This is a genomic window from Pseudoalteromonas sp. TB25, assembly GCF_000497995.1.
Classification (GTDB): Bacteria; Pseudomonadota; Gammaproteobacteria; order Enterobacterales; family Alteromonadaceae; genus Pseudoalteromonas; species Pseudoalteromonas distincta.
Window position 1 is genome coordinate 1 of record NZ_AUTI01000232.1, and the last position, 42,859, is coordinate 42,859.

Consider the following 42,859-nt stretch of genomic DNA (forward strand, 5'->3'; position numbering starts at 1 on the left):
TATTAAGCGACAATTACGGTGGCCGGTCTAGCGACAATTATCTTGGCCGGTTGATCTGATAAGGTTCGGTACAGCAGAACGGAGGAGTTCACTGTGCCGGGAACACGAATCACTGATCAGCAGGTCACTATTTATATGAAACATAGAAAGCGTAATAGCCAAGTTATCGCGGCTGCGAAAGCAGGTATTTCTGAACGTTCAGCAAGGCGCATTGATAAACTGGATGAGCAGCCATTGTCTAATAAACGCCAATGGCGAACACGTATAGATCCACTTGAATCTATCTGGGACAGTATTGTTGTCCCTCTACTTCAAGGTGATGCTACGTTAACTCCAGTGGGAATTTTTGATCATCTTTGCGAGTTTCACACCGACAAATTTAACCCGAGCTCACGGCGTACATTAGAGCGTCGAATTCATAAATGGCGGGCACTGTATGGCTCAAGCAAAGAGGTCGTATTCCTGCAAACACACGAGTATGGCCTATTAGGTATATGTGATTTCACACATGTGAAGTCACCCGTTACCATTGCTAGTGAACCCCTTAAGCATATGTTGTTTCATTATCGTATGCCCGCCAGNGCGGTGAAAGCTTTGCTGCTTTTTCTGATGGTGTGCAAAACGCATTTAAAGCAGCCGGCGGTGTGCCTAAAGAAGTGCGTACAGACAGTCTCAGTGCCGCCTATCGTAATCATACTAATGATAATGATTTTACAGAGCGCTTTAATGAGCTAGTTATCCATTATGGCTTTAAAGCGACCCGTAATAACCGCGGTATTGCGCATGAAAATGGGGCTATTGAGAGCCCTCATGGGCATCTTAAATCGCAACTGGAGCAAGCATTAAAAATCCGTGGTAGTTATGACTTTCAGACAAGAGAAGTCTATGAATCGTTTGTTGCAGACATTGTTGCTCGCCGTAATCGCCGTGTAAGTGATAAGTACGCAGTAGAGCAGCGACAATTACACGCTTTACCACGGACGATGAGCGTCAATTACACCGAGCATTATCTAACGGTGTCACGTACGAGTACTATTTCATTGAAACGTGTTACCTATAGCGTCCCGTCACGCCTTATTGGTAGCCGATTACTTGTTCGTTTATATGACAACCGCTTAGAGCTGCGCTATGGCAGCGATTTAGTTCAAACGTTAGCGCGTGTCTATGCTTCTAAAGGGTGCCGTGCACGCAATATTAGTTACTTGCATGTTATTGACGCATTGGTTAAAAAACCATTGGCATTTCGCTACTCACAACTACGTGACGACTTACTCCCAAGCGACAATTACAAAGCTATTTGGGAATACGTTAATACTCATCTTTTAGCGGATGAAGCGAGCTATTACATGGTAAAACTGCTCCATTTAGCAAAACAAAGTGGGTGTGAACGTCAATTAGGACGATTTGTAGCAGTGTCAATTACTCAGCGACAATTACCGGCCATCCGAGAATGTGAAGCGCAATTTTTAGTGATTGCATCAAACATACCCACAATAAAAATAAAGCAACACAGCTTGAGCGCTTATAGCAGCATGATACCGGGAGGTCTACATGGATAACTTCACGGCCTCGTTACCTTTAATGCTGAAACAATTAAAGCTTAGCACCATGCTTCAACAGTGGAATACCCTGGGAAAAAAAGCGATGGAAGAACAATGGAGCCCGCAGCAATACTTGTCTGAGCTGTGCCATGTTGAACTTGCGACACGCGATGACAAACGCCTTCAGCGGCTTTTAAAAGATGCAAAATTGCCAATGGGTAAACACCTTAGCAGCTTCGACTTTACCCTTGTTGATGGGGTTAGTAAGCCCCTTGTTGCTGATTTAATAAATCAGCCGGATTGGTTGAAGCACGGTGGCAATATATTGTTATTTGGCGCCAGTGGTCTTGGTAAAACGCATATCGCCAGTAGCATCGGTTATGGCCTTATCGAGCAGGGCCATAAAGTTAAGTTCGTTGCCGCGTCAGCGATTGTTCAACAACTCCAGCAAGCAAAGCGACATTTACGCTTGCAAGACGAACTTGTAAAGCTCGATAAATACAGCTTATTAATCGTTGATGACGTTGGTTACGTTCGAAAAACTGAACAGGAAACGAGCGTGCTGTTTGAATTGATAGCCCATCGCTATGAGCGACACAGCATGATCATCACATCAAACAAATCATTTGAGCAATGGGATGAACTATTTGAAGATTCAACGATGACAGTCGCGGCAATCGATCGTTTGGTTCATCATGCCACGATTATTCATTGTGAAGGTGACAGCTACCGACGCAAAACAGCGCTCAATAAGAGTAAATAAAATTCGGTATCAACCGGCCAAGATAATTGACGCGGAACCGGCCAAGTTAATTGACGCTAGATACACTTTCACCTAGATGAACTATATAACCAGTATCAATTACTTGCTTATAATTAATCCTAGCATCCAAATCTGAATTAATCCGGCTCAACAACTCTCTTCCCGCAACATTACCTATCTGATAACGAGGGGTGATCACACTTGCTAATTGAGGCACCATTGCTTGGCCAATATCATGGCCATGAAAACCCACAACCCCCATTTGGCTAGGCACTAAAATGTTGTTTCGCTGGCATTCAAAAATAGCCCCAATTGCTAAATCATCATTAGTACAAAACAAACAGTCAGTATTTGGGTAGTCAGTACGCGCTTTTTGTAAAAGTTCAGCACCTAAACTATAAGATGAAGCTTGATCAGTCATCACACTTTTAGGCGTAAAACCTTTAGCTAACATAGCATCTGAATAACCTTGAAATTTTAGACGTGTTCGTACATCGAGCCTTGCACCTATATAAACAATATTGCGATAGCCTTTATTTAAAAGTGCCGTCGTCATATCAAAAGCGGCTTTAACATTATCAAAACCAACCGCTTGCTGCATAGGAGAGTGATGAGTATCCATTATTTCAATCACAGGTACGCCTGACGTTTCAATCATTTTTAGCGTTCTGTCTGTGTGTGTGGTTTCTGATAAAATTAAACCATCAACGTGATACGACAATAGATACTCAACCCGTTTTTCTTCAATTTCAGGGTTGTAACCATAATGGGCTAACATTGTTTGATATCCTGCAGGCCCTGTCACATCTTCAATGCCTTTTATAACTTGAGCAAACACGTGATTCGTTAACGATGGGACTAGTACACCAATAGAGTAGCTTTTAGCATTAGAGAGTAAATCAGGGGCTTTATTTGCAATGTAACCTAGCGTATCAATAGCTGCACTAATTTTAGTGCGAGTAGACTCTGATACTTTTTCGGGATTACGTAAATAACGACTCACCGTCATTTTGGTTACACCAACCGCATCGGCAATATCTTGAAGAGAAGAACGCTTGTTTTTTTTCATCACACACAATTAAATAAAATGTTACTTGTAACATACCAACTATTGTGAAAAATCACTACTTTTAGCCATTTTTATTTAGGTTATCGCTAAGCGATTACCCAAGAGATTTAAATAATCTAGACCTATTTTACTGTATTTGTACCAATAACATTAAACAGAGGCTCAGATACTCCGAGCCTCATCGTAATTGAAAACTTATAGCAATCTCAACAATTGCGAACCAGGTAGGCCGCTTTGTGGTAATAACGCGGGGGTAACTGCAAATGCTTCTGGGATTTTACTTTTGATTTCATCCATCTTTTTACGGTTATTTTGTTTATCATAAACATAATATTTAAGGATATTTCCGTATACATCGTCTTTTGCATCAACCTTCTCTAGGGTTTTTAACGCTTTATCGTAATCATCAAGGTAAATGTATGCCAGTGCTAAGTTATCAGCAGAGCCAACATGTAGTTTCCCTTCAAGCTGTTTTGATAAATCTTCAAGCTCTGCAACAGCAAGCTCATAACGCCCTAGTTGTATATACGCGGTTGCTAGTGAATTTTTTAAAAAGTAAGGCGGGTTACTACCAGGCTCATACCATTTTTCGTAAGCACTCAGTATATCTTCATATTGCTCAAGTTTAGAGTAAACGTGATCTAGCAGCCTAAAGCTTTGTAGTTTAATTTCAGCTTCTTCAAAACCAGCAAGTTTATCTCTATTTAAGTGCCATTGTTGTATGCCTTGCGCAGCTTGGTTTAACAGTTCAAGGGTATCACTTTTTGCCCCAGCAGCACTTTTTAGAAGCTGTGCAAGTTGTTGTTTATATTCTTCACTTTTAACAGGAGCCTGAGACGTATTATTACTTGGCTGCTTGTTATCTGAACTACCATCTACAATTTGCGCTGCAGCTAAAGCACTAAAAGACATTGCCGCCGCAACCATAACCAAATATTTACTTTTCATTGTTTTTTCCTTGTTTAACATTTTGATCCTCTGAATATTAAAACTCTTAGAATGAGCAATATTCAAAAGTGGGGGGGTAAAAAAGTTAGGCGAGCTTTTAGCACTTTGCTCTTGTAGCAATAAACTGGCTAAATCCAATTGGTATTTACCTTTTAGCTTTTGCATACACAACTCATCACAGCTAAGTTCGAGTTGCTCTTTTGCTAAACCAGTTAACTTTAAGCAAATAGGATTCCACCAAAAAACGCTTTCTATAAAACAAATAAGCCACGTCCAATAAATATCACCTTGTTGTAAATGAGTTACCTCGTGTTGAATGACTGAATCTAATTCTTCACGATTTACCATCGTCGACTCTAGCCAAATAACAGGCTTTATTAACCCGGTAGCAAAAGCAGGCTCTGTATGGGTTGTTAGTCTAATTGGATACTGATTGTTAATGTGTTTAAGTTCAGGACTTGGCTTTGAGTTAATGTATAAGTTTTTTATAAGCTTTACATAAAGGCTCATGCGTAATGAAAACAATCCAAAACCAGCTAAAACTAAAACCATAAAAACATTACTAAGTGATGGCAATAAGTCCCATATACTCATATCGCTTTGTAATTCGTCCTTAGTTGCTACTTGTTCAGCATTTGGTATTAATGCTTTAACATTGGGAATCAATTGCGCCACGTTGAATGTGTAACGATTTGCCACTTCAAATAAGGATAACTGGGAAAAATATTGCCAAGGGACAAACCAACATACCAAGGCAGTCATTAAAATGTAAAAGTTTAATCGTGCTGGGGCATTTTTTAGCCCTTTTACTGTAAGCAAAATACATAAGCTAATAAGTGTGCAAGTTAGTAAATAATCCGTCATTACCCTCTCCTTTAATCTAACTTCTTATTTTTTAAAAGCGTTTGTAAATATTCTATATCTTCATCATTTAGCTTTTCTTCTTTAATAAAGTGGGCAATTAAACTACGAGAATTACCTTTAAAAAATCGTTGCATAAAACTAGGCATAGCTTGCCCCGATAATGTGTCTTGAGTCACGATTGTTCTAAAAACAATAGCTCGACCTTCATGTCCACAGCGCTCAATCGCCCCTTTGTGTTCTAACCTATCTACGATAGTTTTAACTGTTGTATAGGCTACTTTTTTATCTTTTTGCTTATCAGCTAAAAGCACTTTATGTAGTTGACTCGCGGTACAGGGTTCTTCCTGCCAGAGCAGCTGCATAATATCCATTTCAAAATCACTAAGTTTCATTGTCGCTCCTATTACTACACTTCTAGTGGTACTGTTACAAATGTAGTAGTAACTAATCTTAGTGTCAATACAAAATTGACATGTGAATGAAAAACAAACGATAGAAATATAAAAGTCTTAGGGAGGTTTTATAAAAAAGGTATATAAAACAAGGGTGTATACTTGTTAATTGGTTTTAGAAAAACATAAAAAACGATAGTTTATTTTCAACTAACGCTTTTTATGCTTTAAAGTTTTTTATGAAAGGTAGTGAGGTAACTATGCTTTATCGAGCGCTTGGCTTACATCGGCAATTATGTCAGCAATGTTTTCAATACCGACTGACAAACGGATTAAATCGCGACTTACACCCGCATTAGCAAGCTCTTCATCATTTAATTGGCGGTGTGTAGTTGACGCAGGATGGCACGCAAGCGACTTGGCATCGCCAATATTAACTAAGCGTAAAATCATGTTTAGCGCATCAATAAAACGAGTACCCGCTTCTAGGCCACCAGCAATACCAAAGCTTAAAATACCCGATGCTTTACCACTGGTAATTTTTTGGCTCATTTCGTTATACGGGCTTGATTTAAGCCCTGCGTAATTAACCCAAAGCACTTTTGGATGATTTTCTAAATACTCAGCCAAGTGCTGTGCATTCTCGCAGTGGCGATCCATTCTTAAGCCTAAGGTTTCAAGGCCAATTAAAATGTCAGATGCGTTTTTAGGCGCAAGCGCTGCGCCAGTATTTCTAAGTGGCACTACTCTACAACGTCCAATAAATGCAGCTTCAGCAAAAGCTTCGGTATAAACCACATTGTGATACGACGGATCGGGCTCGTTCATCATTGCAAAGCGCATGGCATTCGCTTTCCAATCAAATTTACCTGAGTCGACAATCATGCCGCCAATAGCAGTACCGTGCCCGTTTATATACTTTGTAAGTGAGTGAACCACTATATCGGCGCCCAGCTCAAATGGGCGGCATAAATACGGCGTAGCCACGGTATTATCAACAATAAGCGGCACACCTTTGCTGTGTGCAATACGTGCTAAACGTTCAATATCAACAATATTACCTGCAGGATTACCAATAGATTCACAAAAAACAGCGCGGGTGTTGTCGTCAATTGCATTCTCGAACGCGGTAAAGTCATCGGCTTTAATCATGCGTGCTTCAATACCTTGCCTAGGTAGTGTATGAGCAAATAAGTTATACGTCCCACCATATACTTGGCTGGTGCTGACAATGTTAGTACCGACTTCGCACAAACATTGAATAGCATACGTAATAGCAGCCATCCCAGAGGCAACAGCCAGCCCACCAATGCCCCCTTCCATCGCGGCAATACGTTGTTCAAGTACTGCATTGGTTGGGTTCATTATGCGGGTGTAAATATTTCCAGGTACTTTTAAATCGAATAAATCAGCGCCATGCTGCGTATTATCAAATGTATAAGAAGAAGTGTGATAGATAGGCACGGCAGCCGATTTGGTCGTAGGCTCAGATTCGTAACCGTGGTGCAGTGCTAATGACTCTAATTTCATAATTATTTCCTTCAATTAATTTACCACTAAGCTAGCACTTCTTGGTTATAAAATGCACATGAAATATATTAAAGGCTGTTAGGTGATTTGATTTAAGTTAAGGCGGTTAATAGCTATGAGTTCAAGGATTATGTTCTTTTGAACTTTTTAGAAAAACCATATAAAAAAACTTTATATGGCTGTGTTCTTCCATTAGGTAGTAAGTTATTTTAAGGTTATATTTAATGAATTAGTATTAAGCACTAAATAAAACAAGCTTAATCGAAATATGTATTAGAAACTTTAGAGGACAACATAAATTACTAATATTATTTGTATTGTATGGCTCGAATATATTCAATAAGTTGGTCAACAGGAAGCGGCTTTGAGAAAAAGTATCCTTGAATCCTAATACCTTTATATCTAGATAAGTGTGTAATTAGCTTTTCATCTTCTACCCCCTCTACTACCACTTTTTTGCCTAAGTCATAACAAACTTTGATAATGGTATCTAAAAGCTTTCGTTCTTTCGTATCTTTATCCGCTCCAAGAGTAAACTCTCGATCAATTTTAATAATGTTCGCGGGCTGATTAGCAAGATATGACAAACTTGAAAAACCAGTCCCAAAATCGTCTATAGCAACATTCAAACCTGAATTAATTAATTCAAGTAATGTTTTCTCTATAGATGTCTTTTCTTGAAAGGAGGACTCAGTGACTTCAACAGTGAAATTTTTATATGTGATTTTATTTTGAGTAAGTAAATGGAGTAAGTCGATAGAAAAATTGTCTTTAATAATCTGCTTGGTTGAAAAATTAACTGCTACGGTTATATTTTGCAGTTGCGAATGTTTTTTTATATCGTGAAGGACTTGATTTAAAACTTGTTTACCTACTTGAACTATTTGACCCGTAGTTTCTGCTACAGGGATAAATTTTGCCGGAGAGATCCATTCACCGTTACAACACCACCTAACTAGCGCTTCAACACCTACAATTTGGTTCCCATTCAAGTTATGTATAGGTTGGTAGAACACTTCTAATTCGTTGTTTTTTAGAGCCGTGTGTAAATTATTTCGGATAATAATTTTTTCGCTGTGTTTATCATCCATTATTTGTTGATAAAAGTGTATTTGATTCCCTCCAAGCTCTGTAGATTTTTCAAGGGCTATATTTGCTTGCTGAAGGTTAAGCTTAAAATTAAATAATTCGGGGGTTTGATAAAATACCACTCCAGCACTTGCAGTAAGATTGAAATCAAATGTGTCTATACAGTACGCTTTAGATAAATCGAGTATTAGAGCCTCAATTTTTTGCTCAAGGATAGCTGGTGTAGTATCTGTAAAATATAAAACAAAGCTATCGTTAATTCCCTTAGAAATTAATACTCGGTTGTCAACATTTATACTTATTCTTTCAGAAGCTTTTTTCAGAATTTTATCACTGATTTCATAACCTAAAGAGTTATGTATCTCTTCATAAAAATCTAGTTTAACTATTACAGTTGCAAAATTACTATATCCTCTAACCGAGCTAAGCTGCAGAAACTCTTCTTCCAAAGCTTTCAATCTCAGTAAACCAGTTAATTCATCATGCTTTGTACTAAACTCTAAGGCTCTTGATGAATCAGCTACCAGTACAAAAATAAATATAAATATAAACGTAAACCATAATATTAATTGATCAATTATGGTATCAATGTGTATTGCTTCATAGTCATTGATAAAGGTATAGACATTATGTTCAACTAAACCCATCACATTTATTTTTTCAGTGATAAAATGGTTATAACGGCTAGTTAGCTTGTTTAAATCAGACTGAGTTTTATTTTTATAGTCTACTGAAAAGTATACATTTGGAGTTAATTCTAAATATGTATCATACCGACTAAGATATTTTAAATAACTTTTCTCTAATAATAAGTTCATATCTAGTAAATTTAATATATAAAAACGACTTTGATTCGCAAGTTTAACAGGGGCTAAAAACATTAAAATTGGTATATCGGAGTCTAGAGTTAATGAGTTAGCTGCAAATTGGACTTCCTCTATATCTCTTTTAAGCCATAATTTTATTGTAGGTTTTTCTAGCATTCCATTTAAGTAAAAACTGCTAGAAAAATTATCGCCTGAAATATAATTTAATTCATTATCAAGAACTAAAACACCTTTGATTATATTATAATCACTAATGTAATTTTTTGAGTCTATATTAATTAGACGCATAAAATCTTCAAAACTAACTTTTTCTACTCTAGTCTTTATTCTAGCTAGAGCTTTTTTCTGTGAAGCCAAAGAGCGGTTTATCATTGTTTCTAATAAGTGTATTTTTTCTCTTGCATTAGCATCTTGGGTTCTGACTAGATTCAAAGATGACTGATGCCACACAGTTGAACCGATTAATACAACTATAAATACGACTAATTTTATTTTTTTCATTTCATTTATTTTTATATTTTTATGAAAAGCTTTGATAGTAATTGCTGAAAAACAAGTAAACATAAAAATGGCGTACAATGATAAAGTAAATGGGTTGTTATCAAGGCTTCCCAGATCGAAATTAACCTGCATATGAAATAAAAAAGAAAACTGAATAAATAGAAAACACAATGCAGCAACTGTAGCTATTGCGATGCAATACTTCTTTGTATATAGACTTACTTTTTTTATGGTTGCTAAAACGCCTGCAATTAACAGTGAAATTATTGCCGTAGTGGGGCTTATCACCTTCATTAATTCATACCCAGAAAAAGTAGATTCAACCATTCCTAGTGCAAAAATAATACAGTGAAAATACAAAATAGCGCTATATAAAATACTAGTCGCACTTCTTGTCACATTCAATCTCATATCATAACCCATTAAATTTATCAGCTGCCTCAATGCAGTTTAAAAGGATTGCTTATACAATTCAATGCAAACATAAAGTATTGCTTATTAATCATTTTTCTTGTGAAGTGGCCGAGAAATACACTTTTGATTGTAAGACCTCCAAGTTGACATCCATGTTTTCATTATATACGATACATGCATAAATCATATACGGTATATATAATGGGAATAGTGAAAATATCAGATGGGCTGCATGAAGAAATTAGAAAATCGAGTAATATCATGTCCAGATCTATCAATTCACAAGCAGAGTTTTGGATTAAAATAGGCATGCTTGCTGAGTTAAATCCGACACTTACCTACCATGAAATAATTAAAAAACAACTCATAAAAGAAAAGCTTACTATTCAGGATCTTTTGCATGAGTAAAGCAACAATAAAGACTGATGCAGAAATTGAGCTCATGAGAGAATCAGGAAAGCTTTTAGCTCAGGTATTTAAAATGCTTGATGATTTTATTTGCGAGGGCATAACTACGTTAGATATAGACACTAAAGTAGAAAGCTATATTACCAATGTGTTACATGCTCGTCCTGCCAGTAAAGGCCAATATGGCTATCGGTATTCATTGAACTCATCTGTTAATGACGTAGTGTGCCATGGTGTACCCAATAATATTTATAAATTAAAAAACAAAGATATTTTAAATATTGATATTACCTTAGAGAAAAATGGTTATATCAGTGATTCAAGTAAAATGTATACTTTTGCAGCGACAAGCTCAGAAGCCAAACGATTGGTTAAAACGACTTATGATGCTATGTGGGAAGGTATTAAGGTGGTAAAGCCAAAAGCAACGCTTGGTGATATTGGCTATGCTATTCAAAAGCACGCTGAATCTTCTGGTTATAGTGTAGTACGTGAATATTGCGGTCATGGTATTGGTAAAGAAATGCATGAAGAGCCGCAAGTTTTGCATTATGGTAAACCTCATACAGGGTTAGTGCTTGAAGCAGGTATGACCTTTACTATAGAGCCTATGATCAACCAACGTTCCAAGAAGGTAAAAACTAAAAAAGATGGATGGACAGTCGTAACAAAAGACAAGAAACTTTCTGCTCAGTGGGAACATACCGTTCTAGTAACAGAAACTGGCTTCGAAGTTTTAACACTTCGCGATGAAGAGAAGCGTGCTTAGCAAAACTAAGTTATGCTACTGACGTATACAAACCGTAACCCATTATGATTAACAAAAAAGGCGCTTCCTTTACGGTAAGCGCCCTTCTCTTATCTCACTAATTACTTATTTTACGATTGTCATTTCGTCTAATAAGTTTTGTGCATTATCTACTTTATCCATTACCCACAGCATGTAGCGTGAATCAACGTGGATTGAGCGATTAAGCTCAGGGTTGTAATCCCAGTCACCAATAATACTTTCGTAAACACCGTCAAACAGTAAACCAACAAGCTCTGCTTTGCCGTTAAGTGTTGGCGAACCTGAGTTACCACCGGTAGTGTCTACATTTGATAAAAAGTTTACTGGTACTGTATTCATGCCGCCCGTGTAATCACCGTAAAGCTTGGCTTTAATTTGCTCTTGTAACTTTTTAGGTGCATTAAATGGGTCAACATCGGTGTTTTTAGCTAGTAACCCTTCAAGCGAGGTAAAAGGTGTTGCTACCAAGCCATCTTGAGGTGAGTAGCCGCCTACGGTGCCATAGGTTACTCGTAATGTGCTGTTGGCATCGGCGTATACAGGTTTGTTTTTAGCTTTGTTAAACGCAATGATTGCGCTCATTAACTCTGGGCGAGCTGCTTGTAATTTACCTGCAAGTGCTTTTGATTTATCTTCCTCTGCTTTCATTACTTTAAAGATTGCTTTAGCGTACTGCACAAATGGGTCTTGGCTTTGATTTAGCTGGCTAAACGATTGTTCAAATAATGAATTGCGAACAGTGGCATTATCAAGTCTTGACTGTTCATACATGCTATCAAGTAACGCGCTTTGGGTTGCTTTATCAAACCCATTTTGTACTTTAAATACGTTATCAACCTCGCTAAAACGCTCTTCTTTTGGAAGTGCTGCATACAGCTCTAAAAAGTGCAGTAAAATAGCTTTGTCTACTTTGCTATCATAACGGCGCGTCATGCGCTCAAGCCCTGCTTTAATGCGAGGTAAGTCACGTTCTTGATAACCAGATTCACGTTCGCTATTTGGCTTTTGTTTTTCGTAAGCTAGGCGGTATAAACGTCGTGCTGTGCTGATCATTTGTGAGCGATGTACATAACCTAACATACGGTCGCGTTCACTGTGCTCTTGTGATTGTGCAATTAGCTCAGATAGCTCACCTAATACGCTTCCGTATTGCTCTTTACGCTCACTATCGCTATTGATCCATTGTGTTAACTCTTGCTCAAACTGTTTTTTGCGCTCAAGCATAGTGCCTTTTTTGAAGCTTTCGATCATCGAACCATAGTTTTTAATATAGTTGTTATAACCTGCAATGGTGCTTTCGTAAGCAATACGCGCTTTACTGCCGTCTTCTGAGTTTTCTTCAATAAGCGACACGTATTTTGAGTTATGAACGCGTGCTTTAGGGTAGCTGTCGTTAAATACGTTATCTACCTCTGTTGCTATACGGTAGCGGTTAGNTGGGTAGCCTGTAACCATTACAAAGTCGCCTTCTTGCACGCCTTTGGCACTTACTTTTAGGTAAGAGTCTGGTACGTAAGGTACGTTGTCTTCGCTGTACTCAGCTGGTTTTCCATCTTTGCCTACATAAGCGCGGTAAAAACCAAAGTCGCCTGTGTGGCGCGGCCACATCCAGTTATCTATATCGCCACCGTATTTACCTACGCCCATAGCTGGTGCGTAAGATAAACGTACGTCTTTAATTTCAAGTGACTTAATTAGGTAAAACTCTAAACCACCATGAAACGAATACACGTTACAACGGTAGCTTTCGTCGGCTTCACACTGGGCTACTAGCGCTTTTTCGTTTTTTACTATTGCGTCGTAGCGTGCTTTACCGCTTAGTTCTTCAATACCTTTACTAACTTTGTCAGTCACATTAGTAACTGTTTCTGTGACGTATACGCGTGAACCCGGCGCTGCTGGTAAGTCCTCAGCAGGGCTTTTAGCTAAAAAGCCATTTTCTAATATGTTGTTTTCAGGTGTTGAATTGTATTGCACCGAGCCATAAACACAGTGATGGTTTGACACAACTAAACCCTTAGGCGATACAAACGATGCTGTACAGCCACCTAGGCTAATTACCGCATTCATTGGGAATTCGGTTAATTTAGAAATAGATTCAACATTAATTTCAAGCCCTTTGGCTTTTAAAATTGATTCTAACTCTGGAAGTTGGTGTGGTTGCCACATGCCTTCGTCGGCTATGGCACTACTTGAAAGTGATAAAGAAAATGTGGCTGCTAATGTAGCTACAAGAGGTTTTAAACGCATTATAGAATCCTTTTTATTTGTTTCTATAACAGGTTACTCGTCAGTAGCTAATGAGGTCAATAGCCGTGCAATGAATTGTTACAATCGAGTGTTTAATCTTACTTTTTATCAAAATTCATCGAAAAATCAAGAAACTGTTTTGCTGGTATGGGTTTACTAAACTAAAAACCTTGCATAAAATCACAGCCTAATTCGTTCAATAAAGTAAGCTGCTCTTTTGTTTCTACGCCTTCGGCTACCACTGTCAGCCCTAAACTGTGCGACATGGCAATAATTGCCTTTACGAGATTACAATCTTCATTGTTTAGTACAATACCGTCAATAAAACTTCTATCTATTTTGAGTACATTAAAAGGGTATTCTCTCAAATAACTTAATGATGAATAACCTGTACCAAAGTCATCCATTGATAAGTTAATGCCTAATGCAGTAATTTCAGTCAGTATATCAACAACATTAGTGTGGCAACTCATCAATACACCTTCAGTTATTTCAAGCTCTAAACTTTCGGGGTTTACGTTTGCTTCACTCAATGAGTTTTGAATAAAACTGAGCAGCCCTACGTCTCTAAATTGGCGAGGAGATAAGTTAACAGCCATTGTATATTTTTGTTGGCGTTTACAGGTACTTTGCCATGTGTTTAAAAAGTGTAATGCTTGGCTAATTACAAACTTGCCAATAGGTACAATTAATCCTGTATTTTCGGCAATAGGTATAAACTCATCGGGTGTTACATTACCTAGCACAGGGTTATGCCAGCGTAATAACGCTTCTGCACCAATGATGTGTTTATTTTTGGCGTCAAATTGGGGCTGGTAGAATAACTCAAATTCATTACGCTCAAGGGCGCCACGCATCTGCTCTTCTATTACTAGTCGGCGCTGAATAATTACATTCATTTTTTTAGTAAAAAATGAATAAGTATTACGGCCATATGATTTTGCTTGATACATTGCAGTGTCAGCGTTTCGTAATAAATCAGCTACTGTATTACCATTTTCTGGGTATATGGCTACACCAATACTCGCTGTAAGTATGTGTTCTCGGCCCTCAATTTTAAAAGGGGCTCTAAAGTTATTGACCAGTTTTTCAGTAATTTTTAAAGCAGAATGGTGATCAGTTATACCTCGTAGTAATACGATAAACTCATCCCCACCTAGGCGCCCTAACGTATCGTCTTTTCGCAGTGCCTCTTGTAGCCTTTGCGCTGATTCAATTAAAAGTTTGTCTCCTGTTTCATGGCCTAAAGAGTCATTTATTTTTTTAAAGTCATCTAAATCCAAAAACAGTACCGCAGCTTTCTCGTTATTTCTTTGTACTTCAATAAGCAATTGCGACAAACGATCAAGTGCTAAAAAACGATTAGGGAGTAAAGTTAGACTATCGTAATACGCTTGATGTCTAATTAGTTCATCTGATTTATGCTGTTCTGTAATATCTCGAATAATAACCATTAACTGGTTATGTTCTGTTATTTTATTTATTCTTGCTTCAAAAAAAACGAGCCCATGGGGTAAAGCTAGCTCATATTTAAAGCTCATCATCTGCTCTTTTTCTAATACGAGGCTGATATAGGTTTCAAATTTTTTGGCTACAGCGCGCGGGAGTACATCACCCATTTTTTTACCAATAAATTGCTTTGGCTTGGTGTAGAGATCGGTCTCATTACTGGCATGATACTCAATAATAGTTCCATCATTTTCCATCAAGAAAAATAAGTCAGGAATTGCCTCAAAAATAGTTTTTAGCATATCCTCATTAAATGATGCATCTGCTTGTGCCTTTTTAACCTCAGATAAGTCAATATCAATGCAATACATTTGTTTTGTATTATATTGATTTGTAAACATAACATGGCTAGAAAAAACAGATACACTTTCGCCATTTTTACCTTTTAGGGTAATTTCGGATGCTGGAATTTCTATGTCTTTTTCTACCCAATCACTGTGTGCGTCAATTACAAATTCACACATTGATTCTGGAATTATAAGGTCTTCTATTTTTTGCCCTATGGCCTCTTCTTTGGTGTATCCGTAAAGTCGCACACTGCCTTCATTCCCATAAATAACACGACGCTCATTGTCATAACCTTGAACAGAAATTACATTTACCGCATCAAATAACTGGTGCAAATAGTCGTTAATTACAAATTAGTTGGTTAAGTCTGAAGCAACGTCGTCTAATTTCATTTTGAGGCTATATCCATAAGTAATTTTATTTAGTAATAAAAAACACCAAATAATAATTTAATTTTAATATTAAATTTCCATGTACATTATATACGCCATTATAAAAAACAAAAAAAGAGCCGAAGCTCTTTTTTAATAATTGTTAACTGTATTTAAACTCTATAAAAACTGAATTTATTTTTTTGTCACATCATTTGGATGTTCCACGCCAATCCATGCTTTGAATAGTGCTTTTTGCTGTGGCGTTGCCTCTTTATCAGCAACTACTTTTTTAGGCTTATCGAAATCTTCTGATAATACTAATGTTAAGCTTTCAAGTGCATCGCGACGAAGATAGTCAACGGTTACTTTGTCGCCTGCCTTAAACGTTTCTAGGCTAGTTTTTAAATCTTTACCTACGTGATGTTTGTTTATAGCGACAATTTTATCATCGGTAGTTAAACCCGCTTTCCACGCACTGCCACCACGGCGTACATAACTTAACGTCAGTAATTCACCTGTATTTTTGGCGGTAGCATCAATACTTGCAAGTGTTTTTGCTTTTTCAGGACGCTCAAACTTTAAACCTACTTTAGTAAGTAAATCGTCAAAGTTAATACTTGCAGGCGACTCTACATTTTCTTGCCACCAGCTTGAATAATCACGTCCTGTTAAATCTTTTAAGATATTAAGTACATCTGTATCTGTAAATCCAGCGGGCATTTTATGATTGTTATAAAGTGCTTTGTGCACGTCGCGATAGCTTATTTTACCTTGGCTTTTTTCTAGTAAGTCAATATCTAAAGCAAGTGAAAGTAACGAACCTTCTGAATAAATATTGGTGCTGTAGTTACGTGCGTGATCGCCACCTTGATTAATCCATTTATCAAAGCTTGTTTCGCTTGCGCTTTGCACTTCACGGCCCGGTGTTTGCAAATGACGGTTAATGGTTTTACTCATTACTTTAAAAAATTCATCTGTTGTTTGAATGCCTGAGCGCACTAATAAATGATCTTCAAAGTAACTTGTTGAACCTTCTGCAATCCACAGCAGTTTTGAATAGTTCATATTAGTGTAATCGTATGGCACTAAACCTTGAGGGCGATATGCTTTAACATTCCATGTATGAACAAACTCATGCGCAGCGGTGCTAATAAAACCTAAGTAATCTTCGCGGCTACCAAATCGGTCACGTGGTCGTTGAATAATTGTTGAGTTTAAATGCTCTGTTGCACCACCAGCTCCTGATGTTGCATGCACCATAAATACATAACGCTCATACGGATAGCCATCCCAAATTACATTACCCGTGGCAACTAATTTTTTAAGATCGGTAAGCATTAGCTCTACATCGTAGTTACCATCGCCCCATATAACTAACTCGTATTCACGCCCTTCTACTTCAAATGTGTGTAGTTGGTTAATACCCGTTTCGATTGGTGAATCAACAAGTACATCGTAATCGGCTGCTTTAAATGAATTTTTGCCTTTTAAATTATTCATACCCGATACAGAACGCCACTTTTTAGGCACGTCTAAATTAACGGTTACAGGCTCTTGGCGAAATGATTCACTAAACATAAAAAAGCCTGACGCATCTATAAATGCATGGCTGTCGTCAATGTGGCGAGCACGTTTACCAAGCTCATTTGCATACACCTGGTAGTCAACATTTACTTCTGTAGGTTCATTAAGATGTACACGCCATGTACTGTGATCTATTTTTTCCCATTTTAGTTCTTTGCCATCTTCATCTTTGGCTTTGAAGTAGCGAATGCCATTTGCAAGATTTAACATTTCGTAGCGACCCGTGCGCCACGCAGGAAGTTTTATATCAAGGTGTGCTTGCGCTGTTTTTGGAAACTCAACACTTACATCACCTAAATGATGCTGTGGTTGCGAGATTTCTAAAGAATAATTTACATCGGCAAATACAGGCGCTGAACATGCAGCTAAAATTGAAAGGGCTAATAACTTTTTCATAGAGACTCTTAGTGGAAACTTAACTGCTTACAAGACTAACAAGCCCCTATTTAAAAGTGAATTAAATACGATAAATGACCCTATATACGAGTTTATAAGTAGTAGCTTATTAAAATTTCTAAGTTTTTTACTAGATAACTACACATAATAAAAATTTGTTGTAAACTGAAGATAATGAAATTAATTTGATGGCGGTATGCTTAGGTGTCACAAAGATCTAACGCAACAGATAAAAAGCTAAAACAAGCAATTGATGCGCGTATGGCTGTTGAGAGTGCTCGTAAACATCAAGTAGATGTTCTATGTGACTTTACAGCTAAACTATCGTTGAGCTGTAAAGGACTAGATATCGAGTTAGATAATCGCCTCGCCAAATTTAGAAGTGCGCTTAATAAAGGCATGAGTTTTGAAAACCTTGCTCCCCTTATTAGTGAAACTTTAATCCTACTTAAAAACCAAGAATCGATTCAACAAGCTCAGCAACGTAATTTATACAACAGTGTGCAAAGTGCCGGTAAACAATTACAAAAAACCAAAGGTTTACCTGACGATACTCGTAGGACTCTAAGAAATTTACTCGATCACGAGATTAATAACGTTCATTCAACTCATGGTTACATTCCGCTACTTGATCAACTTATTAGCTTTTATCATGAAGCGTTGCTTACCAAGCAAGACCCTCAAGTTGATCAGCAGCGCCCAGTAAAACAGGCGCGTGCAAAAAAACTACTTGAGCTCGCAAATGAACTTATACTTGAAGAAGAAGCTACGCTACAAATTAATAATATAAAAAATAATATTACAGAAAGTGACTCAATCGATTCATTACTCGATGTTGCAATTAGTATTATTGATGTAGTGGTAAAAAATATAAGTAAAGAGCGTAAATCCGCGCAAAGCTTTTTAGTTTCATTAAATCAAACCCTCGAAGATCTTCATAACTCTATCGTCTCAACTAGCAAGCACTCTGAGTCTATGGAAGTTGAGTTTGACTCACTTAATAAAAGCATTGAACTAAAAATAAAAAATCTTAATGAGCAAACGCAAAAAGCTACATCAATCTCATCTTTAAAAGAACTCGTAGATAACGAATTAAAATCAATAAGCGAAGATTTTATAGCAAAAGAAAAGTTAGAACGAAAAGACAGAGAAATGCTTAGCGCTAGTTTTAATGAAATAAATACTCGAATTGTTACTTTAGAAGATAAGTTAACAACGTATAAAAAACGCTTAAACGAACAGCGCTTTAAAAGCTTACTAGATGGGCTTACAAAACTGCCTAACCGGGCTGCATTTGACGAACGTTACAATCACGAAATGCATTTGTTTAATGTGCAGCCATCAGATGTTACGCTTGCAGTTATTGATGTTGACCACTTTAAATCTATCAATGATAGATTTGGCCACACCGCAGGTGATATTACCTTACAAGTTATATCAAAAGCGTTGCAAAAATCGGTAAGAAAGTCTGATTTTATAGCGCGTTATGGCGGTGAAGAATTTGTACTATTAATGCCAGGTGTGTCGCTAGAAAACGCAACATTACCCCTGGATAAAGTAAGAAAGGTAATTAAAAATATACCTTTTAAATTTAGAGAAAAACAAATTGAGATCACTATTTCGGTAGGTGCAACTCAATTTAAGAAAGGCGATACCCTATTAAAGGCATTTGATAGAGCTGATGATGCACTTTACGAAGCCAAAAATTCAGGGCGAGATAGACTTTGTACCAGTAAATAATGTCATAGCTATTATAACTTTTATGACAAGTAGTTTTACGATTTAGTAGTAGGAGCACGTCTATGTTAATACAGTTAAACCCAACTGGGGTTTTAGATTTACTGTCGCAATTAGAAGTTGATTTATTAGAGCAATCGTCTGCTAGTGAGCGTTATAAATTATTTAGAAACTGCGTACTTGCAGTCCTCAATGTAGGTAGTCATACCGACGACAGTAACGATATATACAACAAATACAAAGATTTTGATATTCGTTTAGTAAGCCGCGAACGAGGTATTAAAATTGAACTTGAAAACCCACCCGAAACCGCATTTGTTGATGGCGAAATAATTACCGGTATTCACGAACATATATTTTCTGTTATTCGTGATATTTTGTTTATTTGTCAAAAATACGAAAAAGATTTAAAAGAGCAAAAAGCCATAACCCATATGGTGTTCGATATGCTCAGAAATGCAGGTGCACTGCGTGTTAAAAGCGAGCCTAACATGGTTGTTTGCTGGGGCGGACATTCAATAAACGAGGTTGAATATAAGTACACAAAACAAGTAGGTTACGAACTTGGTTTACGTGGATTAAATATTTGTACCGGTTGTGGCCCTGGTGCCATGAAAGGCCCAATGAAAGGCGCAACTATTGGCCACGCAAAGCAACGTAACACCGATAATCGCTACTTAGGTTTAACAGAGCCAAGCATTATTGCTGCCGAGCCACCAAATCCTATTGTAAACGAACTCGTTATTTTACCTGATATTGAAAAACGCCTTGAAGCTTTTATTAGAACAGCTCACGCAATTATCATTTTTCCTGGTGGCGCAGGTACTGCTGAAGAGTTGTTATATTTATTAGGCATATTGTTGCACCCAGATAATACTAAGCAATGTTTACCTGTTATTTTAACAGGCCCCAAACAAAGCGAGGCGTACTTTAAAGAGCTATGCGAGTTCGTTGAAATGACACTTGGTAAGGAAGCGTTGGATAAGTTTGAAGTAATTATTGATAATCCTGAATTAGTCGGTCAAAAACTAAAGTCATCGATGGCTAATGTTCGTGATTACCGTAAAAGTGAAGGTGATGCTTATTACTTTAACTGGACATTAAAAATAGATAACGACTTTCAACAACCTTTTGCACCAACACATGAAAATATGGCAAGTTTAGATTTACACCTTGATCAGCCTAAACAGCTACTCGCGGCTAATTTGCGTAGAGCTTTCTCTGGTATTGTTGCTGGTAATGTAAAAGACGAAGGCGTTAGAGCCATTAAACAAAACGGTCCATACATTTTAAGTGGCGAACCTGCCCTTATGACAAATATGGATAAATTATTACAGGCATTTGTTCTTCAAGGTCGCATGAAGCTCCCTGGTAGTAAATATGTTCCATGTTACAAAATAAAAGCATGAGTTTTATAGTTTGAAACCCCATTTACTTCTTATAGATGCGCTTAATTTAATTAGGCGCATTTACGCCGTTGACGCGAATCAAAAACATCATAGCGACGAGCAAATGATACAAACGTGCTGTGCACGTGTAGCCCACGCCTGTAAAAAGCTTTTAGATACGAGTAATGCAACCCATGCCATTGCTGTGTTCGATGGTGACAAAAGCTGGCGTTATCATTTTTATAAAGACTACAAACATTCACGCGCGCCAATGCCCCAAGTATTAAAAGATGCTCTATTGCATTTTAAAGCCGCAATTGAAGAAACAGGTATTGTAGTATTTGAGCCTATTAACGATGAAGCTGATGATATTATTGCAACGCTTGCCTTTAAGGCATCAAATAATCAAATAACGAGCACTGTTGTTTCTACTGATAAAGGCTTTTTACCTTATATTGGCCCTTACATTACAGTTTACGATTACTTTAAAAAGCTATATTTAGATGAGACAAGTATAAAAGAGCGTTTTGGTGTTGAGCAAAATAAACTCGTTGATTTTTGGGCATTAGCGGGCGATAAAACAAATGATATTCCGGGAGTTAAAGGAATAGGTACTAAATCTGCGCAGCAAATAGTTAATAACTATAACTCAATTGAACAAGCAGCCGAAGATGAGTCTCTAAGCCCGAGTATTAAAGCAAAGTTAGCCGCTAATATGGATATGTACGTAATTTCAAAGCACTTGGTTAGTTTACGCACCGATATAAATTTAGGTTTTAGTTTAAAGCAGTTAAGACTTAATTAGTCGCAAGTTAATAGCCTCTAAACATTACAAAACGTATACTGATATTAGTTACCGGAGTCAGAGTAAGCCATATTGAAAAAATTTATCCGATATTTAATTTTAGGTTTAGGGCTATATGCACTGATAGCTGCATTGGTGATTACCTTTTATAAAGACGATCCTCAAGCTATGATTTGGCAAGACCGAGAGGCTTTCAATAAACGTTACATCGAAAAACTATCACTTGAGCAGCCAACAACACTAAATAGTGTTCTTGATTACTTAGGCAGCCCCGATCTTACTTATGCCAAACGAGATGGTGAACAAGTATTTCAGATAGTTTTTTATCGTACACAACATAAAACATCTGACGGTATTACCACTATGGATGAATGTACTGGCCTATTATTTAAAAATGGGCAGCTGTTTTTATGGGGCCCGAGTGCATACAATAAATACCAAGAACAAAATTAGGTGAAGGTTTAATGGATGAAGCTGTTTCAACTACCTTAGAGCAGCTGCTTAATAATACGCAGCTGTTTTTAAGTTATTATAACAATAAACAAAAATGGACAGCTCTATATCCAATGGCAAGTAAGCTAGCTGAGCAATATAGAGTGCTCTACAGCAAACAGCCATTCGCATTACAATCCCGATTAACGCTTTATAATCCAAGTTATTCTTATGCAACAAATTTAGTTGTTAGTCAGAGCGTCATAACTGCTGCCCTGTGTAAATCTCAAAATTATAATAGTGCCTTAAGTGAGCTATACATAGCCGCTACACTCATTGAACATTTATGTGTTGGAGCGCAATTAAACAAGCTTTGCGAGCAAACACCTTTTCAAGATTCTGATAAAAAAATTTGGAAAATGCGTCATCAGTTAGCAGCAAAAGTAATGTTAGCTAGTGGCGATTCAGCAAAACCTGTTACGCAGTTACTAGCTAAATTAAATAAGTATAAACAAGCATTGGTAAGTGCTCCTAAAATAATGCTTTACGATGGGGGCATAACGCTGATTGCTCTAGCAAATATTATTAGCATGAACATTACGAGCAACACGGCTAATAAACATATAAGCTTATATAAAGCACTTACCGATTTGTACATTCGCACACCTAACTTGTTCGCACTGCAATTTATTAAATCACTAATAGCGCATTTAGGGCCATTATTACCGGGAAGCCGCGTTTTATACGCTGAGCAAACCATGATTTATTTAGCAACTGATGCACAACAACGGCATGTTTTAATTAGTACAGCAAATCCAAATAAATTAACCTGGTACAGAGTAAAAGCAACGCTTAACGATAATCCAAAACAATGGCATTGCACTGATAAAACCATTAGCTTTAAAGTATTTAACAGTGAACATGTAAAACCACAAAGTGAGCTTGAGATTGATAAGGCACAATCTTTACTTGAGCTAATAAGTAATATTAAGTTACAGCACGAATACAGCTATAAAGGATTAAGCCTGCTGATGGCGCCTCACCCTCTCGTAATTGCTAATTTATGCGAGGCAGTAAAACCATATAATAAAGAACATCAGCCCGCAAAAGACTTAAAACATAGTTTATCTATGGTCGGTTATTATAATGCACCTGCAATAATTCAACGGGTTGTTTTTGAACAATTAGTTAATGTTACCCCACATCCATTGCAAGCCTACGTGACTAACAGATTAAATGGATTAGTAAAAATAATGGCTTTATTGGTTAGTAAAAATGACAATGACCAGTTTGAGCACATTACTTTACCTTTATACGCTTACGCCCATTTTTTATTAACGCAGTGCGGTACACAGCTTTCTCGTAAAACGCTGATTGACGACACACCAAATAAAACATTGAGTGCCCCTATCTGCTCCTTTTTTGGGGTAAATGCAATTAACACCGAACAACTAACACAACAGCTTACTCTTTTATTGAGTGATAACCCATGGACAGCAGCACTCTTAGAAGCAGAGCAAACACCTAAAAAGCACTTAACTGAGGCCCATAAACTTTGGATCACACTTAAGGTTGTTGCTCAAAATGTGTTTAAACCAGAACTTTCGCTAACTCCGTGGCAGCAGCAAACGTTAAATGAACAGCTAAAAATACTCAAGTGGCATAACCAAGCTGATTTTTATCAACAATTAGAATCTCTTGAGTTGTTTAATAGTATTTAGTTTATTAGAAGCTATTTTATGTCTTTATACCCATTATAACTTTCGTGTATACCCAGTATTTTTTGTATAAACTAGCAAAATGGGTGATAAATTGGTATAAATGCGCCCTTAAATTTTCAAGCACGTTCACATAAATGTTCTAACAAGCGGTTACTCTCTCAGAGTAATAATTTATGTGCAAATCAAACTCTTTAAAGGAAAAGTCAATGGCCAAACAAACCATCACAGTGATCAAAGGCGACGGCATCGGTCCGAGCATTATCGACTCAGCACTTGAAATATTAAAAGCCGCAGGTTGCGACTTTGATTATGAATTTGTTGATGCTGGCCTAGCTGCACTTGAAAAAACAGGTGAGTTATTACCGCAAGAAACAGTTGATACAATTGCTAAAAACAAAATCACTCTTAAAGGCCCATTAACTACGCCTGTAGGTGAAGGTTTTACATCTATTAACGTAACACTTCGTAAGCAATTTGGTTTATACGCTAACGTACGTCCAGTTAAATCATTTGTTGGTACTAAAGCGCGTTACGACGATATTGATATCATCACTATTCGTGAAAACACTCAAGGTATGTACTCAGGTGCTGGCCAAGTAGTAAGTGAAGACGGTAATGAAGCACAAGCAAAATCGATAATTACGCGTGAAGGCGCAGAAAAAATCGTAACTTTTGCATACGAGCTAGCGGTACGCGAAGGTCGTAAAAAAGTAACTGCAGTTCATAAAGCTAACATTTTAAAATCAACATCTGGTTTGTTTTTAAAAGTAGCACGTGAAGTAGCTGAGCGTTACCCACAAATTGAATCAAATGAAATGATTGTTGATGCAACATGTATGAAGCTAGTAATGACACCTGAAGAGTTTGACGTAATTGTTACGACTAACTTATTTGGTGATATTTTATCTGACCTTTGTGCTGGTTTAGTTGGCGGTTTAGGTATGGCTCCAGGTGCTAACATTGGTGAAGACGCTGCAATTTTTGAAGCTGTACACGGTAGTGCACCAGATATTGCTGGCAAAAACCTAGCTAACCCAACATCTGTAATTTTAGCGTCTATTCAAATGCTTGAGCATTTAAATATGGGCGATACTGCAGAGCGTATTCGTAGTGCTGTTGCTGATGTAATTAAATCAGGCGACCGTACAACTCGCGATTTAGGTGGCAGCCACGGTACAACTGATTTCACTCAATCAGTAATTGACCGTTTATAATTAATATTTGTTATTAATTTAAATAGCCCGCTAATTTAGCGGGCTTTTTTGTGTTTGCTAACTGCGTTTACTAACCTAGTGTATTTATGCAGGTTAGTATTAAACCTAAATAAACTTAACAGTAATAATCCTAATAAACCCGTCAGTGATCCGCCACTTGAACCCGAACTACTTTGTTGTTTTTGTACAGTAGCAGATAACTCTTGAGTAAAAGTATCATTGGTTTGAGTATCAGTAACATTCAACGTTACGTTATAAGTCCCGTCAGCTTGATAAGTATGCCTTGGGTTTTGTAAATTTGATAACGCACTGCCATCACCAAAATCCCAACTGTAAGTATAACTATTAAAGCCGCCGGTTACTTGGGCATTAAATTGTGCGCTTAAATCACTAACTGTAACGTTTGCGTTTATGCTAAGCGGAACATTAGCAGTTACATCAATCGCTTTTGATTGTTCAGTGCCTTCGTCATCTGTCACTGTAAGCGTTACTTGGTAATCGCCAGAGTACAAATAATTATACGTAAGCGATTGAGTCGCTAAAGTACTTCCATCTCCTAGCTGCCAATTATAAGTATACGGTGCGATTCCACCTGTAAGCGATGCCTCAGCTGTTAAAGCTCCTTGGTTTATTACATATTCAATTTCATTTACAGTTAATGGTTCAACTAATGTAACTTGTGCTACAGCGACTTGCTGTGAAGTACCATTATCTGCCATAAACTCAACGTTATAAGTGCCATAGTCTTGGTATTCATAAGTAGGCGTTAACTCTGTGCTGGAGCTTCCATCGTCAAAACTCCACGTAAATTTGTCCGCAGGAGTAAGTGCAAAACCTTCTACACTAAAATTAACGGTTAAACCGTTTTTAGTAAAATTAATTCCCTTAGTAACATCGTAAGTAAGCTCTACTTCTATATCTTCACTGTCTGCTGACTGGCTTATAATATTAAAGCCAAAACCAACCTGTGGAAGCACAACACCCGATGGTTTTTGCGCTTCAAAGCTATAATCGGTTTTATCAGTAAACCCGGTGATAGCTGATAAATCATCATCACCTAACCCTGCCCTTTGTTGATATAGGCTAAAAGCAGCATCACGTATTTGAATTGCTGAAGCAGCCGGAGTTTGCGTACTGCCCTTATTTATTGAACGCTGATCGGCATCTACCACTAATGCAAAACCACTACCTGGATGCTCGGTAGTGTTATTATCTGCTTGAGATTCATTGCTGTACCACAATAATAAGCCTGGTGAGTACTGCTCAGCTTGTAAGCTACTGTCAACGCCTGTGTATGAACGCAGTTGTAGATAGTAATGTGATGGCGATGCATATGTGTAACTACCTACTTTTTCAAAGCCATTAAACTCAGTGTGAACTTGATCTTGTGCATTATTTTGCCAAATTAAAGTATCACTTTGCTCAATGCGCATATCATCAACAACAAAACCATAATAATGTGTGTTCGCATCTGTTATGTATTCAATTTTTAAATCAATTGTTTGCCCAGAATAAGCTGATAAATCAAACTTATGGGTCAAATAGCCGTTAGGTTGCTTAGCATCACTATTAAGAAATGAATCACCTGAGATATACGGACCAATATCACCGTAGTATGGATTAAGCGCTTGCGTATAATTACTCGCGATTGGCTCGCCATTTACTTTTACTTGAACTAAATCGTAATCGCGCTCAATACTGTAATATGCAATAAAGCTTAAAGTAAGTGTCTCAGTTGTGCTTGGTAGCGCTATTGTATTAACTAAGCTATTGCTAATATTGTCGCCCGTATTTGAATAGTATTGAAAATCACCTTCAACTGGATCCCTAAATTTTTCGAGCCTTGGTGGTAGTGTTATTTTTATTTGATTTTGCTGTTGTGAAGTACTCGCAGTATTAATTAATGTTTGCTGTGAATTAGCCTCTATCTCATCCATATCAAGCGTAAGCTGGTTAACCCAGTTACCCTGGTACCGCTTTTGTAAATATTCAAGCGCATAAGGGCTAAACATAACTGGCTCTGAGCCTCTTGGCGAACCAGCCCAACTTCCTGTCGACATAACTGACCAAGATGCGACAGGCTCACCTACCGTGTTAGATTGTAAGTCGTATTCATCTAATAATCCTAAATCATGCCCAAACTCATGCACAACCACACCAATCCCGGCATCAATAGGGTTAATGGTATAACCAAAGAGCTTAATGTTGCTGCCTGCAATCTCGCTCGGCCCGCTATTTTCATCAAATACATAGTAGCGGTGCGACCAAATAGCATCGGTGCTTAGGTAACCGCCACCCGCTTCTTCGCCAATACTTGAATGAAATACCATTACATGGTCAATAATGCCATTAGGTTCATTAAGGATACCGTCACCATCAATATCATCTAAATCAGTTAAGTCATAATCCGCTAAATTAATATTAAACTTTGCAACTGCTTTCTCCACAGCCTCTTTAATTAAAGCGGGCGCATTTATATCCCGTGTACTGCCTTGGCGCTCACCATATATTTTTGCATTGCTATTAGCGGTTACCCAACCATATACCTGCCCGCTAAAGTTTAAGCTATTTCCCGAAGCCGCTTTATAATAATCAGCAGCCGTTTTTAAGCTTTGTCCATCAGGGCCTGTATAACCTTGAGTATTAAAAAGCATTTGCTGATAGTGCTCAGTTGAATAATCAGCGTAAAACATGTCGGTGTCTTGCTCTACAAGTTGATTGTCGTCATGTTTAAGATCAGGAAAATCAATTAAGATACCTAACACTTTTACATCATTAACGCTTTGATCTGGCACTAGCGACGTTGAAAAAGCGACCTGTTGTTTATTTGTGTTTGAAAAAAAGTTGGAAGAGGATTTAAATTGCCTAAAGCCATTTTTAATTGAGTGATTGGCAACGTCTTTGTTACTCATATATGACTTAAATGAACTATCTAACTCACTTGAAGATATTTGGTCTCTTTTTTTAAGCCAATATGAAATACGCTCTTCGTTAGTTATACCAACATCATGCGGACTTAAGTTATTAGCCGCCACCATAGGGCTTAATAGCGTAGTTAAAAGCGCAATTAACGTCACTTTTTTCACTGTGTTTTCCTCAAACATAATTATGTAGCAATCATACCTAATAATAGAAATTTAAACATGCGATAAAAACATATAGTTAACATATGCAATTAAAGCTAATGGTCTCTCACACTCTTTTATATCTAAAATCGAACTTACAACCTAAAATGCATAATTTCTGCCAGTAAACTCAATTAAACATAGGCTTTCTGCAGGTTTAAATTAAAAAAATCCACAAAACGAATTTAAAATGCAAAAAACAGCTTTCAAGGTTGACATGAAGGCTTAAAACCCTTAAAAATAAACCTATACAAAATCTTTAATTTAAAAGCAGTGTTTTGCTAAGTAGAGTAAAAACTATGAACACACACATTAATCTTTTAGTCGTACTCGTACTGGTCTTAGTTATAAGCCCAGCGGGGATGTATTAAAAGGTGATACTGCTTTTTAAAAACCCTCGCACTACGCGGGGGTTTTTTTATGCATAAAAAAGCGCACAGAGGAATGAGGATGAGCAAACAAGAATATAATGGTTCTGAACTAGTAGTTCAGGCATTAAAAGAGTTAAAGGTAAAATACATATTTGGCTATCCCGGTGGTTCGGTTTTAGACTTATATGATGCACTTTTTCAGCAAGATGACATTGAACATATATTAGTACGTCACGAACAAGCTGCAACACATATGGCTGACGGCTATGCCCGCGCTACTGGAGACGTTGGTGTTGTACTTGCAACCTCAGGCCCTGGCGCTACAAACTGTATTACAGGTATTGCAACGGCCTACATGGATTCAATTCCTATGGTTGTGTTATCAGGCCAAGTGCCTACAAATTTGATTGGCGACGATGCATTCCAAGAAACCGATATTGTGGGTTGTTCTCGCCCTGTAGTTAAACACAGTTTTAACTGTAGAAGTGCTAAAGACATCCCTACAATCTTAGCTAAAGCTTTTTATATTGCTAGCACTGGCCGCCCAGGTCCTGTCGTTGTTGAGCTTCCAAAAGATATGCTTAACCCTGCTATTAAGTTTGAATACGAATTTCCTAAAACCACCGAGCTGAGAACTTACAGCCCTAATACTAAAGGGCACTCAAAACAAATTCGCAAAGCCGTAACAGCTATTTTAGAGGCCAAAAAACTGGTTATCTACTCTGGTGGTGGTATTGTCATTTCAAATACATCAGAGCAATTAACGCATTTAGTTGAATCATTAAATGCCCCCATTACAAATACACTAATGGGATTGGGTGGTATTTCAGGTGTGCATCCAAACTTTGTAGGTATGTTAGGCATGCACGGCACGCTTGAGGCAAACAAAGCAATGGCTAACGCCGATGTGATTTTAGCGCTTGGTGCCCGATTTGATGACAGGGTAACTAATAATGTTCAAAAGTTTTGCCCTAATGCCACAATTGTTCATGTTGATGTTGACCCAACTTCAATTTCTAAAACAATTAAAGCACACATACCAGTTGTAGGTTGTTTAGCAACCGTACTTGAACAACTACAAGCGGGTATTGATAAAAGCCCAATTAAAATAGACCGCAGCGCGCAAGAAGATTGGTGGCGACAAATCATCAGCTGGCGCGAACAAAAGTGCTTAAGCTACAACACTGATGGCGACAAAATTAAGCCACAAGCTGTAATTGAAGCGGTTTATAAAGCTACTAATGGCGATGCTTACGTAAGTTCTGACGTTGGTCAGCATCAAATGTTTGCAGCGCAATATTATCCATTTAAGCATCCTCGTCAATGGATCAACTCAGGCGGCCTAGGCACCATGGGCTTTGGTTTACCTGCTGCAATGGGCGTAAAGCTAGCCTTTCCTGATAAAGAGTCTGTGTGTATTACGGGTGATGGCTCTATTCAAATGAATATTCAAGAACTATCAACCTGTTTACAGTACAACCTAGCGGTAAAAGTTGTATCACTTAATAACCGCTCTTTAGGTATGGTACGCCAATGGCAAGACATGGTTTACGGTGGACGTCATTCATCATCTTACATGGATTCACTACCTGATTTTGTTAAGTTAGTTGAAAGCTACGGCCATGTAGGCATACAAGTAAACACACTAGATGAGTTACAACCTGCTATCGATAAAGCAATGTCAATTAACGACCGATTAGTCTTTTTAGATATAAACGTTGATGAAAAAGAACATGTATACCCAATGCAAATTAAGTTAGGCGGCATTGATGAGATGTGGTTACGTAAAGGAGTAAAAGCATAATGCGTCGTATTTTATCTATTTTATTAGAAAACGAACCAGGTGCCCTATCACGTATTGTTGGGCTTTTTTCACAACGTGCATATAACATCGACAGCCTAACTGTGGGCACAACTGACGATCAATCATTGTCGCGTATTACCATTACCACTATGGGTGATGACAGAGTTGTAGAGCAAATTACAAAGCAGGTTAACAAACTAGTCGACGTGCTTAAAATTATCGATTTAACAGAAATGAGTCACATTGAACGTGAGCTATTGCTTGTTAAGGTATTTGCTCAAGACGAGACGACTCGTGCAGCGGTTACGCGAGTAGTTGATGTGTTCCAAGGTGCTATTTTAGATATGGGCCGACAAAGCTATAGTCTACAATTAGTGAGCAGCACAGACAAAATAGAATCGTTTTTAGACACTCTTCGTCATGAAACCGATATTATTGAAGTTGTACGTTCTGGCGCTGTTGGCATTGGTCGAGGCGATAAAGCCTTAAAAGCATAAATTTATAATATAAAGGCATCAATTGATGTCTTTATTAAACATAAAAAAAAAGAGCTAATTAGCTCTTTTTTTAATTTAATTCGTTAAACCTATTAAGGGTTTACTTGGTCTTTAAGACCTTTACCTGCTTTAAAGCTTGGGATAGTTGCCGCTGCGATTTGGATCTCAGCACCCGTTTGTGGGTTACGGCCAGTGCGAGCTGCACGTTCTTTTACTGAGAAAGTACCAAAACCAACTAATGCTACTGAATCACCTTCTTTTAAAGAAGAAGTTACAGCACCTGTAAACGCGTCAAGAGCACGAGTAGCAGCGGCTTTAGAGATTTCTGCATCAGTAGCAATTTTTTCAACTAATTGAGCTTTATTCATTGTTAGATTCCTATTCGTTATTATTTTGCCTTCGCAAAACCTATCTTTATGCATTTTTAAAGAGTTAGCAACAGCAAATTGCATTTTTTGCTTAAATTCTTAAAAAATGAGTAAAATTTAAATAATTCTCTGTAAAATACAGCGTGTTGGGTTAACAAAGACTTAATTTGAGTACAATTTTGGCGCAAGTTAAGCAACTGGGTAAATAAGCTATATTTTTTCGATCACTAAGGTCACTTCCCCGACCTCGACTCCAAACTTAACAATAGATGTGCGGTTTATCAAGCGCGATTGTGTAACCAGGTACATCCAATCATCAAAATTCACTTTTAAAGTACTGCCATCGTATGGAAGCTCTACATCGTAATTCCAATGAAATACGCTGCCATCACTTCTACCTTTTGCAGTACCTATAACATCATCTGCCACACCCGTTAAACTATTGTCTTCGTTTAACGTTATTTTCCAAATACGCTTTTGAGTTTCGCCATCGTCATAAACAAAGTCTTCTTCAATAACGCCCTGGTTACCATCCCAGTTCGCATTCATATCTACGACAAGCTTGCGGGTCAATTCACCCTTAAAGTCTTGTACAACACCGTAGGCTTTCAAATTTCCACTAAAAAATGTTTTAAAGTCAAAGTTTGGCGATGTATTTTTATAATGCTCTACATTTGGTGCCGAACAGCTTATCAGCAACAAAGCAGATAAGCATACAAGAGCTGTTTTAAACGCGTTAAATACATTCATATTAATTCCCTAATAGTTGCTTTCGTAGTTTCGGCTCAGAGGTTTTTTCATCCAGCCAAATGGCTAAAAAATCACTCGAAAATTGAGGTTCATTTATTTCGCCAATTTTTTCATCATTATGATAAAAAGTACTCATACCCTGCTCATTTGTGACTAACGTTAGCGAATCACCTTGTCTAATATCAGGCCAAATAGACAATAATTTACTGTCGTATTTGTCTGCTAGCTCTTTTTTTCCAATATGCTCCCACTGCTCATTTGTTGCTTTTACGATTTCTTTAGCTTCAAAGTCACGTAAATAGGTAAGTTTAAATTTAATAGGATGCGTTCCTGCGCTGTAATTACCTGAAGGGGTAAATAAAACCGCGTCATATACATCCCAAAATAAATACTCCATACGTGCTTCGCCTACTTTATTAAACTGTGTGTCAGCTAAAACAATTGAAGTTGTAAGCAAATAAAAAGTAACTGCCTTTAGTAAAAATTTCAAAATAAGCTCCCTCGAGTCAATGTGTAATGTTACGAAATGGGAATTGTGGGCGATCAGCGATTGATGAATAACTTGATTTTTTGGTTTATAAAAAGAATAACAGTAAACACTGTAGACCAAAGCGCACCGTAAACGAGCCAAAACTGCCATAAAGGTAAGCCTAAGCTTATTACTTCAAAGCGCGCCCCAGCCCAATAACTTGCTGGCGCAAAAGCCATGCATACTAAAAAGGCCTGCCAAAGCTTTAATTTACTCAAAAAAACCATTGAGGTATTTAAAGAAAGTAATAACGCAGCCCATAAAAAGACGAGCCATAGAGGGAAGGGATAAACTTTAAATTCTAACAAGCCTAACTTTACCGCTATAAATTCTAACAATAGTGCTAAAGGTAGGGCTTTAATTAGAAGTAAGGTGTCTTGTTTTTTTTGTTTTGACAACCAAAACATTAAAACAATAATCAATCCGCTAAAAAGTAGCGAGCCAGCTTCAAGCAGCAAGGATAAAAACCACACTGCTTGAAATAAAACAAAATTAGTAACCGAGCGCAATATCATCGTTATCGCTAACAAAACGTGGTTTACGCGCCATTAAATGCACCGTACTTGTTGCTCTGGCTCTAAACGCGCCTTCGCAATAAGCAAAATAAAACAACCATAAACGATAAAAACGTTCATCAAATTTTGAGCGGTCCAAATCAGGCCAGCTTTTTATAAAACGGCTTCGCCAATCAGCTAATGTTCTTGCGTAGTGTGCACCAATATCATTAACAGTATGAATTACCATGTCGGTATTATTTTTAATCTGCTCACTCATTTCGTTAAGTGATGGCAAACACCCGCCTGGAAAAATATACTGCTGAATAAAATCAGAGTTTTTTAAGTAATGCTTATAACGCTGATCGCCAATAGTTATAGCTTGTATGAGCATGGCACCGTCATCTTTTAACAATTCACCACATTGGGTAAAAAAGCTAGGTAAGTACTCATGGCCCACCGCTTCTATCATTTCGATAGAAACAAGCTTGTCGTACTTTCCTTTCAATTGCCTGTAATCAAGCTTAAGTAATGTAATTTTACTTTCAAGACCAAGCTCTGAAATTTTATTAGCGACATAATCATGTTGCTCATCAGATATGGTTGTTGTTGTTACATGGCAATCGTAATGTGTGGCTGCATATATAGCAAAAGCCCCCCACCCTGTACCAATTTCAATTACTGAATCATTTTTTTGAAGCTCAACTTGCTCACAAATGCGTTTAAGCTTGTATTGTTGAGCCTCTTCAAGTGTCGCTTCTTTTGTAGGATATACAGCACTTGAATAAAGCATTTCTTTACTCAAAAATGATTCGTACAAATCATTACCTAAGTCGTAATGAGCAACGATGTTTTTCTTAGAGCCCGATTCAGAATTTTTATTTTTTATGTGATTAAACCGGTGTGCAATATTACTAAAAAATGCGAATTTCTTCTCAAACTCATCAAGTTGCTTCTCATTTATAGCAAATATCTCAATGAAAGAGGTTAAGTTGTCACAAGACCAATGCCCCAAAATATACGCTTCACCAGCGCCAACGCTCCCAGATAATGCAAATGCCTTATACATAGCTTTATCGTTTACTATAATCGTTGCTTTTAGCGCTGAAGATGGGTCACCAAAAACTGTACGCTCGTTTGCATCTACTAAAATAACTTGGCCTGTTTCAATTGACGAAAAGGCTTTAGTCACTAATTTTTTATATATGTTAGTTAACCAGTTTGTGCTTTGTTCGCAATTTAAGCTCGACACTTTATCCATTGAAATACCTATTAATTGTCCTGACTATCTACGTGCTTTATGGCTTGCCTGAGTGACCTAAAAAAGGAACTCGTTTTATAAACAACTTTAACGCTTGATAATAAATACCTTTGAAAATAGACCATGTCATGGCCGGAAAACGTTTAAATAACTTATTAACTTCTTCTTTAGTAAGTTCTTTACGCTTTAAGCGAAGTGTAGCATCAAATAATAGCTCTTCATTTCGCTTATTTTCAATGTGTATCAATGTTTTATCAGGCGATTGCTTAACATGCCAATGATAGTTCATATCTAGATTCATAAAAGGTGATACGGAAAAAACCTTTTTAAAGTTCACTTTTTTTTCTAAAGGTACTAAATAATAATGACGTTCGTTCCATGGTGTATTACTTACTTCAGCAATCATGTATTTAAAACGGATGTCATTATGACCAAAAAAGTAAAAATTAACAGGACTAAAATATACACCAAAACAACGAAGTTGCCCAAGCATGTAAATATGAGTAAAGGTTTCAGTAATACCTAAATTGGCAAGTTGTTCGTGTGCACGCTCAATAAGAGGACGTTTAGCAAGCTGTGAGGTGCCTTTAAGATAATCAGCTTCATTAAACTTTAACGCCTTTAAGCCTGACGTACCTATGTGTTTATGCACACCATTTAGTTGTTGAGGATTATTTAAATCTACCCACATCATATATAAAGGGTAACTAAAGCGATGTTCTTTAACAGCAAAACGGCGATGTTTAACATCGCCTAAATACACTGCACTAGTCAAATTCGACCCCAAGTTGCTTGGCTACATCTACACCACTGTGTACGCCATCTTCATGAAAACCATTGTACCAATAAGCGCCACAAAAATAACTATTGTTGTGTCCGTCAATACTGTGTTTAAGTTTTTGAGCTGCAATAGACTCTTGGTTAAATACAGGGTGGTGATAAGTAAACTCGCGCAAAATTTTACTTTGGCTTATTCCTTCAAGATGGTTAAGCGTTACACAAAACTGTGTATCTGATTGTATACCTTGCAAAATATTCATTTGGTAAGTAACAACAGCGGCTTTATCAGTGTTGTTGTTAAGTAGGTAGTTCCAGCTTGCCCATGCCGCTTTTCTATCTGGTAAAAGGTTTGTATCGGTGTGCAGCACCACTGAGTTCTCAGTGTAAGCTATTGCACCCAATACTGACTTTTCTTGCTCAGTAGCATCACCCAGTAGTGCAAGCGCCTGATCTGAATGACAAGCAAATATTACTTTATCAAATTTACTTTGCTCACCATTGGCAAACTCTATTGTTACTTCATCATTTTGACGCGTAACTGATTTAATATTTGTATTGAGGTTAATTTTGTCGGCAAAACCTCTGATCAGCGGCTTAATGTACTGACGAGAGCCTCCTGGTACTACATACCACTGTGGTCTATTGGTTACATCTAAAAGCCCGTGATTAAAGAAAAACTTAACAAAAAACTCAACGCCTACGTTTTCCATTTCTTTAATACTGGTAGACCAAATAGCCGCGCCCATAGGAAGAATATAATGGTATTTAAAAAAGTCATTAAACTGGTTATCGTTAAGCAATTGCCCTAATAACTGATCAGACTGGTAATCACCTTTTTCATGCATTGCTTTGCACAGTTTGTTAAACCTAACAATGTCGTACAATAATCGCCAAAACTTAGGTCTAAAAATATTACGACGCTGTGCAAATAAGCTTGTAAACGTATGTCCATTGTATTCAAAACCAGTGGCTTCGTTATGCACACTAAAGCTCATCTGGGTTGTTTGTTTATCAATACCAATGCGCGAAAGTAGCTTTTCAAAATATGGGTAAGTTCGGTCATTAAATACAATAAAGCCTGTATCTATTGCGTATTTGATGCCACACACATCAACATCAACCGTTGCTGTGTGGCCACCTATGTAATCATTTTTTTCAAATACGGTTACATCGTAATGTTTGTGAAGCAAATGCCCACATGTTAAACCAGATACACCAGTTCCTATTATTGCTATTTTTTTCAACGGGCTAATCCTTTTGCGATTTTAAGCCAAATCGGCAGTGGTAAAATGCGTAAAGCTTTTAATATAAGTGTAAAACGATAAGGGAAATGAACGTCTTTGCGGCGTTTTTGAATACCCTTAATCATGTAGTCAGCTGCTTTTTCAGCAGTAACGGCCATAGGCATCGGGAAATCATTTTTATTAGTAAGTGGCGTTTTTACAAACCCAGGATGAACTAAAGTCACATCAACATCATTTAAATCAACCGCTAAGCTTTTTGCTAAGTAACTTACACCCGCTTTTGATGCGCCATAAGCTTCTGAACGAGGTAGCGCAAGGTAAGTAACACTTGAGCTGACCAAAACAAGTTGGCCGCCTGGATTTATTTTAGGAAGTAACGCCTCAAGGCAATACCCCATAGAAAGTAAGTTAACGTTTATTACACGCTCAAACAACGCGCTATCAAAGTTGCGCGCATCATCTATATATTCACAATTACCAGCGTTTAAAATAACACGGTCAAAATGAGGAAAGCCAACTGTCGACTCTTTTATATCTTGCAGGTTAGTTGCATCAAATTTACATGCTTGGATATTGTCGTATTTAGCAAGCTCGGCGAGCTTATCACTATTACGGCCGCAAGCTATAACAGTGTCTCCTAGCTGTGCATACTTAATTGCTAGCTGCTCGCCAATACCTGATGTAGCACCCGTTATAAGTGTGATCATAATTAACCTGCCCTTTTATCAATTAGCTTTATAACGCTACCAAGTAAAGGAATGTGTTTGTATAACAACTCGCCCACATTAAAGTAGTCTCTGTGCTTAATAATTTTGCCATCTTTAAAAATAAGCTTACTATGACCGGCTACCGAGATAGTTTTACCTGATGAAAGCTTTGGATGTGCATAATGCATAGTCCAATAAATAAAAGCATTGTTACCGCTATTAAACGAATCACTAATATCAAACTGGCAATGCTTAACATTGCTGTATAAGTTAGCAAAGTAACTGCGCAATTCTACAATGCCGTTAATTTCATGCATCGGGTCTATAAACTGTATGTTGTCACAGTAAATATCACTCAATAAATCAAGATTAGTGCTATCAAGCTGTTGGTATATTTCAACAAATTTATCTACTGGTAACTGGTTATCCATATCACACCTTAAATGCAGCAAGTGCACGTTCTCGTGCCGCTTTATGATCAACTATTGCTGGCCAGTAACATTCCTTATCTTTGCCTGTTGCGGCTAAATAAGTGTGTGGAAAATGAATGTGTTTATCTGGCACGTTTTCAAGCTCTGGCAAATACTTACGGATAAACTTGCCCGTTGGATCAAAGCGCTCGCTTTGTCTGATAGGATTAAAAACTCTAAAATAAGGCTGAGCATCACAGCCCGTACTTGCAGCCCACTGCCAACCACCATTATTTGAGGCTAAATCGCCATCAATTAAGTGCTGCATGAAAAAGCGTTCACCTTTACGCCAGTCTATTAATAAATGTTTAGTTAAAAAGCTTGCAACAACCATTCGTAAACGATTATGCATCCAACCGGTTTGCTTAAATTGTAGCATTGCTGCATCCACTAATGGGTAACCTGTACGCCCTTCGCACCATGCTTTAAAATCGCTTTCGCTTTTACGCCACACTACAGCATTATACTTTTCGTTAAAGTTATCGCCGCGCGAAAGCTTCGGAAATTCAGCAATTAAATGCCTGTAAAATTCGCGCCAAACAAGCTCGTTAATCCACGTAAACGTTTTACTTTTTGATGTAGTTAAAATATCAGGATAACGCTGCTGAATATTAATAAGCAGTTGCTTTGTGCTTACAATACCTAGTGCTAAATACGGGCTTAAACCCGATGTGCCTTTTACACTGGGAATATCACGCTGGTCGTCGTAACTTGTAAGTTTGTCGCATATAAAATTATCAACTACCGTAGAGAGTGTTTCGTCGTCAACCGGCCACTTATCTGAGCACCCATCACTTTTTAGTAAATCACTCTCGTCAAACTCAATAGGGTCAGAAGTTAAAGGCCATTGTGGCAAACTAAAGTGTGTATCTTGATACTGCTTTAACCATGCACGTTTAAATGGAGTAAACACTTTATACATTTCATTACTTTGATTTTTGACCGTTCCAACAGGTGCAATTAAATCACCTTCGTACAAAGTAAAAGTAATAGAAAGCTCATCGCATTCGTGCAAAATTGCTTTATCGCGGTTTACTTCATTAAGCTCATATTCTGTATTAGCAATTACGTGTTTTACATCGTTTGCTTTACAAAAGTTAATAAGCTCGCGCGTACAATCACAAAAGCTAGGCGCTTCAATAATATGTAAAGTAATACCGTAATCAGCAAGTTGTGATTGAAGATAAGTAACTCGGCGCTTGAGTAAGTCAATCTGAATAGACGCAGCTTGGTGTTGTTGCCACTGCTTTTCAGACACAAAAAAAATGGCGTGTTTAGCGCCATTATTTAGCGCTTGGATTAACGCTTCATTAGAAAAAAGGCGCAAATCGCGCCTAAACCAAAATAATGTATCCATTAAATACCAAATCGTAATTTTAAATCGTGAGGGTATGGGTTAAAAAACACCTGTTTTTCAAGGTACTTATTCGGATGAACTTTCAAATGATGTTTTAACAAGGTAAGTGGTACATACAATGGCACCAATCCTTCGCGGTATTCGTCTATGGCATCACGAAGTTCTTGTTTTTCAACCTTTGATAAATCATTTTTAAAGTAGCCTTGTAAATGCATTAGGGTGTTGCAATTATTTCTGCGAGAAGCTGGCTTTTTCAGACCCGTCATCAAACCTAAAATATATTCATCAGCAACTGCATTTATATCATCACCTACGAACGTTCCAAGAAGATTACCCAAATCTCGATAAGCTTGGTAATTATGAGCCATCAACAAATACTTATACTGAGAATGAAATTGAGTAAGCTTGTGAACCGTTAGTGGTTCTTGTACTAACTTTTGCCAATTTTTAAATACGTAAATTCTCATTACAAAGTTTTCACGTAAATGCATGTCATTTAAGCGACCGTTTTCTTCACATGGCAATAATGGGTTGTGCTTCATTATTTGCTCAGCAAAAAAACCAATGCCTTCAGAGGTATTACCCGTGCCTGCTTCGTTGTATATTTTAATGCGCTCCATGCCGCAGCTTGGACTTTTAGCGCAAAATACAAACCCGCTCAACTCTTTAGCTTGTTCTGTTGCAACTTTTTTACCATACTCGGTAAGTTGTTGACCTACATCTCCAGTGCCATCTGGGCGACATACTTTAATAGTATCTCCCACTTTAACTTGGCGAATAGTTGGTCGAGGTATTGGTAAACCTACCGCTACCTCCGGACAAAACCGTGTATATTCAACGTGTTTACCTAACTCATCCATACAGAAATTTGACTTTTTATGACCTGTGTCAAATCTAACTTTTTCGCCTGCTAAGCAGGCGCTTATACCTATTTTTATTATATCTGTGTGCATAAATTCTCTTAGTAAATCAAATTACCTATTGGATTTAGTAACTTGCTGAAGCCCTTATTAAAATGTAGCGCACTACTGACAACTGTAAAGCACAAACAACCATCTTTTGTTAAAGGAGTATGTTGGTGACTACCATCTTGCCATATAAAGTCACCTGGGACATATTTTCCTTCTTCATCACTAAACTCGCCATCTAGGAGTAAAGTAACTTCAAAGCCAGTGTGCGTGTGTTCTGGTATTTCACCACCAGCATCAATATGTAACAAGCTAGAACGTAATGGGCCATCATCAAGTGCAATACGAGATCTCGCAAGCTTACCCACTTGGGTAAATTTACTGTGAGAAATACGCGTTAGCGCACGTGGAAGCTGATAGTTATGCTCATTAACTTTAATAGAAACAGGCTCTACTTCATAAACTTCGTCGATAGAATCATCAGATGTGATCATATCAAGCACATTCAATTCAAATTCTTCAAGTAACTCAGGTTGCTCAGCTTGAGGTTTCTCATATTGCACTGGCTCTTCGCTAAATAATGCGTTTGCATTGCTTGCCTCAATTTTAGCTACTTTAGCTTGGCACACAGGGCACATATCTACATGTATAGAAACGGCTAAACTCAATGATGTAGCAAGTGATGCATCGCAATACTGTGTCAGTAAAGTTTCACTCGGGTGATGTTTAATCATGCTGATCTCCCATTTCATTACGTAATTTTTGCAAGGCCAAACGTAATCGTGATTTTACCGTGCCTACTGGAATATTAAGTTGATGTGCAAGTTGCTCTTGCGACATGTCTTGAAAATAAACGCCTCTTACCACTTCGCGTTGAGCAATAGGTAATTTGTCTAAATAACGTTTAATTTGTTTATCTTCTAAATGATCACTGTATTCGTGATGTGTATCTTGTGATTCGTTTAATAACGGCCAAATATCTTCACTTATGTTTTCTTCTTTATTACTTTTCATTTTACGAAGCATATCGAATGAAGCGTTACGCATAACGGTATAAACCCAAGTAGTAGCCGCACCTTTATCACTGTGATACAAATGTGCTTTACGCCAAACAGATGTTAACGTCTCTTGCACAAGCTCCATTGCTTGAGCTTCAACACCAAATTGCTTAATTCCAAAGCGTTTAATTTTTGGCGCAAAGTATTCAAATAAATAGGAAAATGCTTTTTTATCGCGTGACTGTGCAACATCTATAAGCGCTTGCATGAGTTCTTTACTCGGCGTTTCTGGCATGGCAGTGTACTTACCTGTATTAGGTTCACAACGTGGTGATTGTTGTTGACTTACCATAATAATTTATCCCGTTATTGCTTTTGTATTAAGTAATACGGGCAATAATTAATTTAGGATCATAAAATTTAGGCAAATTCGTTATTAATCACAGTATGGAGGAAATTCAGTAAGTTATCAAAGTTCGTTTCAAACGCAAGTTGCTGTTTTTTCTCAATAGAAATAGGTAGGAGCTCAAGCCAACGGGCTGCAATCCAAGGCAGTTTGTCAAAGTGAGTTTTTTTGTACAGTAAATTAAGTTCCGGATTACTTTTAAACACGTTTAAAAGCGCATCATGCAATAAGTCATGTTCGCCAACTGAGTTGTTAGAATCCTTATACCAATATGGCGTATTACAAGAAGACACCAAACCATGTCGCAGTTCGTCCTCGTCTTGATAAACGTCATTTATTTGAACGCTTTGAGAAGCAAACACATCGATTAATAATACATCGTTGTCGTCTTGGTCAAAATCAATAATATCAACAAGGCAACCTTGCGCGCTTATATTAAATGGCGTGTCGTGCTCAAATGTACAAAGCACAAACCCTGTATTGTTTTTTAATGCGGTTTTAACCATATTTAAATAGCGAGGCTCAAATATGCGTAATCGCGTATAGCCTTCAGGTAACATAAAAATGGGTAATGGAAAAATCGCACGTTTCATAAAGTCTACTTCTTTCAAACACTCTGCCTTTATTTACGTGCGCTTTTGCTAAGTCGATCAGCTTTGTATGAATCGAATTAATTACCAGCTATATAATTGGCTAAAGATTAAACCAACCTCCCATAGCTTTAAACACTTGAACCGAGTAATAAGCGCTAATCATACTGACTACGGGTGCTAACATTAATGCAAATAATCCAAGTTCACTGCTCATCGTTTTAATCCTTTAAATAATTTATTTTACGTTTTTTATACTAGTGTCAGTATTTTTAAGCGTTGTGCTATGTGTTAAAACGGGCTCATCTAATAAACCCTCTAAAACAGTTTTAGCATCAAAATAAAGCGTTTCCTTTAGTGATTTTTCAAGCTCGATTGTGGTTTGCTTTACGTAGCTTGCTACACTTTGAGTTAATATATCAGTTACATCTAGGTCCACTTCTGTTGCATGTACTTGCGCAGAACCTAATACTAATAAACTTGCCATAGCGATTTTAATTGAATGTTTCATAATGGTATTCCTTGTTTGTGTATTGTTTAGACGTAGTTACATACTCAAGGGTTGTGCCAACATAAAAACAAATCGTAAGTAACTGTAATTAAACAATTTTATATACATCGCTTTAATTTAAAAAATTCATACCTTGTTAATTTAACCATTTAATTTAATTTTTTGACTACTTTTTAGTTAATAAATAAAAGGGTTTAAATGTATTAATACCGTCACACTAAATACATTTAGCGTTTATAAAAACGTAATATCTACCCGCTAAAGTGCACACCACTATAAATAATTCAAAAAGTGCAGTATGACCCTTTCATCACGTCGAAATTTCTTAAAAACCTCAGCAGCAAGCATATTTACCGTCGCAGTATCGAGTGCCATTACAGGTTGTGCTCAAACATTAACAAACAAACCACTATCGGCTANATTTAAACACGGTGTAGCCAGTGGCGATCCGCTCAGTAATGCTTTAATAATTTGGACACGTGCAACTACTTCTCAATCAAATTTTGAAGTTACTGCTGCTTGGGAATTGGCAAGTGACTCTCAATTTAAAAACATCATCCGCAGCGGGCGCGAACAAACAGATAAAAGCAGAGACTTTACAATAAAAATAGATGTGCAAGAACTTGCTCCAAACACAGAGTACTTTTATCGGTTTATGGGTTTAAATACACAAAGCCCAATTGGCCGTGCTAAAACACTACCAATAAATAACATTGAACAAGTAAAAATGGCTGTTGTGTCGTGCTCAAACTATCCTGCTGGGTACTTTAATGCCTACACCGATGCCGCTAAACAAAAAGATTTAGATGTGGTACTGCATTTGGGAGATTACATTTACGAATACCCAATGGGCGG

At 37.5% G+C, this 42,859-nt stretch carries 35 protein-coding genes and 2 pseudogenes; 13 read left to right on the forward strand and 24 right to left on the reverse strand.

Features of this window, described 5'->3' with window-relative positions; genetic code table 11:
- Positions 1 to 93 precede the first annotated feature (93 nt).
- Both L652_RS01000000123400 and istB read left to right on the forward strand, forming a co-directional pair.
- Positions 94 to 1,559: pseudogene (locus L652_RS01000000123400) on the forward strand (IS21 family transposase).
- On the forward strand, positions 1,552 to 2,304 hold the full coding sequence (istB, locus tag L652_RS0107050; RefSeq protein WP_008108712.1) for an IS21-like element helper ATPase IstB: 753 nt from the start codon (positions 1,552 to 1,554) through the stop codon (positions 2,302 to 2,304). The pseudogene L652_RS01000000123400 and the gene istB overlap by 8 nt, the downstream one beginning before the upstream one ends.
- A gap of 46 nt (positions 2,305 to 2,350) precedes the next feature.
- Here istB and gntR read toward each other — a convergent pair whose 3' ends face one another.
- The 5 genes from gntR to L652_RS0107075 all read right to left on the reverse strand — a co-directional run bounded on the left by gntR (position 2,351) and on the right by L652_RS0107075 (position 9,935).
- Positions 2,351 to 3,373: a gluconate operon transcriptional repressor GntR gene (gene gntR, locus L652_RS0107055; protein ID WP_024596939.1), complete on the reverse strand. Its 1,023-nt coding sequence runs from the start codon at positions 3,371 to 3,373 to the stop codon at positions 2,351 to 2,353.
- Positions 3,374 to 3,568: 195 nt separating this feature from the next.
- Positions 3,569 to 5,185 carry a M56 family metallopeptidase gene (locus L652_RS0107060; protein WP_024596938.1) on the reverse strand — a complete coding sequence of 539 codons (1,617 nt, stop codon included), beginning with the start codon at positions 5,183 to 5,185 and terminating at the stop codon, positions 3,569 to 3,571.
- 11 nt (positions 5,186 to 5,196) lie between these two features.
- Positions 5,197 to 5,577, reverse strand: a complete 381-nt coding sequence (locus L652_RS0107065) for a BlaI/MecI/CopY family transcriptional regulator (RefSeq protein WP_004586391.1) — start codon at positions 5,575 to 5,577, stop codon at positions 5,197 to 5,199.
- A gap of 258 nt (positions 5,578 to 5,835) precedes the next feature.
- The gene (locus L652_RS0107070; RefSeq protein WP_024596937.1) at positions 5,836 to 7,107 is read right to left on the reverse strand and encodes an aminotransferase class I/II-fold pyridoxal phosphate-dependent enzyme; all 1,272 of its coding nucleotides are present in this window, start codon (positions 7,105 to 7,107) and stop codon (positions 5,836 to 5,838) included.
- A 308-nt stretch (positions 7,108 to 7,415) separates the two neighbouring features.
- The gene (locus L652_RS0107075) at positions 7,416 to 9,935 is read right to left on the reverse strand and encodes a bifunctional diguanylate cyclase/phosphodiesterase (protein WP_024596936.1); all 2,520 of its coding nucleotides are present in this window, start codon (positions 9,933 to 9,935) and stop codon (positions 7,416 to 7,418) included.
- 204 nt (positions 9,936 to 10,139) lie between these two features.
- Between L652_RS0107075 and L652_RS0107080 the strand changes: the two genes are divergently transcribed.
- A complete protein-coding gene (locus L652_RS0107080) occupies positions 10,140 to 10,346 on the forward strand; it encodes a ParD-like family protein (RefSeq protein ID WP_024596935.1) in 207 nt (68 codons plus the stop codon).
- Entirely contained in the window at positions 10,339 to 11,115 is a 777-nt protein-coding gene (map, locus tag L652_RS0107085; protein WP_024596934.1) for a type I methionyl aminopeptidase, read from the forward strand. Before L652_RS0107080 ends, map begins: the two co-directional genes overlap by 8 nt.
- Positions 11,116 to 11,220: 105 nt before the next feature.
- On the opposite strand, the gene L652_RS0107090 is transcribed toward map, so the two are convergent.
- The 3 genes and pseudogenes from L652_RS0107090 to L652_RS0107100 all read right to left on the reverse strand — a co-directional run bounded on the left by L652_RS0107090 (position 11,221) and on the right by L652_RS0107100 (position 17,537).
- A complete protein-coding gene (locus tag L652_RS0107090; protein ID WP_024603378.1) occupies positions 11,221 to 13,386 on the reverse strand; it encodes a S46 family peptidase in 2,166 nt (721 codons plus the stop codon).
- Between the two features lie 164 nt (positions 13,387 to 13,550).
- Positions 13,551 to 15,530 (reverse strand): annotated as a pseudogene (locus tag L652_RS01000000123405) (EAL domain-containing protein); the annotation flags it as partial.
- A 219-nt stretch (positions 15,531 to 15,749) separates the two neighbouring features.
- The gene (locus L652_RS0107100) at positions 15,750 to 17,537 is read right to left on the reverse strand and encodes a PDZ domain-containing protein (protein WP_024596933.1); all 1,788 of its coding nucleotides are present in this window, start codon (positions 17,535 to 17,537) and stop codon (positions 15,750 to 15,752) included.
- Between the two features lie 204 nt (positions 17,538 to 17,741).
- Here L652_RS0107100 and L652_RS0107105 point away from each other — a divergent pair, with 204 nt between their 5' ends.
- The 6 genes from L652_RS0107105 to L652_RS0107130 all read left to right on the forward strand — a co-directional run bounded on the left by L652_RS0107105 (position 17,742) and on the right by L652_RS0107130 (position 24,834).
- Positions 17,742 to 19,277 carry a GGDEF domain-containing protein gene (locus L652_RS0107105; protein WP_024596932.1) on the forward strand — a complete coding sequence of 512 codons (1,536 nt, stop codon included), beginning with the start codon at positions 17,742 to 17,744 and terminating at the stop codon, positions 19,275 to 19,277.
- Positions 19,278 to 19,339: 62 nt separating this feature from the next.
- A complete protein-coding gene (gene ppnN, locus L652_RS0107110; RefSeq protein ID WP_024596931.1) occupies positions 19,340 to 20,683 on the forward strand; it encodes a nucleotide 5'-monophosphate nucleosidase PpnN in 1,344 nt (447 codons plus the stop codon).
- A 10-nt stretch (positions 20,684 to 20,693) separates the two neighbouring features.
- Positions 20,694 to 21,467 carry a flap endonuclease Xni gene (gene xni / locus L652_RS0107115; RefSeq protein WP_024596930.1) on the forward strand — a complete coding sequence of 258 codons (774 nt, stop codon included), beginning with the start codon at positions 20,694 to 20,696 and terminating at the stop codon, positions 21,465 to 21,467.
- Positions 21,468 to 21,536: 69 nt separating this feature from the next.
- Entirely contained in the window at positions 21,537 to 21,920 is a 384-nt protein-coding gene (locus L652_RS0107120) for a DUF3192 domain-containing protein (RefSeq protein ID WP_024596929.1), read from the forward strand.
- An 11-nt stretch (positions 21,921 to 21,931) separates the two neighbouring features.
- The gene (locus tag L652_RS0107125; protein WP_024596928.1) at positions 21,932 to 23,620 is read left to right on the forward strand and encodes a hypothetical protein; all 1,689 of its coding nucleotides are present in this window, start codon (positions 21,932 to 21,934) and stop codon (positions 23,618 to 23,620) included.
- Positions 23,621 to 23,826: 206 nt separating this feature from the next.
- Positions 23,827 to 24,834 (forward strand): isocitrate dehydrogenase, encoded by a 1,008-nt coding sequence (locus L652_RS0107130; RefSeq protein ID WP_002960311.1) that lies wholly within the window; start codon positions 23,827 to 23,829, stop codon positions 24,832 to 24,834.
- A 35-nt stretch (positions 24,835 to 24,869) separates the two neighbouring features.
- Here the strand turns inward: L652_RS0107130 and L652_RS0107135 are convergent, their stop codons facing one another.
- Positions 24,870 to 27,920 carry an immune inhibitor A domain-containing protein gene (locus L652_RS0107135; protein WP_024596927.1) on the reverse strand — a complete coding sequence of 1,017 codons (3,051 nt, stop codon included), beginning with the start codon at positions 27,918 to 27,920 and terminating at the stop codon, positions 24,870 to 24,872.
- Positions 27,921 to 28,409: 489 nt separating this feature from the next.
- On the opposite strand from L652_RS0107135, the gene L652_RS0107140 reads away from it, so the two are divergent.
- Both L652_RS0107140 and ilvN read left to right on the forward strand, forming a co-directional pair.
- Complete coding sequence (locus L652_RS0107140; protein WP_024596926.1) at positions 28,410 to 30,134, forward strand: acetolactate synthase 3 large subunit; 1,725 nt, start codon at positions 28,410 to 28,412, stop codon at positions 30,132 to 30,134.
- Positions 30,134 to 30,631, forward strand: coding sequence for an acetolactate synthase small subunit (gene ilvN / locus L652_RS0107145; RefSeq protein ID WP_002960314.1), 498 nt, complete (start codon positions 30,134 to 30,136; stop codon positions 30,629 to 30,631). The genes L652_RS0107140 and ilvN overlap by 1 nt, the downstream gene beginning before the upstream one ends.
- A 92-nt stretch (positions 30,632 to 30,723) precedes the next feature.
- Here ilvN and L652_RS0107150 read toward each other — a convergent pair whose 3' ends face one another.
- The 15 genes from L652_RS0107150 to L652_RS0107225 all read right to left on the reverse strand — a co-directional run bounded on the left by L652_RS0107150 (position 30,724) and on the right by L652_RS0107225 (position 42,004).
- Positions 30,724 to 30,999 (reverse strand): HU family DNA-binding protein, encoded by a 276-nt coding sequence (locus tag L652_RS0107150; protein ID WP_002962474.1) that lies wholly within the window; start codon positions 30,997 to 30,999, stop codon positions 30,724 to 30,726.
- A gap of 210 nt (positions 31,000 to 31,209) precedes the next feature.
- Positions 31,210 to 31,749, reverse strand: coding sequence for a DUF3833 domain-containing protein (locus L652_RS0107155; protein WP_024596925.1), 540 nt, complete (start codon positions 31,747 to 31,749; stop codon positions 31,210 to 31,212).
- A gap of 1 nt (position 31,750) precedes the next feature.
- Positions 31,751 to 32,239, reverse strand: coding sequence for a chalcone isomerase family protein (locus tag L652_RS0107160; protein WP_002962471.1), 489 nt, complete (start codon positions 32,237 to 32,239; stop codon positions 31,751 to 31,753).
- A gap of 53 nt (positions 32,240 to 32,292) precedes the next feature.
- Positions 32,293 to 32,793 (reverse strand): DUF2878 domain-containing protein, encoded by a 501-nt coding sequence (locus L652_RS0107165; RefSeq protein ID WP_024596924.1) that lies wholly within the window; start codon positions 32,791 to 32,793, stop codon positions 32,293 to 32,295.
- Positions 32,771 to 34,033: a cyclopropane-fatty-acyl-phospholipid synthase family protein gene (locus L652_RS0107170; protein ID WP_024596923.1), complete on the reverse strand. Its 1,263-nt coding sequence runs from the start codon at positions 34,031 to 34,033 to the stop codon at positions 32,771 to 32,773. Before L652_RS0107170 ends, L652_RS0107165 begins: the two co-directional genes overlap by 23 nt.
- Positions 34,034 to 34,070: 37 nt before the next feature.
- Positions 34,071 to 34,808, reverse strand: a complete 738-nt coding sequence (locus L652_RS0107175) for a DUF1365 domain-containing protein (protein WP_024596922.1) — start codon at positions 34,806 to 34,808, stop codon at positions 34,071 to 34,073.
- Positions 34,801 to 36,057 (reverse strand): FAD-dependent oxidoreductase, encoded by a 1,257-nt coding sequence (locus L652_RS0107180; RefSeq protein WP_024596921.1) that lies wholly within the window; start codon positions 36,055 to 36,057, stop codon positions 34,801 to 34,803. Before L652_RS0107180 ends, L652_RS0107175 begins: the two co-directional genes overlap by 8 nt.
- Entirely contained in the window at positions 36,054 to 36,764 is a 711-nt protein-coding gene (locus L652_RS0107185) for an SDR family NAD(P)-dependent oxidoreductase (RefSeq protein WP_024596920.1), read from the reverse strand. The genes L652_RS0107180 and L652_RS0107185 overlap by 4 nt, the downstream gene beginning before the upstream one ends.
- 2 nt (positions 36,765 to 36,766) lie before the next feature.
- Entirely contained in the window at positions 36,767 to 37,195 is a 429-nt protein-coding gene (locus L652_RS0107190; protein ID WP_024596919.1) for a nuclear transport factor 2 family protein, read from the reverse strand.
- A 1-nt stretch (position 37,196) separates the two neighbouring features.
- On the reverse strand, positions 37,197 to 38,591 hold the full coding sequence (gene phrB, locus L652_RS0107195; protein ID WP_024596918.1) for a deoxyribodipyrimidine photo-lyase: 1,395 nt from the start codon (positions 38,589 to 38,591) through the stop codon (positions 37,197 to 37,199).
- Positions 38,591 to 39,544 (reverse strand): DUF523 and DUF1722 domain-containing protein, encoded by a 954-nt coding sequence (locus L652_RS0107200; RefSeq protein WP_024596917.1) that lies wholly within the window; start codon positions 39,542 to 39,544, stop codon positions 38,591 to 38,593. The genes phrB and L652_RS0107200 overlap by 1 nt, the downstream gene beginning before the upstream one ends.
- Before the next feature lie 8 nt (positions 39,545 to 39,552).
- Positions 39,553 to 40,233, reverse strand: coding sequence for a ChrR family anti-sigma-E factor (locus L652_RS0107205; RefSeq protein WP_024596916.1), 681 nt, complete (start codon positions 40,231 to 40,233; stop codon positions 39,553 to 39,555).
- Positions 40,226 to 40,849 carry a sigma-70 family RNA polymerase sigma factor gene (locus L652_RS0107210; protein WP_002962457.1) on the reverse strand — a complete coding sequence of 208 codons (624 nt, stop codon included), beginning with the start codon at positions 40,847 to 40,849 and terminating at the stop codon, positions 40,226 to 40,228. The genes L652_RS0107205 and L652_RS0107210 overlap by 8 nt, the downstream gene beginning before the upstream one ends.
- A gap of 68 nt (positions 40,850 to 40,917) precedes the next feature.
- Positions 40,918 to 41,496: an LON peptidase substrate-binding domain-containing protein gene (locus L652_RS0107215; RefSeq protein WP_024596915.1), complete on the reverse strand. Its 579-nt coding sequence runs from the start codon at positions 41,494 to 41,496 to the stop codon at positions 40,918 to 40,920.
- 235 nt (positions 41,497 to 41,731) lie between these two features.
- Positions 41,732 to 42,004: a hypothetical protein gene (locus L652_RS0107225; RefSeq protein ID WP_024596914.1), complete on the reverse strand. Its 273-nt coding sequence runs from the start codon at positions 42,002 to 42,004 to the stop codon at positions 41,732 to 41,734.
- A gap of 298 nt (positions 42,005 to 42,302) precedes the next feature.
- On the opposite strand from L652_RS0107225, the gene L652_RS0107230 reads away from it, so the two are divergent.
- The coding region (locus L652_RS0107230; protein WP_029770209.1) for a PhoD-like phosphatase N-terminal domain-containing protein at positions 42,303 to 42,859 on the forward strand (557 nt) is incomplete at its 3' end.

Bases quoted from the DNA above. Each gene is read 5' to 3' on its own strand.
- istB (WP_008108712.1), top strand. From the start codon at position 1,552: ATGGATAACTTCACGGCCTCGTTACCTTTAATGCTGAAACAATTAAAG.
- gntR (WP_024596939.1), bottom strand. From the start codon at position 3,373: ATGAAAAAAAACAAGCGTTCTTCTCTTCAAGATATTGCCGATGCGGTT.
- L652_RS0107060 (WP_024596938.1), bottom strand. From the start codon at position 5,185: ATGACGGATTATTTACTAACTTGCACACTTATTAGCTTATGTATTTTG.
- L652_RS0107065 (WP_004586391.1), bottom strand. From the start codon at position 5,577: ATGAAACTTAGTGATTTTGAAATGGATATTATGCAGCTGCTCTGGCAG.
- L652_RS0107070 (WP_024596937.1), bottom strand. From the start codon at position 7,107: ATGAAATTAGAGTCATTAGCACTGCACCACGGTTACGAATCTGAGCCT.
- L652_RS0107075 (WP_024596936.1), bottom strand. From the start codon at position 9,935: ATGAGATTGAATGTGACAAGAAGTGCGACTAGTATTTTATATAGCGCT.
- L652_RS0107080 (WP_024596935.1), top strand. From the start codon at position 10,140: ATGGGAATAGTGAAAATATCAGATGGGCTGCATGAAGAAATTAGAAAA.
- map (WP_024596934.1), top strand. From the start codon at position 10,339: ATGAGTAAAGCAACAATAAAGACTGATGCAGAAATTGAGCTCATGAGA.
- L652_RS0107100 (WP_024596933.1), bottom strand. From the start codon at position 17,537: ATGAAAAAGTTATTAGCCCTTTCAATTTTAGCTGCATGTTCAGCGCCT.
- ppnN (WP_024596931.1), top strand. From the start codon at position 19,340: ATGTTAATACAGTTAAACCCAACTGGGGTTTTAGATTTACTGTCGCAA.
- L652_RS0107125 (WP_024596928.1), top strand. From the start codon at position 21,932: ATGGATGAAGCTGTTTCAACTACCTTAGAGCAGCTGCTTAATAATACG.
- L652_RS0107130 (WP_002960311.1), top strand. From the start codon at position 23,827: ATGGCCAAACAAACCATCACAGTGATCAAAGGCGACGGCATCGGTCCG.
- L652_RS0107140 (WP_024596926.1), top strand. From the start codon at position 28,410: ATGAGCAAACAAGAATATAATGGTTCTGAACTAGTAGTTCAGGCATTA.
- ilvN (WP_002960314.1), top strand. From the start codon at position 30,134: ATGCGTCGTATTTTATCTATTTTATTAGAAAACGAACCAGGTGCCCTA.
- L652_RS0107150 (WP_002962474.1), bottom strand. From the start codon at position 30,999: ATGAATAAAGCTCAATTAGTTGAAAAAATTGCTACTGATGCAGAAATC.
- L652_RS0107155 (WP_024596925.1), bottom strand. From the start codon at position 31,749: ATGAATGTATTTAACGCGTTTAAAACAGCTCTTGTATGCTTATCTGCT.
- L652_RS0107165 (WP_024596924.1), bottom strand. From the start codon at position 32,793: ATGATATTGCGCTCGGTTACTAATTTTGTTTTATTTCAAGCAGTGTGG.
- L652_RS0107170 (WP_024596923.1), bottom strand. From the start codon at position 34,033: ATGGATAAAGTGTCGAGCTTAAATTGCGAACAAAGCACAAACTGGTTA.
- L652_RS0107185 (WP_024596920.1), bottom strand. From the start codon at position 36,764: ATGATCACACTTATAACGGGTGCTACATCAGGTATTGGCGAGCAGCTA.
- L652_RS0107190 (WP_024596919.1), bottom strand. From the start codon at position 37,195: ATGGATAACCAGTTACCAGTAGATAAATTTGTTGAAATATACCAACAG.
- phrB (WP_024596918.1), bottom strand. From the start codon at position 38,591: ATGGATACATTATTTTGGTTTAGGCGCGATTTGCGCCTTTTTTCTAAT.
- L652_RS0107200 (WP_024596917.1), bottom strand. From the start codon at position 39,544: ATGCACACAGATATAATAAAAATAGGTATAAGCGCCTGCTTAGCAGGC.
- L652_RS0107205 (WP_024596916.1), bottom strand. From the start codon at position 40,233: ATGATTAAACATCACCCGAGTGAAACTTTACTGACACAGTATTGCGAT.
- L652_RS0107210 (WP_002962457.1), bottom strand. From the start codon at position 40,849: ATGGTAAGTCAACAACAATCACCACGTTGTGAACCTAATACAGGTAAG.
- L652_RS0107215 (WP_024596915.1), bottom strand. From the start codon at position 41,496: ATGAAACGTGCGATTTTTCCATTACCCATTTTTATGTTACCTGAAGGC.
- L652_RS0107225 (WP_024596914.1), bottom strand. From the start codon at position 42,004: ATGAAACATTCAATTAAAATCGCTATGGCAAGTTTATTAGTATTAGGT.